At 47.5% G+C, this 45,369-nt stretch carries 49 protein-coding genes, 1 tRNA gene, 1 pseudogene and 1 riboswitch; of the genes and pseudogenes, 4 read left to right on the forward strand and 47 right to left on the reverse strand.

Annotated features, from left to right (window positions below; translation table 11 throughout):
- The 40 genes and pseudogenes from FNY66_RS12580 to argS all read right to left on the reverse strand — a co-directional run.
- Positions 1 to 730 (reverse strand): Fic family protein (locus tag FNY66_RS12580; protein WP_229409519.1); only part of this gene is annotated, 730 nt, incomplete at its 3' end.
- Positions 711 to 1,241: a dihydrofolate reductase family protein gene (locus tag FNY66_RS12585; protein ID WP_150311379.1), complete on the reverse strand. Its 531-nt coding sequence runs from the start codon at positions 1,239 to 1,241 to the stop codon at positions 711 to 713. The genes FNY66_RS12580 and FNY66_RS12585, both read right to left, overlap by 20 nt.
- Before the next feature lie 4 nt (positions 1,242 to 1,245).
- Positions 1,246 to 1,707, reverse strand: coding sequence for a GNAT family N-acetyltransferase (locus FNY66_RS12590; RefSeq protein ID WP_150311380.1), 462 nt, complete (start codon positions 1,705 to 1,707; stop codon positions 1,246 to 1,248).
- 125 nt (positions 1,708 to 1,832) lie between these two features.
- The gene (locus FNY66_RS12595; RefSeq protein WP_229409521.1) at positions 1,833 to 2,132 is read right to left on the reverse strand and encodes a hypothetical protein; all 300 of its coding nucleotides are present in this window, start codon (positions 2,130 to 2,132) and stop codon (positions 1,833 to 1,835) included.
- 41 nt (positions 2,133 to 2,173) lie between these two features.
- Positions 2,174 to 2,425 carry a hypothetical protein gene (locus FNY66_RS12600; RefSeq protein WP_202879165.1) on the reverse strand — a complete coding sequence of 84 codons (252 nt, stop codon included), beginning with the start codon at positions 2,423 to 2,425 and terminating at the stop codon, positions 2,174 to 2,176.
- Between the two features lie 5 nt (positions 2,426 to 2,430).
- Positions 2,431 to 2,670 (reverse strand): putative signal transducing protein, encoded by a 240-nt coding sequence (locus FNY66_RS12605; RefSeq protein ID WP_087151254.1) that lies wholly within the window; start codon positions 2,668 to 2,670, stop codon positions 2,431 to 2,433.
- Positions 2,671 to 3,074: 404 nt separating this feature from the next.
- The gene (locus FNY66_RS12610; protein ID WP_087152598.1) at positions 3,075 to 3,467 is read right to left on the reverse strand and encodes a hypothetical protein; all 393 of its coding nucleotides are present in this window, start codon (positions 3,465 to 3,467) and stop codon (positions 3,075 to 3,077) included.
- Positions 3,468 to 3,498: 31 nt separating this feature from the next.
- Entirely contained in the window at positions 3,499 to 4,266 is a 768-nt protein-coding gene (locus tag FNY66_RS12615; protein ID WP_087152600.1) for a nucleoside phosphorylase, read from the reverse strand.
- A 205-nt stretch (positions 4,267 to 4,471) separates the two neighbouring features.
- Positions 4,472 to 4,966, reverse strand: a complete 495-nt coding sequence (locus tag FNY66_RS12620) for a GNAT family N-acetyltransferase (RefSeq protein ID WP_150311382.1) — start codon at positions 4,964 to 4,966, stop codon at positions 4,472 to 4,474.
- Positions 4,967 to 5,076: 110 nt separating this feature from the next.
- On the reverse strand, positions 5,077 to 5,310 hold the full coding sequence (locus FNY66_RS15950; protein WP_330581347.1) for a DUF3781 domain-containing protein: 234 nt from the start codon (positions 5,308 to 5,310) through the stop codon (positions 5,077 to 5,079).
- A gap of 81 nt (positions 5,311 to 5,391) precedes the next feature.
- Positions 5,392 to 5,748, reverse strand: a pseudogene (locus FNY66_RS12630) (VOC family protein); the annotation flags it as partial.
- Positions 5,749 to 5,828: 80 nt separating this feature from the next.
- On the reverse strand, positions 5,829 to 6,164 hold the full coding sequence (locus tag FNY66_RS12635; protein WP_087152596.1) for a hypothetical protein: 336 nt from the start codon (positions 6,162 to 6,164) through the stop codon (positions 5,829 to 5,831).
- A gap of 80 nt (positions 6,165 to 6,244) precedes the next feature.
- Positions 6,245 to 7,111, reverse strand: coding sequence for a hypothetical protein (locus tag FNY66_RS12640; RefSeq protein WP_150311383.1), 867 nt, complete (start codon positions 7,109 to 7,111; stop codon positions 6,245 to 6,247).
- A 162-nt stretch (positions 7,112 to 7,273) separates the two neighbouring features.
- On the reverse strand, positions 7,274 to 7,801 hold the full coding sequence (locus FNY66_RS12645; protein WP_087152594.1) for a flavodoxin domain-containing protein: 528 nt from the start codon (positions 7,799 to 7,801) through the stop codon (positions 7,274 to 7,276).
- Positions 7,802 to 7,853: 52 nt separating this feature from the next.
- Positions 7,854 to 8,231, reverse strand: a complete 378-nt coding sequence (locus FNY66_RS12650) for a hypothetical protein (protein WP_150311384.1) — start codon at positions 8,229 to 8,231, stop codon at positions 7,854 to 7,856.
- A 91-nt stretch (positions 8,232 to 8,322) separates the two neighbouring features.
- The gene (locus tag FNY66_RS12655; protein WP_087151755.1) at positions 8,323 to 8,652 is read right to left on the reverse strand and encodes a type II toxin-antitoxin system RelE family toxin; all 330 of its coding nucleotides are present in this window, start codon (positions 8,650 to 8,652) and stop codon (positions 8,323 to 8,325) included.
- Complete coding sequence (locus FNY66_RS12660) at positions 8,649 to 8,972, reverse strand: type II toxin-antitoxin system Phd/YefM family antitoxin (protein ID WP_087151754.1); 324 nt, start codon at positions 8,970 to 8,972, stop codon at positions 8,649 to 8,651. Before FNY66_RS12660 ends, FNY66_RS12655 begins: the two co-directional genes overlap by 4 nt.
- Positions 8,973 to 9,079: 107 nt before the next feature.
- The gene (locus tag FNY66_RS12665; protein ID WP_150311385.1) at positions 9,080 to 9,688 is read right to left on the reverse strand and encodes a histidine phosphatase family protein; all 609 of its coding nucleotides are present in this window, start codon (positions 9,686 to 9,688) and stop codon (positions 9,080 to 9,082) included.
- Positions 9,689 to 9,732: 44 nt separating this feature from the next.
- Positions 9,733 to 10,518: an adenosylcobinamide-GDP ribazoletransferase gene (locus FNY66_RS12670; RefSeq protein WP_150311386.1), complete on the reverse strand. Its 786-nt coding sequence runs from the start codon at positions 10,516 to 10,518 to the stop codon at positions 9,733 to 9,735.
- Positions 10,519 to 10,548: 30 nt separating this feature from the next.
- A complete protein-coding gene (cobT, locus tag FNY66_RS12675; RefSeq protein WP_150311404.1) occupies positions 10,549 to 11,625 on the reverse strand; it encodes a nicotinate-nucleotide--dimethylbenzimidazole phosphoribosyltransferase in 1,077 nt (358 codons plus the stop codon).
- A 28-nt stretch (positions 11,626 to 11,653) separates the two neighbouring features.
- Positions 11,654 to 13,153 carry a cobyrinate a,c-diamide synthase gene (locus FNY66_RS12680; protein WP_150311387.1) on the reverse strand — a complete coding sequence of 500 codons (1,500 nt, stop codon included), beginning with the start codon at positions 13,151 to 13,153 and terminating at the stop codon, positions 11,654 to 11,656.
- Positions 13,150 to 14,439: a precorrin-6Y C5,15-methyltransferase (decarboxylating) subunit CbiT gene (gene cbiT / locus FNY66_RS12685; RefSeq protein WP_150311388.1), complete on the reverse strand. Its 1,290-nt coding sequence runs from the start codon at positions 14,437 to 14,439 to the stop codon at positions 13,150 to 13,152. The genes FNY66_RS12680 and cbiT overlap by 4 nt, the downstream gene beginning before the upstream one ends.
- The gene (cobJ, locus tag FNY66_RS12690) at positions 14,432 to 15,163 is read right to left on the reverse strand and encodes a precorrin-3B C(17)-methyltransferase (RefSeq protein ID WP_150311389.1); all 732 of its coding nucleotides are present in this window, start codon (positions 15,161 to 15,163) and stop codon (positions 14,432 to 14,434) included. The genes cbiT and cobJ overlap by 8 nt, the downstream gene beginning before the upstream one ends.
- Before the next feature lie 37 nt (positions 15,164 to 15,200).
- Positions 15,201 to 15,974, reverse strand: a complete 774-nt coding sequence (cobM, locus tag FNY66_RS12695; protein WP_150311390.1) for a precorrin-4 C(11)-methyltransferase — start codon at positions 15,972 to 15,974, stop codon at positions 15,201 to 15,203.
- On the reverse strand, positions 15,971 to 16,738 hold the full coding sequence (cobI, locus tag FNY66_RS12700; RefSeq protein WP_150311391.1) for a precorrin-2 C(20)-methyltransferase: 768 nt from the start codon (positions 16,736 to 16,738) through the stop codon (positions 15,971 to 15,973). The genes cobM and cobI overlap by 4 nt, the downstream gene beginning before the upstream one ends.
- Positions 16,735 to 17,886, reverse strand: a complete 1,152-nt coding sequence (gene cbiD, locus FNY66_RS12705) for a cobalt-precorrin-5B (C(1))-methyltransferase CbiD (protein ID WP_150311392.1) — start codon at positions 17,884 to 17,886, stop codon at positions 16,735 to 16,737. Before cbiD ends, cobI begins: the two co-directional genes overlap by 4 nt.
- Before the next feature lie 60 nt (positions 17,887 to 17,946).
- On the reverse strand, positions 17,947 to 18,399 hold the full coding sequence (gene bcp, locus FNY66_RS12710) for a thioredoxin-dependent thiol peroxidase (RefSeq protein ID WP_087151744.1): 453 nt from the start codon (positions 18,397 to 18,399) through the stop codon (positions 17,947 to 17,949).
- A gap of 43 nt (positions 18,400 to 18,442) precedes the next feature.
- On the reverse strand, positions 18,443 to 19,213 hold the full coding sequence (locus FNY66_RS12715; RefSeq protein ID WP_150311393.1) for a sirohydrochlorin cobaltochelatase: 771 nt from the start codon (positions 19,211 to 19,213) through the stop codon (positions 18,443 to 18,445).
- A 103-nt stretch (positions 19,214 to 19,316) separates the two neighbouring features.
- Entirely contained in the window at positions 19,317 to 20,156 is an 840-nt protein-coding gene (locus FNY66_RS12720; protein ID WP_087151759.1) for an energy-coupling factor ABC transporter ATP-binding protein, read from the reverse strand.
- 102 nt (positions 20,157 to 20,258) lie between these two features.
- Complete coding sequence (gene cbiQ / locus FNY66_RS12725; protein ID WP_150311394.1) at positions 20,259 to 21,023, reverse strand: cobalt ECF transporter T component CbiQ; 765 nt, start codon at positions 21,021 to 21,023, stop codon at positions 20,259 to 20,261.
- Positions 21,010 to 21,339, reverse strand: coding sequence for an energy-coupling factor ABC transporter substrate-binding protein (locus tag FNY66_RS12730; RefSeq protein WP_150311395.1), 330 nt, complete (start codon positions 21,337 to 21,339; stop codon positions 21,010 to 21,012). Before FNY66_RS12730 ends, cbiQ begins: the two co-directional genes overlap by 14 nt.
- Before the next feature lie 5 nt (positions 21,340 to 21,344).
- Entirely contained in the window at positions 21,345 to 22,100 is a 756-nt protein-coding gene (locus tag FNY66_RS12735) for an energy-coupling factor ABC transporter permease (RefSeq protein ID WP_150311396.1), read from the reverse strand.
- Between the two features lie 32 nt (positions 22,101 to 22,132).
- A riboswitch (cobalamin riboswitch) is annotated at positions 22,133 to 22,333 on the reverse strand.
- A 71-nt stretch (positions 22,334 to 22,404) separates the two neighbouring features.
- On the reverse strand, positions 22,405 to 22,932 hold the full coding sequence (locus FNY66_RS12740) for a cob(I)yrinic acid a,c-diamide adenosyltransferase (RefSeq protein ID WP_087151739.1): 528 nt from the start codon (positions 22,930 to 22,932) through the stop codon (positions 22,405 to 22,407).
- A gap of 186 nt (positions 22,933 to 23,118) precedes the next feature.
- Positions 23,119 to 24,252, reverse strand: coding sequence for a coiled-coil domain-containing protein (locus FNY66_RS12745; protein ID WP_190324841.1), 1,134 nt, complete (start codon positions 24,250 to 24,252; stop codon positions 23,119 to 23,121).
- 347 nt (positions 24,253 to 24,599) lie between these two features.
- Positions 24,600 to 25,745: a coiled-coil domain-containing protein gene (locus FNY66_RS12750; RefSeq protein WP_087151738.1), complete on the reverse strand. Its 1,146-nt coding sequence runs from the start codon at positions 25,743 to 25,745 to the stop codon at positions 24,600 to 24,602.
- A 98-nt stretch (positions 25,746 to 25,843) separates the two neighbouring features.
- Positions 25,844 to 27,343, reverse strand: a complete 1,500-nt coding sequence (locus FNY66_RS12755; RefSeq protein WP_087151737.1) for a glutamate synthase subunit beta — start codon at positions 27,341 to 27,343, stop codon at positions 25,844 to 25,846.
- Between the two features lie 13 nt (positions 27,344 to 27,356).
- Complete coding sequence (gene gltB / locus FNY66_RS12760; RefSeq protein WP_229409520.1) at positions 27,357 to 31,949, reverse strand: glutamate synthase large subunit; 4,593 nt, start codon at positions 31,947 to 31,949, stop codon at positions 27,357 to 27,359.
- 280 nt (positions 31,950 to 32,229) lie between these two features.
- A complete protein-coding gene (locus FNY66_RS12765) occupies positions 32,230 to 33,168 on the reverse strand; it encodes a CPBP family intramembrane glutamic endopeptidase (RefSeq protein ID WP_150311397.1) in 939 nt (312 codons plus the stop codon).
- Positions 33,168 to 34,370 carry an alanyl-tRNA editing protein gene (locus FNY66_RS12770; RefSeq protein ID WP_150311398.1) on the reverse strand — a complete coding sequence of 401 codons (1,203 nt, stop codon included), beginning with the start codon at positions 34,368 to 34,370 and terminating at the stop codon, positions 33,168 to 33,170. The genes FNY66_RS12765 and FNY66_RS12770 overlap by 1 nt, the downstream gene beginning before the upstream one ends.
- Before the next feature lie 7 nt (positions 34,371 to 34,377).
- Entirely contained in the window at positions 34,378 to 36,144 is a 1,767-nt protein-coding gene (gene argS / locus FNY66_RS12775) for an arginine--tRNA ligase (RefSeq protein ID WP_087151734.1), read from the reverse strand.
- 162 nt (positions 36,145 to 36,306) lie between these two features.
- Between argS and FNY66_RS12780 the strand changes: the two genes are divergently transcribed.
- The 4 genes from FNY66_RS12780 (at position 36,307) to FNY66_RS12795 (ending at position 39,264) form a co-directional block, all read left to right on the forward strand.
- Complete coding sequence (locus tag FNY66_RS12780; protein ID WP_150311399.1) at positions 36,307 to 37,218, forward strand: deoxyribonuclease IV; 912 nt, start codon at positions 36,307 to 36,309, stop codon at positions 37,216 to 37,218.
- Positions 37,219 to 37,410: 192 nt separating this feature from the next.
- Complete coding sequence (locus FNY66_RS12785) at positions 37,411 to 37,794, forward strand: GntR family transcriptional regulator (protein WP_087151732.1); 384 nt, start codon at positions 37,411 to 37,413, stop codon at positions 37,792 to 37,794.
- Positions 37,778 to 38,476 (forward strand): ABC transporter ATP-binding protein, encoded by a 699-nt coding sequence (locus FNY66_RS12790; protein WP_150311400.1) that lies wholly within the window; start codon positions 37,778 to 37,780, stop codon positions 38,474 to 38,476. The genes FNY66_RS12785 and FNY66_RS12790 overlap by 17 nt, the downstream gene beginning before the upstream one ends.
- On the forward strand, positions 38,470 to 39,264 hold the full coding sequence (locus FNY66_RS12795) for a hypothetical protein (RefSeq protein ID WP_087151730.1): 795 nt from the start codon (positions 38,470 to 38,472) through the stop codon (positions 39,262 to 39,264). The genes FNY66_RS12790 and FNY66_RS12795 overlap by 7 nt, the downstream gene beginning before the upstream one ends.
- 50 nt (positions 39,265 to 39,314) lie before the next feature.
- Here the strand turns inward: FNY66_RS12795 and FNY66_RS12800 are convergent.
- The 7 genes from FNY66_RS12800 to guaB form a co-directional block, all read right to left on the reverse strand.
- Positions 39,315 to 39,386 (reverse strand) — tRNA-Arg (locus tag FNY66_RS12800).
- 95 nt (positions 39,387 to 39,481) lie between these two features.
- Entirely contained in the window at positions 39,482 to 40,432 is a 951-nt protein-coding gene (locus tag FNY66_RS12805; protein ID WP_087151729.1) for a DUF5688 family protein, read from the reverse strand.
- A 335-nt stretch (positions 40,433 to 40,767) separates the two neighbouring features.
- Entirely contained in the window at positions 40,768 to 41,325 is a 558-nt protein-coding gene (efp, locus tag FNY66_RS12810) for an elongation factor P (RefSeq protein WP_087151728.1), read from the reverse strand.
- A 56-nt stretch (positions 41,326 to 41,381) separates the two neighbouring features.
- Positions 41,382 to 41,891: a YqeG family HAD IIIA-type phosphatase gene (locus FNY66_RS12815; protein ID WP_087151727.1), complete on the reverse strand. Its 510-nt coding sequence runs from the start codon at positions 41,889 to 41,891 to the stop codon at positions 41,382 to 41,384.
- Positions 41,891 to 42,676: a shikimate kinase gene (locus tag FNY66_RS12820; protein ID WP_087151726.1), complete on the reverse strand. Its 786-nt coding sequence runs from the start codon at positions 42,674 to 42,676 to the stop codon at positions 41,891 to 41,893. Before FNY66_RS12820 ends, FNY66_RS12815 begins: the two co-directional genes overlap by 1 nt.
- Before the next feature lie 48 nt (positions 42,677 to 42,724).
- Positions 42,725 to 43,432, reverse strand: a complete 708-nt coding sequence (locus FNY66_RS12825) for a peptidoglycan recognition protein family protein (protein ID WP_150311401.1) — start codon at positions 43,430 to 43,432, stop codon at positions 42,725 to 42,727.
- A gap of 206 nt (positions 43,433 to 43,638) precedes the next feature.
- Positions 43,639 to 45,093: an IMP dehydrogenase gene (gene guaB / locus FNY66_RS12830; RefSeq protein ID WP_087151724.1), complete on the reverse strand. Its 1,455-nt coding sequence runs from the start codon at positions 45,091 to 45,093 to the stop codon at positions 43,639 to 43,641.
- Positions 45,094 to 45,369 lie beyond the last annotated feature (276 nt).

Consider the following 45,369-nt stretch of genomic DNA (forward strand, 5'->3'; position numbering starts at 1 on the left):
ATACCGGTTTCCACTTGGAAAGAATAGCGGTATGCCATAATCTTGCCATTCTGCCGTTACCATCAGAGAACGGATGGATAAAAACAAATTCATAATGGAATATACTGCTGAGAATCAGTGGATGAACACTATTATTTGCTTCTTTCATCCAGTTGAAGAGGGAGTCCATTAACTGCGGAACTAATCGTGCAGGCGGAGCCATAAAGATACACTGGTCACCGTTAAAGACACCTTCCTCCCCACAGCGGAATTCACCGGATTCTTCCACAACATATTTTGTCATAATGCTATGGAATCTCTTTAGATCTCTGATACTATATGGATCTATTTCAGAAAATTTTTCATATGCAGCATAGGCATTTTTAACTTCCCGGATTTCTTTCTGTTCGCCCAATACCGTCTTACCATTGATGACATCCCTAACCTCCCCCAAAGAGAGTGAATTAGCTTCAATCTTCAAAGACGAGTGAATTGATTTGATACGATTGTTTTTTCTAAGATGTGGTCTTGCTTCTAAATTTCCAGTAGCTGTAATGCGTCCAATCTTTTCTGAAATAGATGAAACATAAGATAAAATCTCATTTGTAATTGTAAAAGGCGGTTTATAATCTCCCACAACAGCATCTCCATATACTTGCGTATTATCTTGCGTATTATCTTCCTCTATTATACAACAAGATACATGAAACTCAAGTCCTGTATGCCATTCATCACCTTCTGGTATAAACAAGCTCTGCTATTCCGTTATACATCATCGTCTTATTCAGCCGGAGATGCAGTTCTGTTTCCCTGTCCCCAAACAATGGGATTCCGTCTCCCAGTATCGTTGGTATGATCGAAACACGGTATTCATCGATCAGATTTTCACGGACCAGGGGCTGAATGATACTGCTGCCGCCGCAGATCCAGATATCTTTTCCCGGCATTTCTTTCAGTCGAACGGTCAACTCACAGGGCTCTTCCCGGACAAATTTAATATTTCCTGTTGACTTCTCATTTCTGTGAGTAATGACATAACTTTCCATCTCCTCATAGGGCCATATCTCCGGTGAGAGTTCCGTCCTTACCTGGGCATAGGTATTCCATCCCATTACAACCGTATCGATACCTTGTACAAATTCTGAATATGTCCCCTCATCTGCTACCTCTGCATCCTGCCCTGCCAGCCAGGCCACACCGCCGTTCTTATCTGCTATATACCCGTCAAGGCTCATTGCTATATATAAGATGACTTTTCTCATATTCTTATTCCTTTCCGTTGTGGATGTACATTCTTGTCATGCCACCCTCATCTTCCTCGACCATACAGAGGTATTCCCAACCATATCTCTCATAAAACGATGTATGATCTGTGATAAGATAAAGCGTATCGATTCCTTTTTCCCGCATATCATTGCACATAAAACGGAGCAGTTCACCCGCAATCCCGCGGCAGCGGCAGTCCTCTTCCACATAGAGAGCGCACACATTCGGCGTGAGATCTTTTCTCTTATGAAAATCATTTTCGATCACTCCTGCTCCGCCTATGATCCTGCTGTCTTCCACTACAAGATACCACTGTGGCACAGAGGTCCCGCTTTGCAGCGACTCCTCCATACTTTTCCTGTATTCTTCTGCCGGAATATGCCACTTGTGATGGAACCATTCTGCTGCACGGCAGATAAGCTCCGGATGATTTTTGATCTTTATGATGTTATATTCGTTCATTTCCATACTTGTTCTGAAAGTTTCTCCTTTAAAACAATATTAATTTCCTTTTGTGTTCAAAATCGCTTTCCCTCTCCACTCATTGTAAAAACGTCATCCATCCCCTCACTTGCATTGCAGACTCTTTAAGGATGCTCTTCGACATACTTAAAAAACTCTGGTGTCTTTGACCAGTATTTCACGCCCCAGTTTTCAAAATTCCATTCTTCCATATACCTGTTGCACTCATAGTCAACGTAATACAGCACGCCGTCACACATGATAAAGTTTGTGGGAAAATAATCTATATTCATGTCTGCCGCGTAGAGCAGGCGGCACATCTCTTTTACCTGTCGCAGACATTCCTCCAGCGGTCTGTCTTTTAAGACCATCTCATAGACCGTATCTCCCTCGATGTATTCCTTTATGATCCGCTCATTTTCCATATCCACATCAAGCATCTCCGGCAGTGGTATCCCGATCTCTTTCAGCCGTTTGTAATCATTGGTTTCTTCAGACCGATACAGCCCGCCGTTTTTCCGTCGCAGTATGCCAGATAAAGGCGTCCGGCAGGCATACCATATTTGTCTTCCAGATGCTCCAGCTCAGCGTCATAATTCTGAATCTCGAGATACTCTTTAAACGCAGGATCGCCGCTTATCAGCATTTCCGTATATTCTGAAAACAGTTCTCTTATTTCCTGCGAGTGATGATATGCAGGTATGATTTTAATGTCCATCTTCTTTATTTCACTCCTGCGCTGCGAAGCACCTGCTCCGCCTTTTCTTCTTCTTTTCTTGCAACAAACAGATGATACTCATATGCCGCTGACGCATTAATAAACGGTGTACCATGATACCTTCCCGGATTTGTCATCGGATTGGATTTCGATGTATACTCAATCCCATGATCTGCGAGAGCCGCTTTCGCACGATTATATTTTTCCATATCTCTTGTAAAATAGACTTCTTTCCTGAAAATCATATTGTATCCCCCTTTCTTGCACGCACAGATCTACTCATTTTAACTATTTTTCTGTATCTTGAATCTTTTTGCTGAATATGCTATATTCTTAATAGAAAAGGAGCAGCCGCCCACAAGGGGTTGACCTAATAATAAAGAGATAACATAGAATTACCACCTCATTACTCGCCAAAGTTACCGGGGTGGTTTTTCTATACTTAACACACTACTTCAAATTCGCAAATACGAATGTCAGCAATGCCAGTATGAACATTCCAAAAGCCATAAGATCTTTAAAGTCAAACGGTTTCTTGTCCATCAGCACCACCCCCATTCTATGTAAGAATAGAGGTCAGCCACCCTGCAACACGGTTGCTCCGTAACTCATTCTATCATGATATATTCCATATATTCAATCTTCTTTTTCAGTTCCACATAACGCTGCATTTTCCCGTCGCATTGTTGAACCGGAAGACCATATAATACCTCTTTTTCTCTTCCACTTCCAATTTGGCCGCATAGTTCATGCCCATACAGGATATCAATTCCCGTCTCTTCTCATCCAGAATCTGTAATGTCACCGCTCCCTCTGATATTTCCGAGCGATATACAAACTCATAATTTCCCGCCTTGTGAAATCTAAGCACACGCTTCACCTGTCCGTTACATCCTGCAAATTGCAGGGCTGCCTCCCCGTTTTTTCTTATATAGCCCACAAATATCACCGCAATCTTAGCGCTGAGCATGAACAGACCATTAATATAAAGCAGATAAAACCCAAGGCATAATCCTGATACAAATAATAATCCCCATCCCATAGTGCTGCCCTTTCTGCCGGTATTCCTGAAATCACATCAGTGCAAGTCCGCACTCAAATGCCAGTGCCATATATTTATCCGCACTATCCAGTCCGTACTGCAGCAGATCTCTGATTTCCCATGTGTCCGTTCCAACGCTGTCCGCGCCATACAGGAACTGGATAAAAGGGATCTTCCTGTATTGCGAAGCTGCAATCATGGATGCACATTCCATCTCTACTGCAAGGCATCCCTGTTCCTTTCTCTCCTGTATCACTGGAAGAGTTTCTCTGTAAATGCCGTCTGTCGTCCATGTCCTGCCTTTTACATACGGACAGCCACATTCCGTTAATACGCGCTCCAGTATGTCCACATACCGTTCATCTGCTTTTATTTCCGGTGATGGCGCCGCGTAATGATAGCTCGTTCCCTCGTCCCGTACCGCCGAGACGGGAATGATGATCTTCCCCTGCACTTTCTTTTCATCAAGTACGCCGCAGGAACCAAACAGGACAAAACGCTCCGCACCCATCGCCACGATTTCCTCGAAGCCGACGACACAGGCAGGAGCTCCTACTCTTGACTGGAAAAAAGCGATATCAGTATCTTTATAGCGGATCTTATAAACTGGCATTGCGCCGTTTGCAGTATATAACTCCGCTATCTGATGCACGTTTTCCAGAGACGCAAATTTCCGGATAATATTGTCAGAAAATGTAGACACACAGATTTTCGGGAAATCTTTTCTCTTCTCTGTCGTATCTGCCGGATTGATCAACGCCGGTGCGGATATATCCGCTCTTTGAAATATTGTCTCCACAGACATCACCTGCTCCTTTCTCTTCTTCAGGTACAGTTCAGTACAGTTCACACCTAACCCCTGCCCACATGCGCACTCGTCGCGCTGACGCGCTTCAGTTCCGCACTACGTGCTAAGACTGCTTATGTGGGCGGGGGTTGCGAGTTCCACTCGCCCTCAGGTATAGGAGAATGCTTCTTACATGCGAGCATGACGCTGCATTCTCCTATACCTGAGTACGGTGTGAACTGCAACCTTTTTTCATCACATAATTTGTCAACAGTACTCCTTTTCTCTCCACCTGCTGTTCCCTCACAACCTTATATCCTCTCTTTTCAAAAAAGGGCCTCGCCGTGATCGACGCATGTGTTGTAATCGTTTCTGCATCCACCGCCTGTTCCAGCCTGTCGCAGAGCTCTGACGCAATCCCATGCCGCTGAAAATCTTTGTGCACATACAGCCGGTCGAGATATCCCGCACTGTCCATGTCCGCAAAACCCACAATCTGTCCGTTGCCCTCCTCTTCATTTGAAGCCATTACTGCTACCAAAGTCATATGCTCCCGAAATGATCTGTCCCACGCTTCCAGATTTATATTTCCATCGGCCCACGCATCAAGCTGTTCATCTGTATAGTCTGATGCATTTACACTGTGTACTGTATTATAAAATAGTTCGGCAATCACTTTTATATCTTCCTGTCTGTAACTTCTGATCTCCATCCCTATACTCCGATTTCTGTCCTGATACATTAAAACGACGCATACTAATTTCCTTCATACTTTTTCTTATTCTTCAATCCTGCCTTTTCATATCTCTCACATCCATATTATTATTTAACAAGATGGGCTGTAATGATCGTATAACTTGAAGCGTTGACTGTAATCTTAATATTGTCTGTATGACAATACCAGTTCTTACCCTCTTTATAAATGTTACAGTCTGAAGCCAGTATCTTATCTCTGCAATATTCCACAACATCTGCTCTTTCCAGCCGAAGATTTTTCTTGATCCGGTCTCCTCCCATCTGGGTTGTATGAAGCTTATCCAGATTTGAGAGCAGCAGCTTCCCATCTGCCTTCCAATCATCCGGTTCTTCACCCTCAGCTTCATAGCCCTCCCGGGCCAGCCATCTTCTCTCTCCATGCGGTGTTCCCACCTCGATCAGATTCCCGTCCGGATCATAAAATCGAATTACTTTCTGTCCCCAGCTGTGAGTAGTAAGTCTGTTGACATATTTGACCGAGGGATAGATTTTCTCAAGTTTTTGAGCAAACGCCTCTATATCACGCTCTTCAAAATACAGTTCGCAGGCATTACTTTCCGGAATAATATCTTTTTCCAGAAATTTCTCCCAAATTTCTCTGTCCTGAAGCACAAGACCTTCAGTTAAAATCATATTTCCATCATTATCAAGCACCATATCAAGACCGAACAGATCATGATAAAACTGCTTTGACCTCTCAATGTCCTCAACAACGATCAATACATTTTTTAATCTCATCACTGCACCTCTTTTTTCCGTATTTTTTCGCTATATCAAGAAGAGTCAATCCCTCAAACATTTCTGTTTTTCTTTTCAACCTACCAGACTGTCTGCAGAATAAAAGCGGACATCATCAACACCGCAAACGATTGGATAACTATGCTTAACCCATCAACCAAAAAGGATGGCTGTCTGGTTTTTCTTACCTCCTTGATATATGGGATGTCATATCCCAGTGTAAATACCAGATTAGCAATAATTTCAATTACAAAAATTATAATTAATGTATATTTACTTCCATAGGAAACCGATACAAAACCGATATGCGTAATAACAGATGCAGGGATATTCTTCCAGTTTACAACAAATATAAGTCCGGTTATTCCGATGATTCCCCACGAAACATAGTTTATGATTCTTTTGATTTTATCCATCTTTTTCTTCTCCTCACACCACACATAAACGCATTCTTATGCTTCAAGTTTATCCACTATCTATTCATTGCATCAGATGATCACTCGGAAGGAGTCCAGAATCCGTAATCCGCTGTTCCGTTTTCCCACTGTCCCTGTACCAGATATACACATCCCGGCTGCGCGGTAAATTCGGGATTTCCTTCCTCATTTTCCTGAATTTCTACAGGTGTTCCATCCGGGATCTGATCCGCGCTGTCCTGATACTGCCCCAGCAAAGAATCCTCCCATGAAAGAATCTGAACGCTCTCAGGTTTTACATCAAACATCAATTCCATTTTCATTGGTTCTGAAAGCTTCGTCACTTCTGTCGGATTTGTCTGCAGGATGTGCGGCGCATCTGTAGTAATAGTATTGCCTTCGCCGTTTTCCTCGTAAGTCCATGTATATCCCAATGCTTCCGGAATCATTACCGTCACGGCTGCCAGATCATCCGTATAGCATACGTTCAGTTCAGGACGCTGGGAAGGTTCCTTCTCCACAAAAAATTCGTCCAGAAAGTGGCTGTATTCTTCAATGTACTCCTGATTTTCCTGCTCCGTTCTTTCTATTTTTGAAATTCCGTTGTACTGGCCGGGATAAGATTGGGCCATAATCCCGTTTCCGTAAATATTCAGGACATCCCCGTTATTCAGATCCTGCTCTGTGATCTTTTCCCCATTTTCATCGTAAAGTTCTTCCTGTGGTATTTTTCCGGTAAAAGGCATGTCATTTTCCAGTTCAACGAAGATATTATTACCATCTTCTTTTTTTAAATAAACTGCCTGCATAGTATAGGCGCTATCCGCCTTTGGCTTATCCGCCGGTTCGTCCTGCATAAAGTGGTTTCGTATACCTGCTGCCACTAAAACGATCAGTATCAGCAAAGCCACGCCGATACCTACTATAAGTTTTGCTTTTTTACTCATAAACCCTCCATAAAATTGGCACAAATTATTAAATCTAATACTGTACCATAAGTTAATTTCTTTCGAGAAAATGACTGTATTCTTCTATATATTCCTGATAGCAGTATTACACCGATAAAAACTATCTGCTTTTTACGTTCCTTCATTTTACTTTTCTTCTCTCTACTGTTTTATATAATCGATCAACGGTTCCAGATACTTCTTATCCGTCCAGTCGCATTTCTGTCCGGCTGCGCACATGAGCGCTGTCATCCACGGCTCATATTCGGACGGATCCTTTTTCCCGACTGATTTCTGAAGCATCCTGCACATCGTGCGGTCTGTGAACGTCATCGCTTCTTCGTCCCATGCTCCGCGCCCGTAGAAAAGAGGAATATCTTTCAAGTCTTCTTTCAGGTTATGATTTTTAACTTCTTCTAATGCCTTGTCGTCATACGGAGACGCACCGACACAAAATATCGCTGTCCGCTTCCCTGATAGTGCATTTTTATTCTTTCTCAGATATGATATTCCGGCAATCCCCGAGGCATAGACAGCGCCGCACAGCACTACTGTATCATAACCGTTCATCGTATCTGCTTTCGCTTTTTTGGCTTCAATGACGTCAAACCCTGTTGCCTCTTTCAGCCACTGTACATATTTTTTCGTGCTTCCGTATTTGCTCTGATAGATGATAATTCCTTTCGCCATAGCTTTTACCCCCTATGATTCATTTTTCACTGACAGATTATGAAGCGCTTTTTCAGTCACCAAATGCCTCGACATCTCCTTTGTCTGCCGTAAATTCATATTCCAAGCCCGTACCTTCCGCGCCCACAAGCCGGATACGGTTCTCTCCTTCTCTTACTTCTATTGTTTCCGATGCAGACTGCCCGGCATCTTCCCCGGCGCTGCATTCCAAAAGTGTGGACACTGTGCCTTCCGGATCGACATAAACAAGTTTCGCTTTTCCCGATGTGACCATCAGACTATAGGAGATATTCACTTCTTCCGGCTCTTCCGCGTCGAGCTCCCATATTGTATCCATTCCTTCCAGTTTTTCTGCTGAACCGGACACTGTGTTTTCTGACTGATTCCCACTGAAATTAGTCAGATTATAGCTGCTGTAATCATCTTCCACACCTTCATCCTCTGCATCTCCTTTCGGCTGTATTTGTGTTTATTATAATATAAAAGAGAGCATAAAAGTATATTTTCTTCTATGCTCTCTGCTACAATTGATATTTTTCTCGTCGCTTTGCTGCTTCTTTATACACTTGTTCATCCGCCCGTGCAGATACGACAACAATTTTCATAATTCCATCATCGAAAATAATCTTATATACAACACGGATCCCCAGATCTCTGAATTTAATCTTTAATAGATTCGTAAGATTAGTTCCTGATTTACTGCCCAAAGGCTTTCCATATCCTCCCTCCTGTACAGGAAGAGGATTTCGACTTACTTTCTGAATTCCTTTTAAAACCTGAATACGGACAGAATGATCAAGCCTTTTTATATCTTTTGCCGCTTCTTCTAAAAATTCAATATTCCAGGTCATTCGATTTCCACATCCCCCGCTTCTTCAAGTTCCTTTTCGCTGATCCCTATATCAGCAAGTACATTCTCAAAAGATATAGTTGGTTTATCGCCGTTTGCTTCAAGCCTCTTCCCGGCTTCAAGCAATAGCATATAATCCTCTTCAATCTCCGTAAGTCTTGTATATTCCTCCGGTGACAAAATTACTGCAGAAGGCTGATTATTTTTTAATACAACCAGTTCTTTCTCCGTACGGAGCCTGTCAAAAATCTGTGAAGCTTTACCTTTATTAAATTGAGAAATCGGGACTAAACTATGCAGGATATTTAATGCCTTTGCCACTATTAACACCTCATTTAATCTTTTTCTTTATTATATACGGCTTTTAGAAATACTTCAACAGGAAGCATTAAAATATATCGATAAATTTACATTATTATTTTAAGTGGTTATATTCTTTGTGTCACTCTCAGCACTTTCCTGCTGTTTCTCCATTCCTCTCCTGACACTTCAGCCACATATCCGCCGCCATTTTCCACCTGCCAGTGGTAGAACTCGTGCTTATCCTCAGCAAGCTCGGAAAGCACCGCCATGATCGTACCTCCATGTACGACGAAAGCCGCGTTGTCCGCGCCATCCTCAAGAAGTCTGTCGATCCATCTCTTCACTCCGTCCACGCATCTCCTGCGAAAGGATGTCTGATCTTCCCCGCTCGGGAATGCAGTCATTCCTCCGGACTCTAGCCATCGGATATACTCAGGCTCATTTTTCAGGTCTTCATAAGTCTTCTGCTCATATTCTCCGAAATCGCACTCCCGGAGCATCGGTTCTGTGACAATCTCCATTCCGGGATAAATGAGTCCTGCTGTCTGGATACACCGTTTCAGAGGACTTGTGATAATATACTGTACAGACGGATACAGTCCGCCGGTACTCTTTTCCTGACGCTGACGGAACTCTTCTGCCACACGTTCGGAGAGATCTTCATCTGTCCGGCCGATGTATTGTCTCTTTTCATTTCCCGGCGTGCACAGATGCCGGATGAATACTACTCTCATAGTCTTTCCCTTTCTGTATATCGATGACAAGACTTCAAGATATCTTATATTATCTTTCCTGCAAACACGATCACTGCCAGCATCGCCAGTTCACACATCTGCAGGAAGTATCCCGCCAGATCCCCCGTCGTTCCGCCGAACTTCTTCCTGCTCATCCAGTAATAATAGGCAAACACCAGAAGAGCCGCCGCGATCACTGCCGCTGCTCCGGCCACGGCAGCGCCGCCCTGCTGCCATCCCAGATACAACATTAGCCCTGCACAGATACATGCCCATATGATAAGCACAATGCGCACTCTCTTTTTCTGTGCTCCGTCCTGAAATGTCCGAAGCAGCCCGCTGTTTTTAGCCGGATGAAAGGACACGACAGAGATCCCGCTCAGAGATCTTGAAAGAGGATACATACAGGCTGCTATCGGCAGCATGTAAGACTCCGCCTCACTCCACAGCGCAAGTACCGCCACAAAATAGACACACAGCCCTATCACGGCAAATGCGCCCGTATGCGGATCTTTGAGTATCTGCAGTTTCTTTTCTCTGTCGCCGTAAGAACTGATCGCATCGATCGTATCCGCATATCCGTCCAGATGGATGCCGCCCGTGACCAGAACGGGAATCAGAGACATCACCGCGGCAAAGAAAAACTTTCCGCAGGATGTATATTCTAAAAGCGCATATCCGATGCCAAACTGGAGTATCCCTGTTATCACGCCGACAACAGGAAAAAAACACATCGCATACTTCATATTTTTTTCATTCCAGTCCACGGTCGGAACGGGGATTTTGGAATACATAGATATAGCTATGTCCAGTGAATTTAACAGACGCATTTCATATTTCTCCCTTTCCCTGCAATGCTGCTACTCAAACTCCTCATACTGTTCTACATGGATCTCATCAAACGTACTCATCTCATGGTAAACGGCAAGCCCCATCTCAAGCAGCGGAATTGCTGCCACTGCTCCGCTTCCCTCGCCAAGCGACATGTTACATTCGATATAAGGAGAAAGCTTCAGCGCCTCAAGCACCATACCCCCTGCCGGCTCTCCTGACTTATGGGAAGGCATCATGTAGTCTGCCGCGGCAGGGCACAGCTTTGCCGCGCAGAGGGCTGCCACTGAAGAGATAAATCCGTCAATAATCACGGGGACGTGGTACAGCGCTCCTCCGAGGAACACGCCTGCCAGACCGGCAATGTCCAGACCTCCCACTTTGGAGAGCACATCAAGAACATCCTTTTTGTCCGGCTGATGCAGCTCGATCGAACGTCGGATCACGTCAATCTTACGGTTCAGTCCCTCAGAACTCAATCCTGCGCCGCGTCCTGTCACTTCCGCGGCATCCCGCTCAAGAAGTACAGCCGCTACAGCGCTGCTCGTTGTAGTATTTCCGATACCCATTTCTCCCGTAGCGAGCAGATCGTACCCTTGTCCGGCCAGTTTTTCAACCATATGTATTCCCGTGAGTACTGCCTGTGCCGCCTGCTCCCTCGTCATGGCAGGTTCGAGAAGCATATCTTTTGTCCCGCTCATCACCTTGTATTCCGGCTTGGTCACTGCAGGTACATCCACCGCCATTCCGATATCCACCGGGAAAAGTTCCACGCCCGCGATCTCCGCCATCAGACATACACTTGTTGCGCGCCGGGTAAAGTTCTCCGCCACAATGGCAGTCACTTCCTGTCCGGTCTGAGTCACACCCTCGGCAACCACACCATTGTCCGCGCACATAATAACAAGACCTTTTTTCCTGATTGTATAGTCTGCTTTTCCTCTGATACCGGCCATACGCACCACCGCCTCTTCCAGCTTCCCAAGGCTGTTCAGCGGCTTGCCCACTGTCCTCCAGTGTGCTTTTGCCGCCTTCATGCTGTCCTGGTCAGCCGGACGGATTTCTGCGATTTTCTGTTGTAATTTCTTCTCAAACTCCTCAGACATTTTCTCTTTCCTCTGCTCTTTCTGTTTATTATTTTTTACTACATTCGCCTGTACTATGGCAGTTACCGCACCGCGTCCGTTCCCACTCATAACAGCGCACGGCAAACCGGCGTGCGAATTCCGGCATGGACGGCAGATACAGATGAGGATAACCGGCAAACATATTTTCTCTCATATGAATACAGTTCCACTTTCTCTTCCCGTCCGGTTTTACTGCCATACAGTCATTCCCCGAATCGGTGCTGTCCCAGTAATGGAATTCATGCCCTCTTATAGTTTCCCCGGGAAGGAGCCAGTCAGCTTCTTTATCGGCTGTTATATTGACATATCCGAAGCGTACCAGTTTTCCCGCAGGGCAGGTCTTCCCCTTTATCACCCCGGCCAGAGGATATACATTCCCATCCCTGTCTTCCATCTGCTCATGGAGATACATGAACCCGCCGCACTCTGCGAGACAGGGCATCCCTGTGTCCAGAGATCTTCTGATCTCATCCAGCAGCCCTCTGTTTTCAGAGAGTCTTTTGCCGTAAAGCTCCGGATATCCGCCGCCCAGGATCAGACCACTGATATTTTCCGGCAGTTTCTTATCTCTGAGCGGACTAAAAGGCACCAGTTCACATCCCACTTCTTTCAGCAGTTCCAGGTTCGCCTTGTAATAAAAGCAGAACGCCTCATCCCGGGCAATCCCGATCCTGAGCTGCTTCTGCCCCTCTTTCCTGTCTTTTCCGTCTCTGACAGAGCAGCCGCCTCCCGTCAGTCTATTTTCCGCCAGTCCGTATCCGTCCGCCGGATGTACTGACCGCGTTTCTCCGGCTTCCAGTTCCGGCGCCGCCTGCGCGACAGAGAGTATCTGATCCAGATCCACGCTCTCATCCAGTATCCTGCCGGCGCGTTCTGTCTGTTCTTTCAGATTGTTCAGCTCCTGTGGCGTCACGAGTCCGAGGTGACGGCTCTCCAGACGAAAGGCTTCGTCTTCGGGTATATATCCCACCACGGGGATGTCATATCCGGATTTTTTCAGTTCCTGTTCGAGCATGTCTTTCAGTCTGGGATAAAGCATCTTCGACGCGCGGTTCAGCAGGATTCCCCGGATATTGCTGTCGGCACGGAATCCGATCATTCCGCGGACAAGCGCTGCAAGAGAGAGCGCCGCTCCCCGACAGGGAACCACGAGTATAACAGGGATCTGAAGTGTCCTTGCCACATCGTAGGAGCTTCCCTCATCCGTATCCGTCCCGCGGCCGTCATAATATCCCATAACTCCCTCTGTCACAGTGATATCCGCGCCGGATGTATGCCGGATAAATCCATCGGTCAGCTCTTCCTTGTCCGAGAAGAACAGATCCAGATTCCGTGAATCCACCCCCAGTACTTCCCTGTGGAACATCGGGTCAATGTAGTCCGGCCCGCATTTGCAGGCCCGCACTTCCATGCCTCTCTCCCTGAATGCGGACATCAGGCCGCAGGAGATGGCTGTCTTCCCGCTGCCGCTCGCCGGAGCAGCGATCAGTATTCTGGGGATCTTCATCTGTCCGCACTTCCTTCCGTCTCATCCTCGTTTTCCTGCCTCTCTCCCCCTGCGGAAATGATGTACACCGGATTCTGTCCGGTCATCATATGATATCTTCCGAGCACGCGGGCGCGCGACGCCATGATCTGTGTAATCTGCGCATCTCTCAGCAGACCTTCCTCTATGGCATCCATAACTTCGCCGACTGTCTCAAGCGATATGGCGTTGATCACGATGCGCGCTGACGGATTTTTATCAAGTACAGTGCACAGGATTTCTCTGAGATTTCCGGAGCTTCCACCGATGAACACATGGGTCGGCGGCTCCAGTTCCCGGAGTGCATCCGGCGCCACCCCCTTTATAATGTGTATTCCATCCGTCCGGAATTTCTTCTGGTTCTGCTTGAGAAGCTCAGCAGCCTCCGGTTTTTTCTCTATAGCATATACCCTGATCTTATCTCCGGAACGTGCCGCTTCCACAGACACCGATCCTGTTCCCGCACCGATATCGTACACGACCGCATTCTCTGTAAGCTCCATCTGCGCCAGACTGACAGACCGCACTTCTGCCTTTGTCATGGGCACATTTCCGCGTATGAATTCCTCATCCCGGATGTGTGGTCCTGTTCTTTTATCCGGATGCGGATTCAGGATCATGGCCGCACACAGACCGTCCGCCTCGTCTCCTGAAAAGTCACCCGGATGCCCGGATACAATCTGCTCATCCGGGTATGAGAGCCTGCTGCCGATATGTACGGTCACATCATCCATTCCGTATTCCTTAAGCCGCGTGATCATCTTCTCCCCGGCTCCCTTTCCGCCCAGAAGAAGGAATGTCTTTCCGTTTCTGTTCACTGTCTGTATGAAGTTCCCTTCCTGTCCGTGGAGACTGAGCACCGCCCCGTCTTCCCACGTCGTTTTCAGCCGGGCGGCGAGACAGATGACCGAGGAGATCCCCGGGATCATTTCCACCTCATACTGGTCAGGATGCCCAGCAAACATTTCCGAGAGCTTCTTCGCTCCGCTGTAGAATCCCGTATCTCCTGAGAGCAGTACCGCCACATGGGCATAGTCCGGATGTTCCTCTATATATGCAAGTATCCTGACTGAATTGTACTCGCACAGCTCCGGCACCCGGACAGCCGGGTCTGTTCCATACCGGAGTTCCCTCGCTGAGTCAATCATCCTCTTCGCACCGATCATGCAGTCACAGGCACCGATCGCCTCTACTGCCTCCACAGTCATCGATTCCCTGCTTCCCATACCGATCCCGATCAGTGAAATCTTCTGGCGTTTCTTACACATCCTTATACCCTCTCGGCGTTACCATCCTGCCGTTTAATTCCATTGTATTAGAGTTTCCGATAAATACCGTTGTAAACATATCCACCTGCGTGTCTCTCAGCTTTTCCAGAGACATGATCTCGTATGATTCCCCGTCTCTTCCGATATTTCTGACAATCCCGCACACTGTCTCCGGCCTGCGGAACTCCAGAATCATTTCGCAGGCTTTCTTGAGATAGTCCGCCCGCTTTTTACTTGCCGGATTATAGATGCAGATGACGAAATCTGCTTCTGCAGCGGCTCTGACACGGCGCTCGATCTTCTCCCACGGTGTGAGCAGATCGCTCAGGCTGATGACTGCGAAGTCATGCATCAGCGGAGCCCCAAGGACCGCAGCTCCGCCGGATGCGGCTGTGATACCCGGCACGATCTCGATCCCAACATCCGGATAATCCTTTCCGACTTCACAGATCAGGCCCGCCATACCGTAGACTCCCGCATCTCCGCTGCACACCATTGCCACATCCTGCCCTTTCTGCGCCTCTGCAAATGCCATGCGGCATCGATCAGTCTCTTTGCGCATCGGTGTGCTCAGAAATGTCTTATCCGGAAATTCTTCTCTGATAAGGTCAATGTATACTGTATATCCGATGATCACCGGACATTTCTCCAGCACCTTTCTCGCCCGTATCGTCATCTGGTCAGCCGCCCCCGGGCCCAGACCTGTCACATATATTTTACTCATTGTCCCTGTACTCCGTTTCTCTGTTTGATACTCACTGTTATTTCTCGCTCTGCACCGGTGCGGACGCTTCGCGGAATTCTGTCGTAAACGACGGATCATAGAGCTTTGAGCGGTCGTATTCGCTGCCCAGGATCCTTCCCACTACGATGAGCGCTGTCTTTGTCACATTTTCCTTTTCCGCAGTTTCCGCAAGTTTTTTTATCGTACAACGCATTACTTTCTCCTCAGGCCATGTCGCCTTGTAGACAATGGCTGCCGGTGTGTCCGCCGCGTAGCCTCCGCGGATCAGTTCCTCAGAAAGTTCTTTGAGCATCCCCGTACTCAGAAAGATCACCATCGTCGCCTGATGCGCGGCAAAGCTTCGGATCGATTCCCTGTCCGGAACCGGCGTACGTCCCGCCATTCTTGTGATCACTACGGACTGGGAGACGCCGGGGAGCGTGTATTCAGCTCCCAGAGCGGCTGCCGCCCCGCAGAACGAACTCACTCCCGGGCATACTTCATAGGGGATATTCTCTTTCTCCAGCTCATCCATCTGCTCCCGGATAGCTCCGTACAGACAGGGATCCCCTGTATGGAGACGGACAACTTTTTTCCCTGCCCGTTCCCCGGCAGTCATGACCTCCATCACTTCTTCCAGTGTCATCTTTGCACTGTTATAGATCTCACAGTTCTCTCTGCACATTGACAGAAGCCCCGGATTGACAAGTGATCCGGCGTAAACCACGATGTCGGCCTCTCTCAGGAGATTCTGCCCGCGCACCGTGATCAGATCTTCAGCTCCCGGTCCTGCTCCTACAAATGTGATCATCTTTCTCTTCCTCCTGTCTGCTTTTCTTTTACCACGAGCAGAGAATAATACCCCGCCTGTTCCGGGATCTCCTGTGCTCCGGAATAGATCTTCTCATTCTTCATCCCGCAGTTTTCCACCATCACCGCGTCAATTTCCTTCTCTCCCAGCAGACGCTTTACTTCGCCCATCTTTCTGCCCGCTTTCATGAGTACTTTCGTCCCCGGCAGATTCAGGCTTTCTTCAATGTCATAGGATGCCGGAAGCACATGGAGCTCCTGACGGTTCTCAACGAGCGGGATATCCATACGCGCCGCCGCCGCACAGAACGACGGAATGCCCGGTATGATCTGCGTAGTATACCCTGCGCGTTTCAGGCGCTTGTGTACATACATGCATGTAGAATATACTGTGGGATCCCCCAGAGTGAGAAAGACTACGTTTTTATCTTCATCCAGCAGTTTTGCGACCGCCGCCGCATCCTGGTCATGGATTGCTTTCAGTCTTTCCTTCTCTTTGATCATAGGCATCGGGAGATAGATCCTGTCCTTTTCTGTCGTCTCAGGCGATGCACCTGCCGCGATCTGATAAGCCACGCACCGCTCCAGATAAGCCGCATTTCTCCCGTCTTCGCTTCCTGCCTGCTCATACACCGGCGCCACCAGCGTACTGTCTGACACAGGTATGGCGATCACGCTGCACTCTTCTATCGCGCGGACCGCCTTTAATGTCATAAGCTCCGGATCTCCCGGGCCGACACCTGCTCCTGTAAATATTCCGCTCATTGCTGTCTCCTCTCTATTTTCTCTGACAATCGGGCTGCATTCTCTGTCTGCCCCAGTATCCCCTCTTCACTGGAAAATACAACCGCTCCGATCTCCAGCTCTTCTCCGGCTCTCTGTCTCAGGTAAAAGCTGATCCTTTCTGTCACCGTTTTCATCACATCCTGAAGCAGACCTTTTTTCTTCAATATCCGAACTGCTTCTGTCGTATTCAGACAGGCCATGACCGCTTTCACCGTGTCAGCGTCCGCTCCTGCCATGGCCGCGTGGGACGCGAATACTTCCATCCTGCAGTCTGCCTGTCTGGAGTGGGTATTCATGACTCCTGCGGCAAGCTTGATAAACTTCCCCACATGACCGATCAGAAGCAGCCCTTTCATCCCCAGCAGTCTGGCGTCATCGATTGTCTCTCCCACATAGTTACTGCACTTCACTGCAAGATCCGGGTCGATTCCCATACTCTCTGTCAGGAAATCAATGCCGTAATTTCCCGGAACGGCATAGCAGTATGCGCATCCGCTCTCGTGCAGCATCTTCATTTCCAGATAGATCGTATCTGTGAGGGCTTTCTCACTCATAGGTTCCACGATTCCTGATGTGCCGAGCACGGACAGTCCGCCCGTGATACCGAGTCTGGGATTAAATGTCTTCTTCGCCGTCTCTTCCCCGCCGGGAATTGAGATGAGCACCTTCACCCCTCCGCAGTATCCGTATTTTCTGCACACGCCTTCCACTTCTTCAGCTATCATCTTTCTTGGCACTTTGTTGATCGCCGCCTGACCGATCTTCTGTTCCAGGCCTGGCTTTGTCACCCGCCCGACTCCGGCGCCTCCGTCCAGTAAGATCTGATCTCCTCCGCACCGCTCCACTTTTGCGAAAACAAGCAGACCGTCCGTCACATCGGGATCATCGCCGCTGTATTTTCTCACCGCGCACTCGGTATATTCCGGCGTCTGCGTGACGCACTCCACATCCAGATACAGCTCGATCCCTTTCGGCGTCATAAGTCTTACCTGCCTTATCTCCTCTCCGGCAAAGAGCATCTGCGCCGCCGCCTTTGCTGCCGCCGCGGCGCAGCTCCCCGTTGTCCATCCGTAACGCAGACCGGATCTTGTCCTGCCGATTTCCCTGCTGACGATATCCTTATCCATGCCGAGATGTCTCCCTCTTTCTCTTTCTTGTCAGCGTCATTTACAAAAACGTGCTGCTTCCTATAATTCTCCCAGCATCTGCGCCGGATTATCTGCCGCCTTTACTTTCCCGAAAGCCTTGACGATCACGCCCTCCTCATCGATCAGATAAGTGGTCCGCACAACGCCCATTGTTTTCCTGCCGTACATATTCTTCTCTTTCCACACGTCATAATCCTGGATGCACGTAAGCTCCGTGTCTGAGAGCAGCGTGAACGGAAGTCCGTATTTTTCCTCAAATTTCTTATGCGAGGCCACGCTGTCTTTGCTCACTCCCAGTACGACCGCCCCCTTCTCCGCGAACTGCGGATACAGCTCTCCAAATCCGCACGCCTGCTTCGTACATCCCGGTGTATTGTCCTTCGGATAAAAATAGAGGATCACCTTTTTCCCTCTGTACTCCTCGAGTGTATGCATAGTTCCATTCTGATCCGGCAGTTCAAATGCCGGTGCTTTTGTTCCCGCTTCTAACATATTCGTCTCCTTTCCTGCGTCTGCGCTCTGTCAGTCCTGTTCTTTATTCCATCGTCTCTTCGATATGATCCAGAAAAATCCTGCGGATTCCGTCGAATTCACCAAGTCCTTTCATGATGATACGCACGTCATAACCTTCATCTTCAAGCTGGCTCTTCCATGAATCATCTTCTCCTGCCATGTCATTTTTTGCGTGGTCTCCCGCAACAAGCATGAACGGCATAAGAGCAACCTTTTTCTTCTCTGCGATCTCCAGTTTCGCCATCACGTTTTTCAGCTCCGGAAAACTCTCTACAGTTCCCACTAATACCTGATTGTATCCGAGTGCATGGAAAGTATATTCCAGCGTCGGGTATGCCGAGTTGGCATGATGGTCCGTGCCGTGCCCCATAAATACAAGCATCTCATCTTCGTCAAGCTCTGTCTCCGACATGACAGCGTGAATGGATTTCTTATAATCATCCACACTGCTCAGGAGAGGTTTCCCCACCCGTATCCGCTTAAACAGTGACATATTCTCCATCAGGTCTTCCATCATCCGGTCGTTCTCTATGCCGTTTATGATATGGGTCGGCTGAACGATCACATCCTCGATACCGTCGGCGGCCATGCGCTTTACCGCTTCCTTCACTGTATCAACTTCCATAACACCCGTGCGCTTCAGTTTGCGGATGATCATGCGGCTCGTAAACGCCCGGTACACACGACAGTCAACAAATTTTTCCGCGATTTCTCTTTCAATGACGTCGATCGTCTTCTCCATTGTATCGAGATGGCTCGTCCCGAAACTCACTACAAGAATTCCTTTCTTCATCTTCCATATTCCTTTCCTGTACACATTTTATATCTTTTCTATATAATTATCGGGCACATTTTCTGATGCTGTACTGTTTTTTAACAGCCGCATCGCTCAGACCTTACAGGATTTCTACAAGACCGTCCACATTTCTGGGCGGAACCGCTTCTCCTGATAACAGCCCCTTTTCCCTGAGGCGTTCATATATCCTAAGTACGGCAGGTACTTCCAGGCCTGCCTCAGTAAGCGCCGTCCGATCGGCGCACACCTCAGCAGGCGCCCCCTGTCGGATCACTTTTCCCTCTTGCATGAGGACAATCTCATCTGCCCAGGCATAAGCGTAGTCAATATCATGGGTAGCCATCAGTACGGTTATCCCCTTATCCGTCAGACCGTCAATGATCTCCTGTACTTTTTTCGTATGTTTCGGATCAAGCGCTGCCGCAGGCTCATCAAGAATCATCACTTCAGGATGCATTACAAGAATATCGGCGATAGCAACCTGTTTCTTCTGTCCGCCACTCAAAGCATGAGCGGGCCGGTCCTGAAACGGAGTGATTTCCAGTTCTTCTATCACACTTTCCACTTCTCTTCGTGCGGTGCTCTCATCCACCCCCAGATTTAATATCCCGAATGAAATTTCCTCATATACGCTGGCAGAAAAAAGCTGGTCGTCCGGTTCCTGAAACACAATTCCCACTTTACTTCTCACCGCCAGCAGGCCTTTTCTCGTATATTCGATCGGCTCACCCTCAATACATATCCTTCCATCTTCAGGTTTTCTTATCCCGTTCAGGCAGAGAAAGAAAGTAGACTTCCCCGAACCATTTCCGCCCATAAATGCAACTTTCGTTCCGCGGCGTATTCTAAGATTCAGGCCATCGAGTGCTCTCTTTGTATTCCCATCATAAGTGTAAGAGACATTCTGCGCCTCTATTACCCAATCTTCTTCTCGTTTCATCTCATTATACTCCATGTTTTTGCATTCATCCACATTAGCTCCCGCAGCCCGGAAACACCGGAACTCTCTGAGCACCATCGCCCAGGCAGCCGCACTGCAGGATCATAAACAGAACCACACTGCAATCAGAACCGCTTCGTACAGAACGATCATTACAACTTCCCCCACTCTCACCGGCTGTTCCCTGGACAGTACCTGTATGCGTCCGTCATAACATCTGGACTCCATAGCATCATAAAGCGCATTTGAGCGTTTCAACGACAGGATAAAAAGTGATGTCCCCAGTGCTCCGAACGATCGTACTCTTGTTTTGAAATCCCGGTTACCGAGACGGGACTGCTGCGAGATCATGATTGAGGACGCCGTCTCAAACAAGACAAAAATAAAACGATAGATCAGCAGCATCAATTCGATCAAAAGAGACGGCAGACGCAATTTCCTGCATGCCCCGAGTATATCTGTCATGACAGTATTGAGCGACAGAAAATACAGACAGGTCACAGCTGCAAGTGCTGTCGCACACAGCTTCCATCCCTGATATAACCCGTTCCGGCTTCCTGTGATATACCATTCTCCCACAGAAAATGCGAAGGCATCCAGAGGCATTTTTGATATATTTATCATGATCGCCGCAGTGCCCGCCGCCAGAAACGCAAGCGGGATTGTAAGCAGCTTTATATAGCGGAAAAGGGGGATCCCCCCCTTTCCTACTATCAGAATTCCATTTACAGTAAATACCAGTACAGCCACTTTTACTGATCGGCTTAAGATGCATAATACAAGAGTCAGCACGGCATACACAAGCTTCTCTGATGCATTTATATATCTTAATTTTGACTGGTAGCTCAGTTTGTCAATAAGGAGCATCTTCTTCTCCTGTCTTCTTCATCCATTTTCTTCGTTCAACAAAACGTCCCATGAAGAACGCGATCACTCCCACGCCTATACCGGTCTGTACACAGAAAAGCAGACTTTCCAGTTCTCCCGGAAGCTCTCCGCCCAGTGCTGTCTCAAGCACAGGTGTAAACCACGGTTCATATTCCCCATGTATTTCCTCGACCATCATGCTCCCTGCATCATCTGAGCCCCCAAACTCTGCTCCTCTTAAGGCCGCTACCGGTATAACAGCGATCAGGACAGCAAGGGCGAGCAGTATGATAACTGTTTTCGTGTTCTTTGACATAACGTTTACGCCTCCTTTTCCCTGCTTAAGAATCCGATACTCTTAAGCTCCGGTTTTGCATATGTCTCAAGTCCGATCATAATGACAACCGTAAGGATCCCCTCGATCACTGCCAGAGGAAGCTGCGTCGGCGCGAACACGCCGAGGAACTTCACTGCGGACGCCGCCACTCCGCCCGCTTCCGACGGGTAGGCCAGGGCAAGCTGTATACTTGTAACACAATATGTGAAAACATCTCCCATAAATGCCGCCAGAAAGACACCTGCTCTACGGTTGACTTTCATGGAACAGCATAATTTATATATTCCAAAAGAAATAAGTGGTCCTGCGATTGCCATGGAAAATGTATTTGCTCCCAGAGTGGTCAGCCCGCCATGTGCGAGCAGTACGGCCTGGAAGATAAGGACAATGATCCCCAGTACACTGACTGAGGCAGGTCCGAACAGGATCGCTCCGAGCCCCGTACCCGTCATATGGGAGCAGCTTCCTGTCACGGACGGAATCTTCAGTGATGAGATCACGAAAATAAATGCTCCTGACATGGCAATCAGCGTCATATTCCTTCTGTTTTCTTTTACTTTGTTCCTAAGTGAAATGAATCCTGCGATCAGAAACGGCAGGCAGACGACTCCCCATGCCACGCAGTAACCTGCCGGCAGGTAGCCTTCCATGATGTGCATCGCATTGGATGCAGGTGCGATCGCAAACATCGCAACAAATACGATGTAAGCACGCAGTAAGATTTTCTGTTTTTTTGGCATTTTTTCTCTCCTTTTGATCATATTCCCGTAATCCCCAGATCCATTTAAAAGCGAATATTCTGACTTAGGTATCATCGCATATGTCTCTGCCTTCCCGGAACATAAGTTCCAGTGACGTTTCTAATGAGACACCGCTCCTCCAATACAGCAACGGGTATTGTGCAGGATTCTCACCTGACTTCCTCGCAGCCTGCTCATCCGACAGCGCAGAGGCTGTCATATTTCTGTCTGAGACAGACTGTGTCTTTTAAATGTATGCCGGACCTGGTTTCACACGGCGCTGCCGGAAAATGCAGCCTCCCTGCTAGTACTCGATCCCTCGCCTTGCCCGGATTCCCCGGTCAAAGGGATGCTTTACCTTGCAGATCTCTGACACATAGTCTGCCAGCTCCACAAGCCTGTCATCCGGATTCCGCCCTGTCAGGACGACCTCCAGATCTTTTGGTTTTTCCCTCAGAAATGAAATCGCCGCTTCCGGTTCGATCAGTCCGTAATTGTACGCCGCCATGAACTCGTCCATAACAAGGACACCATAATCACCTGTGCCTGTTTTCTCCAGGATGTTGAGCCACAGACCGCCGTACAGCTGCCCGGCTTCCTCCTTCTCATATTCTGAGAGTGTACTGTAAAAACCGTATGATCTTTCCAGATGGATGACTTCGATCCCGGGAATTTCATCAAGAATCCTGAGTTCTCCGGAGTCCTCATTCTTAAGGAACCGTGTAAAAAGAACTTTGACTCCGCATCCCGCTGCCCGAACGGCAAGCCCGACGGCTGCCGATGTTTTTCCTTTTCCGTCTCCGCAGTATATGTGAATCAGTCCCTGGGTCATCTCGTTCTTCCTCTCTGTAAAGTCTTATTCATTTTAGCACAGAGGAGAATGTCTGACAAGACTTCCGCCCGAACTGTTATTGATCGGATGCCCGCCCGTGCAAGCACGGCGGTCGCCCTCCGGGCGTATCGTGCAAAAAAATCCTGCGGCAAAAGCCGCAGGACTTAATTTCCTAACTATATTCTTTTAGTAACGAACATAAATCATATTGCTTGCAACAGGTCCGATCGTCACCTGAGCTCCTGTGTGCGGGGCATGTATCATCTGTCCGTTTCCTATGTATATACCACAGTGAGTAGAGCTTGTACAAATGTCACCCGGCTGAGGATTGCTTACTCTTGTCCATCCCATAAAGGTGTATGTTGTACCAAGTCTTACATAACTTCCTGTCAGTGCGTAGCTCACAAGTCCGGAACAGTCAAATGTATTCGGTCCGACTGCACCCCACTCATACCAGCATCCGATCTTACTGCGGGCACGGTCAACAACCGCATTACCTGTTGACGGGCTGTAACTCGGCTCGCTAACTGACGAACTGTTATCGCTGCCACCACCGCTGTTATCAGAACCGCCGCCAGTGTTTGTCGTACCGCCGCTATTATTTTCGGACTGGGCAGCCTGCTGTTGCTGCTCTTCCAGCTGACGCTGTCTCTCTGCTTCAGCTTCCTGACGATCCTTTTCTTCCTGAACTTTTCTTGCAGCCTCCTGGATCATACTGTTCAGATCTGATACCTGATCCTGCTTCGTTGAGATCGTCGCATTCAGATCTTCCTGCTGCTGCTGATATTCCGCTTCGAGGTCCTGCAGATTAGTCATCTCTGTTTCAAGCTTATCCTGCAGGTCCTCAATTTCCTGTACTGTGTTGGCGTATTCCTTAAGCTGATTACGGTCATACTCGTGAACCTGCTGAGAATACTCTGCCTGTGTCAGTATGCTGGAAATATCACCGGAAGTCATGACCTTTTCCATCGTTGCAGTTCCGGTACCGGCCTCGTACATATATTTAATACGAAGCTTCATAGCCTCATACTGTTCATCCCTTTTCTCCTCTGCGGCCTTCAGATCCTCTTTTGCCTGGATGATCTCCTCACCTTTTGCGATCAGCTGATCCTCAAGATCTGCTGTCTTCTGCATGATCGTATCCAGCTGAGACTGAAGACTGTTGAGCTCATCCTCTGCCGCGTCTTTCTGATTCTGAAGGTCTTCCTGCTTATCCTGAAGACTTTTAAGCGTATCAGGTGCGGCAAATACCGGAGTGGCTGCCATTGAACAGGTAAGAACTGTAGCGATAATTGCGCTATGTACTCTTTTTAATCTCATTTCTTCACCTTTCCCTATTATATTATCTATGTCCCCACACATATGCATGATACAACAGAAAGAACAGTTTTTCAACATTATTTCTGAAAAATTACATTTATGCAGGGCATGTCATCCTCTGTATTTCAGTCTGTAATAGATTATAATAAATCCAAGCAGAAATTTCAATAGTTTTTTAACATTTTTGTAATATTTAATGTAACAGTTCAGCGATCTGATGGCAGGAGACGGATTTATGCTTGCATAAGAATCCGGCGACTGACAAACAGATGTGCAGAGGATTTCCTCCGGTACAAAAAATGATTCCGCAGCATCAGCTGCGGAATCCTCTTCTTTCCATATTCATATTAATAACGTACATATATCATGCCGCTATGGACTGAACTGACCTTGACAACATCACCTGTCTGCGGTGCATGGACCATCTGTCCGTTTCCTATGTATATACCACAGTGAGTCCAGGATGTACAGATATCTCCGGGCTGCGGGTCGCTCACCTGCGTCCACCCCATAAAATCATAAGTTGACCATGTATGTACATAGCTTCCTGTCAGCGCGTAGCTCACCAGTCCGGAACAATCGTAAGAATCCGGTCCTGCTGCTCCCCACGCATATGGCTTGCCGCGCTGGCTAAGCGCACGATCCACAATGCTGTTTCCTGTCACTTCATCATAATCCGAACCACCTGACGAACCGCCGTTATTGGAATTATCATTTCCGGTATCATTATTGTCACTGCTGTTATCGGAGCCGCCCGTGTTTCCTGTATTCCCTGTTCCACCGCCGGTTTCTTCAGTCTCATCTTCTGATTCTTCCGCTGCCGCCGCGGCCTGCTCCTGTCTTTGCTGTTCCTCGATTACCTTTCTCGCAGCCTCCTGAAGCATCCCGTCCAGATTAGAGATCTCGTCCTGCTTGGAGGTTATCGTTGTGTTCAGTTCCTCCTGCTGTGCCTGATATTCACCCTCAAGCTCTTCCAGATTCGCCATCTCCGTCTTAAGCGTACTCTGGAGATCTTCAATTTCCTGAACTGTCTGTGCATATTCCTGAAGCTGCTCACGGTCGTATTCATGTACTTTCTGGGAATACTCAGCCTGAGTCAGCATACTCGTGATATCTCCGGAGGAAAGTATCTTCTCTAAAGTAACAGCATCGCCGCCGGACTCATAAATATACTTAATCCGGAGCTTCATGGCATCATACTGATCCTGCCGCTTTTCCTCCGCCACGTCCAGATCATCCTCAGCCTGAGTGATCTCCTGTCCGGTCGTGATCAGCTTATCCTCGAGTTCTGCTGTTTTCGTCAGCAGCGTTTCCAACTGGGACTGAAGACTGCTCAGTTCGCTCTGCGCCTCCGACTTCTGTTCCTTCAATGAATCCTGCTCGTCCTGAAGACTCTCCAGAGAATCCTCCGGAGCCGCTAAGGCCGGAGTCACCGCCAGTGAACAGGTAAGCGTTGTTGCAATAAACACACCACGTACTCTTCTATAATTCATTCTGTCACCTTTCGTAAAAACTGCGTTAAGTATAATTCCTATACATAATATAGCAGAAACGTGGTTTTTTCAACAAATTTCAATAATAATTCACACAATTACTGTATATTCAGGTTCGTGTATCCCATCAGGCTTTCATCCACTTCCCTTGCAGCCTCGCGTCCTTCACGGATCGCCCACACAACGAGCGACTGTCCTCTGTGCATATCTCCCGCAGTAAAAACATGCTTTATATTTGTCGCATATTTTCCCGGTTCGGTTTTTACATTCGTGCGCTCGTTAACTTCGACGCCAAACGCTTTTGTAACATACTCCTCGCTTCCGAGAAAACCTGCCGCAATCAGAACGAGATCTGCATCTACTGTATACTCACTGCCGGGGATTTCGGCCATATACATCCTGCCGGTCTTCTCGTCTTTTTTGCTCTCCAGCTTTATAAGCACAGCCTTACAGAGTTTCCCTTTCTTATCCTTCACAAACTCTTTAACTGTAGTCTGATACACACGGGGATCATGACCGAACACCGCGATTGCCTCCTGCTGACCATAATCAGTCTTGCACACCCTCGGCCACTCCGGCCACGGATTCATCTCTGTTCTCTCATCCGGAGCTTTCGGCATCATTTCCAGCTGAAGTACAGACTTCGCTCCGTGGCGGATGGAAGTCCCCACGCAGTCATTACCCGTGTCACCTCCGCCGATAACGATAACATGTTTTCCTTTTGCGGAAATGTATGTGCCGTCTTTTAATTTCATATCATTTGCCCACAGCGCTTTTGTCGTAGACTTCAGGAAGTCAACCGCAAAATAAATACCATCGGCATCGCGCCCCGGAGCCTTGATGTCTCTCGGATGAGAAGCTCCGCAGGCAAGGACGATACGGTCAAACTCTTTTAAAAGCTGTACCGGTTTTACATCCTTTCCGGCATTGCAGTTCACTCGAAACTCAATCCCTTCTTCTTCCATGATCTTTAACTTCCTGTCAATATACTGCTTCTCCAGTTTCATGTTCGGGATACCGTAGCGCAGCAGTCCGCCCGGTTTATCCTCCCTCTCGAATACAGTAACAGAATGGCCTCTTCTGTTGAGAAGATCCGCCGCCGCCAGTCCGGACGGGCCGGAGCCGATGACAGCTACCTTTTTGCCGGTACGTACTTTCGGCGGATGGGCCTTTGCGTATCCCATCTCGTACGCGTTTTCAATGATGGCATACTCGTTGCTCTTCGATGCCACCGCCTCCTGATTAAGCCCGCATGTACACGCATTCTCGCAGAGTGCCGGACATACCCGCGATGTAAACTCCGGGAAGTTGTTCGTCTTTGCCAGGCGGTAATAGGCTTCTTCCCAGTTTCCATTGTAAATAAGGTCATTCCATTCCGGCACGAGGTTGTGCAGAGGACAGCCGCTTGCCATCCCCATCAGGTTCAGGCCCGACTGACAGAACGGCACACCGCACGCCATGCAGCGGGCTCCCTGCAGTTCCTGCTCTTCTTTCGGAAGCGGCGTGTGGAACTCATTAAAATGTCTGATTCTCTCAAGCGGCTGTTCCGCTGTCTTGTCTTTTCTTGCATAATCCATAAATCCTGTCGGTTTTCCCACTTTTCTTCGCCTCCTATCTTCCGTTTTTGATCTTGTTAAACGCTTCAATCTGTGCTTTTTCTCTGCTCAGGCCTTTCTCTTCCATCTGGAAGATTGCCGCCATCATTTTCTCATAGTCTTCCGGAATGATCTTTTTGAACTTCGGAAGATACTCTTCAAAGTGATCCAGTATCCGTTTTCCCACTTCAGAATTCGTATACGCCACATGCTCCTGGATCATGCTCTTTAATTCCTGCACATCATACTTGTCTGTCACGCGACGAATCTTCACCATCGCTTTATTAACTCTGGTATAGAGCGTACTGTCCATATCAAGGACATACGCGATTCCCCCGCTCATGCCCGCAGCGAAGTTCTTTCCGACTTTGCCCAGAACCACGACACATCCGCCGGTCATGTATTCGCAGCCGTGATCACCAACGCCCTCGACTACCGCACGTGCGCCGGAATTTCTTACGCAGAATCTCTCGCCTGCGACACCGCCTACAAAGGCCTTTCCACTTGTTGCTCCGTAGAAAGCAACGTTTCCTATTATTATATTCTCATCAGATTTGAACCTGGTCCCATTCGGCGGGCATACAACAAGTTTGCCGCCGGAGAGTCCTTTCCCGAAGTAGTCATTGCTGTCTCCTACGAGCTCTAAGGTAAGACCTTTCGGGATAAACGCGCCGAAGCTCTGGCCGCCCGCTCCCTTACACTTGATCACAAAGCTGTCGTCCTCCAGCCCATCCGGATATCTTCTCGTAATCTCGGAGCCAAAGATTGTGCCGAATGTACGGTCTGTGTTGGTTACATCTACTTCAAGCCCTCTCTTCTGTCCTTTTTCAAGAGCCGGAAGAAGCTGTTTTACGAGGACTTTCTCGTCCAGTGTCTTTTCAAGCTCAAAGTCATACACTTTCTTCGGATTGAAGATCATTCCCTTCTTCTGTTTTGCATAGGGATTGTACAGTACACCGGAGAGATCCAGCGTTGCCGCACGTTCAGAAGTCGGCTCGTCTTTTACTTTCAGAAGATCAGTGCGGCCAACAAGCTCATCCACTGTACGCACTCCTAATTTTGCCATGTATTCTCTCAGTTCTTCTGCGATGAATCGCATGAAGTTGACCACATATTCCGGTTTGCCCGTGAAGCGTTTTCTCAGCTCCGGATTCTGTGTCGCCACACCCACCGGGCAGGTATCAAGATTGCAGACACGCATCATGACACATCCCATAGTAACAAGCGGTGCAGTCGCGAATCCGAACTCTTCCGCTCCAAGCAGCGCCGCAATCGCAACGTCTCTTCCACTCATAAGCTTTCCGTCTGTCTCAATGCGGACGCGCTCACGAAGGCCGTTCTGGATCAGTGTCTGATGTGTCTCCGCAAGCCCCAGTTCCCATGGAAGTCCTGCATTCTGGATAGAGCTCCTCGGGGCCGCCCCTGTTCCTCCGTCATAGCCGGAGATCAAGATGACACCTGCGCCTGCCTTTGCCACACCTGCGGCCACTGTTCCGACGCCCGCCTCGGACACCAGTTTTACAGAGATCCTTGCATTTTTATTTGCATTTTTGCAGTCGTAAATAAGCTGTGCAAGATCCTCGATAGAATAGATATCGTGGTGCGGCGGCGGGGAGATCAGACTCACGCCCGGAGTCGAGTGGCGGGTCTTCGCGATCCACGGATAGACCTTGCCGCCCGGCAGATGACCGCCTTCACCCGGCTTCGCGCCCTGTGCCATCTTAATCTGGATTTCCTGCGCGCTCACCAGATATCTGGAAGTCACGCCGAATCGTCCGGAGGCCACCTGCTTGATCGCTGAACAGCGGTCTGTATCAAGTCTCTCTATATCTTCACCGCCTTCTCCGGAGTTAGACTTTCCATGAAGACGGTTCATAGCGATTGCCAGTGTCTCGTGGGCTTCCTTGGAAATAGAACCATAGGACATAGCGCCCGTCTTAAATCTGGTCACAATGGAATCCACGCTCTCCACTTCCTCGATCGGAACGCCTTTCTTCGGATAATTGAAGTCAAGCTGGCCTCTTAAATTGACCTTTTCTCCTTCTTCATCCACCATCTTTGTATACTGTTTGAACATGCTATAGTCGCCACGTCTGGTTGACTGCTGGAGCATGTGGATCGTCTGCGGGTTGTAGAGATGCTCCTCTCCACCGCTCTTATATTTGTGTCGTCCCACACTGTCGAGAGTCATATCACCGTCAAGCCCCAGCGGATCAAATGCCTGCGTATGGAATGCCGTGTAATCTTCAGCGATTTCTTCTATTCCGATGCCGCCCACACGGCTCACCGTATCTGTAAAGTACCGGTCGATGAACTCTTTCTTCAGACCGATTGCCTCAAAGATTTTCGCACCCTGGTAGGACTGGATTGTAGAGATACCCATCTTGGACGCAATCTTGACAATTCCGTGGATCACCGCACTGTTGTAGTCGTCTACAGCTGCATAGTAATCTTTGTGGAGCAGCCTTGATTCGATCAGCTGACGGATGGACTCATGTGCCAGATACGGATTGATCGCACATGCCCCGTAACCCAGCAATGTTGCAAAGTGGTGCACTTCTCTCGGCTCACCGCTCTCCAGAATCATTGCCACGGAAGTTCTCTTCTTCGTACGGACCAGATGCTGCTGGAGACCAGATACCGCCAGAAGCGACGGGATCGCCACATGATACTCATCCACGTCACGGTCTGTCAGGATCAGAATATTTGCCCCGCCCCTGATCACCCTGTCAACCTCGACAAAGAGATACTCAATCGCTTTCTCAAGGCTCGTATTCTTATAATAGGTGATCGGGATCTCTGCGACTTTAAATCCCTCCACATTCATATTCTTAATCTTTAAGAGGTCTGTATTTGTGAGGATCGGATTGTTTACCCGGAGCATCTTACAGTTCTCTTCTTTCTTCTCAAGCAGATTTCCGTCTTTTCCTACATAGATTGTTGTGGAAGTGACAATTTCCTCACGGATCGCATCGATCGGCGGGTTAGTAACCTGCGCAAACAGCTGTTTAAAATAGCCGAACAGAGGCTGTCTTTTCTTGGATAAAACTGAGAGAGGCGTATCGATGCCCATGGCCGCAATCCCTTCTCCCCCGCTTTTTGCCATCGTAAGGATCGAAGTCTTAACATCCTCATATGCATAACCGAATGCTTTCTGCAGGCGGGTACACTCCTCTTTTGTGTATTTCGGGATGTCCTTGTTCGGAATCGGCAGATTTTTAAGCTGGATCAGATTGCTGTCAAGCCATTCTCCGTAAGGCTCCTCGTTCGCATATTTTTCTTTCAGTTCTTCGTCATCAATAACTCTTCCTGCGACCGTATCGACAAGCAGCATCTTGCCCGGATGCAGACGCTCTTTCACAAGTATCTTAGACGGATCGATGTTGAGCACTCCTACTTCCGAAGAGAGGATCAGGTTGTCGTCATCTGTGATGTAATATCTGGAAGGACGCAGACCGTTCCGGTCGAGTACAGCTCCCATCACATCGCCGTCAGAAAACAGGATTGAAGCCGGACCGTCCCACGGCTCCATCATCGTCGCATAGTACTGATAGAAATCCTTCTTATTCTGGGACATACTTCTGTTATTTACCCACGGTTCCGGAATACAGATCATCACCGCAAGAGGAAGCTCCATTCCGCTCATCACCATGAATTCAAGCGCATTGTCGAGCATCGCGGAGTCAGAACCCGATGTATTGATGGCCGGAAGCACCTTGTGCAGCTCGCCCTTGAGCTTTCCTGCCTCCATTGTCTCCTCGCGGGCGCGCATCTTATCTGCATTTCCGCGGATCGTATTGATTTCTCCGTTGTGTACAATAAAACGGTTCGGATGAGCTCTCTGCCAGCTCGGCGCCGTATTCGTGCTGAAACGTGAGTGTACCATTGCGATGGCCGACTCATAATCCTCATCCTGCAGATCTCCAAAGAACTGGCGGAGCTGCCCCACAAGGAACATTCCTTTGTAGACGATCGTACGGCTGGAAAGAGAAACTACATATGTATCGTCGCTGCTCTGTTCAAATACACGCCTTACAACATAGAGCCTGCGGTCAAAATCTATTCCTTTCCGGATCTTCTTCGGACGTTCTATAAACGCCTGCATGATACATGGCATACAATCAACAGCCGCTTTTCCGAGCACTTCCGGATGTACAGGCACCTCTCTCCACCCGAGGAAATTCAGTCCTTCTTTTTTAACAATGACTTCAAATATATTTTTAGCCTGATTGCGTTTCAGCTCATCCTGCGGCAGGAAAAACATACCAACTCCGTAATCCCTTTCGCCTTTCAGGTCAATGCCCAGCGGCTTACAGACTTTCTGAAAGAATTTGTCTGATATCTGCAAGAGAATACCGACACCATCTCCCGTTTTCCCTTCCGCATCCTTCCCGGCTCTGTGTTCCAGATGTTCCACGATCTCAAGTGCTCCGGCAACAGTACTATGGCTCTTCACGCCCTTAATATTTACGATCGCGCCAATGCCGCAATTGTCGTGTTCAAAATTCTCCCGGTACAGTCCCTGAGGGATATCACCCTGCACAGCCCGGCTTTGCGCGGTTACATTCTGCTGTCCCTTACTCTGAAAGGGTTCTTTTGCTTTTCTCATGATCGCTGTCCTCTCCTTCTCAATTTATGAAAAAGACTATACACGATTTTTTTTCATTTGTAAATAACAAAAACCTTATAATTGTCTGACAATTTGATAATTTATGGTTTCAAATATTATTATCTGATAATTACACTCTTTTCAAATCATTAGTAATATTTCTTAATATTTCGATTTTCCCTTAAGTTTACTGATATTTGAGGCATTTATAAAATAAAAAAAGTGACAGAAATCATATTCTGTCACACACAATTTCAAATTGTTTTTTTCTAAAAACATTTCATCGAAACATATTCGGACGCTCCGAATCGTCTGACGCACGCTCAGTCCTCACGCTGCCAGGCATCTTCTGTACCAGCACGAACATCACCGAACATATGAACGCTCCCATAATAACCGTCCCCGCCATCCGCATCGGATTACCTGCCAGCCAGCGGAACACTCCCAGTTCCGTAAAGATAACAGATCCTGTATTGAGCAGGATATGGAGCAGCACCGGGGCTCTGAGTGAGCCGAATTTTTCATACAGATAAGACAGCAGCACACCCAGCAGGAATGTATAGATCATCTGCGTTGTACTGGAATGCACGAATGAAAAGAGCAGTGCGGACCAGACAGCCGAGTACCAGAAGCTCTGTCGTTCATGGAACCGTTTGTACAAGATTCCCCGAAACATCAACTCTTCCGCCACCGGAGTAATGAGCCCCAGTCCGATGATCTCCACAAGCAGGCCCGCAGAATACGTGATCTGCGCATTCTGCTGATACTGCGCATCGTAAAACGCAAGCTGAATCATCGCCATCAGGCAGGTGGCCACAATACAGCCTGCAACCCCAAACACAACTACAGTCCAGTATTTCGACAAGGGCGCCTTATCCGGAAGTTTTACCCCGGCCTGCCGTTCCAGTTTCCGGTCACGTGCAAACAGTATCCCTGTCAGGATTATCGTCCCAAGCGCTGCCAGAGAAATAATACCGACCTGATATTTTGCAATTGCCTCAAGCGCAGGTTCCAGCGCCTGCATATAAGAATCCCATATCTCCTGCATAGAAAGAGCAGTACCACTGTTATCGCGCAGGATTTCCGCATACGCCCGTACCATATAAGGCATCTCGATCAAAAACATCAGTGCAAACTGAATCACAGCCTCAATTGCCAGATAGCCTAACAGGGGGCCTGCCAGGCTCCAGAACGGGCTTTTCCTGTAGATCCGGTTCATCACGCCTCACCTGCTTTCTCAAGTATCCACGCGCGCATCTCATCTTCGCTGCCGCGTGCCGTCCCCTGCACCATCTCCGGTTTTCCGCCTCCTCGCCCGTCAAACGCAGCGTTGAACTCTTTTACAAAATCACGCATATTTATCTGCCGGCCATCCTGTTCCCTGCTGCCGATCACATACCGGTACCCGTCACTTTCGTTCCCATGGAATATTGCGCACACACCGTGCCCGGCTTCCAGCACAAGATTCATGAACAGACGCATGGAGTCCCCCTCCACATCGTCTGTGAATATGCAGACCGGCTTCCCGTCTTTGGGTATCATATCAGCTTTTGCAGCAATCAGCTTTTTTTCTTTCTCCCCAAGCTCATATTTCAGCGAGTCTGACTCTTCTTTCAGATGGCGGACAGATTCTGCAATTTCGTTTTCTTTCGCACACAGAAGAGCAGATATTTCTCCTGCCTGTTCCTGTTTCACAGCATAATCCTCAAGCGCCCTCACGCCGCACAACATAGTCACCCGTGCTCCGCCCTTATACCGCTGAACACGGGTCAGCTTGATCAGGCCGATCTCACCTGTGCGGGATACATGAGGCGCACAGCACGCACACACGTCATATCCAGGCACTACAATGATCCGCACCTGTCCTTCGATCTCAATCTTGCTCCGGTACTCCATCCCGTCAAGTTCATCCTTCGACGGGTAGAGAGTCTGTATCTCAAGGTTCTTCCAGACAGCACGGTTCGCCTCACGTTCGATCCCGGCAAGCTGCTCTTTCGACAGCTCCCCGTCAAAATCCATCGTACAGTCTTCGCTTCCGAGATGAAACCCCACGTTATTATATCCAAACCAGGAATGAACCAGACCGGACACGATATGCTCGCCGCTATGCTGCTGCATTTTCATAAACCTCTCTTCCCAGTCGATCGTTCCCGTCACATGAGAACCTGGTTCAAGCGGACCTTCCAGCAGATGCAGGACATGTTCGCCCTTTTCCTGCACATCCACAACCCTGACACCGCCCAGTATACCGGTATCTGCATACTGTCCGCCGCCCTCCGGAAAGAAAGCTGTGCGGTCCAGTTCCGCCGCCCAGAGTTTCGGCGTTTTCTTGCCGGAGGCATCAGAAAATGGTTCGCATGATATGACCTCCGCCTCAAATTCCCCAAGATGACTGTCCTGATAAAAAAGTTTCTCCGTCATTATGTGATTACATCCTTTCCGGCGCCTCGAAGCCGAGCAGATCGATGCACGCCTCAAGCACGCGTCTTGCCAGTACGAGAAGCGCAATATATCCGGACTTCTTCTCTTCATCCTCCTCTGACAGGATCTTTGTCTCATGATAAAATTTATTAAACTCATTGGCAAGTTCGTAGATATATGCGCAAAGCTTGTGAGGCGCTGTCTCATCATACACAGCTTCAAACACATCATTGAACTTGAGTACCTGCAGCATAAGCGCTTTCTCATATTCATTCACTGCAGGAAGAATCTTTAATCCCTCCAGATTGCCGCCGCTTTCCTGATATTTGTTCAGGATTGACTTGATACGCACTATTGTATAGAGGATATATGGACCTGTATTTCCCTCAAATGATGTGAATCTGTCCACATCAAACACATAATCTTTGGACGCCTGGTTAGAGAGATCTCCGTATTTGATCGCAGCAAGACCTACAATCTGGGAAGTGCGTTCTGCCTCTCCCTCTTCCACCGTACGGTTGTCCATGATCTTGCGGTACATCTCCTCGTCGATCTCACGGATCAGATTTTCAAGGCGCATCACTCCGCCCTCGCGTGTCTTAAACGGTTTTCCGTCCTTGCCGTTCATCGTACCGAAGCCGAGGAATTTAAGTTCTGTCTCCGGACGTACGATGCCTGTTTTCTTCGCGCAGCGGAATACCTGTGTAAAATGAAGTTCCTGCCGCTTATCCACAACATAAATAACCTCATCCGGCTTATAATCTTCCTCCCTCTCTACAAGCGTAGCAAGATCAGTCGTATCATACAGAGCAGCTCCGTCAGATTTCAGGATCATACACGGAGGTACTTCCTTTTTATCTGTCTCTTCCTGAACATCCACAACAAGAGCGCCTTCATCATAGCGCGCGTACCCTTCATCCTTTAACATCTGTACCATGTCCGGGATATACTTCTGAGCATCCGCCTCCCCTTTCCAGAGGTCGAACTCTACATTCAGTTTCTCATAATTCTTCTTAAGGTCAGCAACAGATACATTCATGATATGATTCCAGATTGCCCGGTATCCTCTGTATCCGTTCTGCAGCAAATAGGTAGCATGCAATGCTTCTTCTCTGTAATCTTCGTGTTCTTTTGCATATGCACTCGCAGTCGGATAAATCTCTTCAAGCTCTCCGATCGTAAAAGGCGCTCCCTCCGGATACTCCCCTTCAAAAGATTCATCAAAGTAAGGCAGTTCCGGCTGACGCTTTTTAAGCTCTGTGATGATAAGCCCCATCTGATAGCCCCAGTCTCCCAGATGGATATCCCCGATCACGTTATTTCCCTTGTAGCGAAGAATCCTTTTAACACTCTCCCCGATGATCGCAGAACGCAGATGCCCAACATGCAGCGGCTTCGCCACATTCGGCCCGCCGTAGTCGATCATAATGGTCTTCGGCGCTTTCTCATCCTCAACTCCAAGCTTTTCCTCCGCAGCCATATCATTCAGATAGGACGCTACACTTTCTTTAGACAGCTTCAGGTTGATAAAGCCAGGCTTAACCACATCTACTGTCTCAAAGTATGAGCTGTCTTTCAGATATGGAGCCACGTCCTCTGCGATCATAAACGGCGCTTTCTTATATTTCTTTGCCCCTGCCATCGCTCCGTTACACTGATATTCGCACAAGTCCGGGCGGTTGGAAAGAGTCACCTTCGCAAGCGCTTTATCATACCCTGCTTTCTCAAATGCCTCTTCCATCTCTATTGTGATCAATTCCAGTAATGTCTTCAATTTCTTCCACACTCCTCATCTTTGTCCGTATGAAAGATATTCTACCATGTATGGGGATGGACGGCAAGTTTTCGTTGAGAAAACCCCTGCGCTGTTTTATAATGGAGCAGGTCAAAACACCTTTTGACACCAACATCATTTAATCAGAAAAGGAGATTCATCATGATATTAGGTTCACACGTCGGCATGAGCGGCAAAGATATGCTTCTGGGATCAGCTAAGGAAGCTGTTTCTTACGGTGCCGATACTTTCATGTTTTATACAGGCGCTCCCCAGAACACAAGGCGGAAAGATATAAGCGAACTGAACATCGAGCCTGCCTGGGAATATATGAAGGAACACGGAATCAGCGACATCATCGTCCACGCACCGTATATCATTAATCTGGGGAATTCCGTAAAGCCGGAAACATACTCTCTCGCCGTGGAGTTTCTTGCCAAAGAGATCGAGCGGACAATAAGCTGCAGAAGCCATACACTTATCCTTCACCCCGGAGCACATGTAGGCGCCGGAGTCGAGGCCGGCACTTCCAGGATCATCGAAGGCCTGAATGAAGTACTGACCTCTGATACTGATTGTTTTATAGCACTTGAGACCATGGCGGGAAAAGGTTCTGAGATCGGTCGTTCCTTTGAAGAGCTGGCCCGGATCTACGACGGAGTAAAGTACAGCGATAAGCTGCGTGTGTGTTTTGATACGTGCCATACAAGCGACAGCGGGTATGATATCATTCACCATTTTGACGACGTCATCGAGAAATTCGATCGAATCATAGGCAAGGATCAGATTGCAGTATTCCATATCAATGACAGCAAAAATGTACCCGGAGCCGCAAAAGACCGTCATGAAAACATCGGATTCGGGGAAATCGGATTCGACGCGCTGAATTATATCGTTCATCACCCGGATTTCGAAAAAATCCCTAAAATACTGGAGACCCCCTATATCCCCTCACCCACCGCACCAAAGAAATCTTACGCCCCTTATAAATATGAGATTGAAATGCTCCGAAACGGCGTGTTTGACCCGGATATGAAAGAAACCATCATTAAAGAAAACAAGGCTGCACTGTAACAGTTCCACCCGCAGCATTTACAAAACCATACACGTAAACTCTGAGAATTTCTAAAACAGTCTTGACATTTCCCTTTAACAAACATATTATTGTATTATATCAATAATACAGTTGCAGATCAGGGGATATCCCCTGATCTGCTGGGAACTGCCTCCGGCAGCTCCCACAAAAAAAGAATACGAGGTGATCGAATGCCATGGAATCTGGATAATGACCGTCCCATCTACCTGCAATTGATGGAACGCATTCAGCACGACATCATTTCCGGTGTCTATCAGCCTGGGGACAAACTCCCCTCTGTACGTGATCTTGCTGTTGAAGCCGCTGTAAATCCGAACACGATGCAGAAAGCACTGTCTGAACTGGAACGCTGCGGACTCGTCTATTCACAGCGGACAAGCGGCCGTTTTATAACAGATGATACAGCCATGATCAAAAAAATGCGCACAGAGCTGGCTCAGGAACACATCCGGGACTTTTTTGACCAGATGCGTAAGCTGGGCTTTTCCGACAGGGACACACTTGAAATGATAAGAGACACAATAAGGGGGATTAACAATGAGACCAATACTTGAATGCCAGAGGCTCACCAAAAAATACGGCAGTTTTTTTGCACTGTCCGAACTGACACTCTCTCTTGACCGCGGACAGATCGTTGGCCTCCTGGGTCCCAACGGGAGCGGGAAAACTACACTGATCAAACTTGCAAACGGGCTTCTCAATCCCACAGACGGACATATTATGATCAACGGGCTTGCTCCCGGAACAGAGTCCAAAAAGATCGTATCTTATCTTCCGGATCGCAGTTTTTTCAGCGAGCACATGAAAGTAAAGGAGATTATCTCCTATTACACAGATTTTTATGATAACTTCAGCACAGACCGCGCCTCAAAAATGCTTGACACACTGGAGATTGATATAAACTCACGTTTCAGCGCCCTGTCAAAAGGCACAAAAGAGAAAGTCCAGCTTGTGCTTGTAATGAGCCGCGATGCAGACCTGTATATTCTTGACGAACCAATTGGCGGTGTAGATCCCGCTGCAAGAGATTATATCCTGCAGACAATACTTACAAATTATAACGAGAATGCGACTGTCCTGATCTCAACTCATCTGATCTCAGACATCGAGAATGTTCTGGACCGGGTGATCTTCCTCCAGAACGGACAGCTGGCGCTTAACGAAACCGTGGATGATATCAGATTAAAATACGGGAAATCCGTGGACGCTTTATTCAGGGAGGTATTCAAATGCTAGGAAAACTGATCAAATACGATTTAAAATCTGCAGCGAAAATATTTTTCCTTCTCCATGTAATCTATCTCCTTATCTGCCTTGTGGCACGTTTTTTCTATATGGACAGACTGCGTTTTGAAGAGCCCGTGGAGCCGCTTGTTTTCTCTCTGATTCTTTTTGTCACGCTCATGACTCTTCTTATCTCTGCCCTATCGATTTTTACATGGATGCAGGTTGCATTTCGGTTCTACCGTAATCTTTTTAGTAAAGAAGGATACCTTTCATGGACCCTGCCTGTATCTGCGCCACAGCATTTATGGTCAAAGATCATATCCGGATATATATTAATGGCGGCAGATCTTCTCATTCTGTCGGCCGGGGTCCTGTTACTTGTAACAGGAGACAATGTAACGTCAGCTTACAGCATGATTGCCGATGAACTTGAAAATGAGCTTGGCTTCTCTCTTGGTTCATTTGTCTGCCTCCTGTTTATAACCTGTCTCATCAACTGTCTATGCACCGTTATTATGCTCTATTTTTCCATCCTGGTCGGGCAATTGTTTCCCAGTCACCGTGTGCTGGGGGCCATCGCCGCATATTTTATCACGAGTTTTGTTGTGCAGATACTCACCATGCTCCTGATGCTGGTATTCGGATTTTTCCCGGGATACAGGGGTTACAGTTCCGCCTACGGGCTTGATTATACAATCAGACTTCTCTACATGAGCCTTATATTAATGCTCATTGTAACCGCCATTCAGTACATCGCAGCTCATTACATCATAAAACGGAAAATCAACCTTATATAAGCACAAAAAAGGATGTCCCGAAATATGTCAGGGCATCCTTTTTTGAGTTCAGCGTCTGAGCGGAGTCGAACCGCCGCACATGCCTCCGGAGGGCATTGCTCTATCCACTGAGCTACAGACGCATTCCAACTGTAAAAGGGGAACCGGAAGATTCCCCTTACAGCCTTAATTATCCTAGCACAAATCATCAGAAATGTAAAGTACTTAATCTCATGATTCACTTATTTCCTTCCGATGTGAATTCAGTTCCTCTTCTCAAATATCCCGCCTTTACATCATACAGATAAACATGATCACTCAAAACCTCTTCCTCAGCCACCTGAGTAGCATTGATATTTTTTACCATTTCATCCAGCTCTGCTGCACTGAGCCCCTCGCTGCAGGGCACGATTACAACCTCATGTACACTGCTTGGCAGTACATAGTAATCAGATCTTAATATTCCCCCGATCATTTCAAGTATGTGCGGATACGCAATACACGCCGCTCCATAATTTCTCAACTTATTTGACAGTACGTACATTCCGTCTCTTGATCTTCCGCTCCCGATAAGCAGGTTTTCCGGAGGTGTCTCCGTACAGTACTCCGCATTTTCTCTAACCATTTCTTTCAATGCATAATTCATGGTAAAGAACTCCGCCGGCAGAAGATTCCTGGAATTTCTTACAGCGTCTGACCACAATGTATCTGTGCGGACACGCCACTGTTCCATATGGCTTTCATTGACCATCATAGCAGCAGAGCCTTCTTGCGTCACTTCAATCAGCACATAAAATACCGCCGAAAGATCCAGAAATGGAATATGCGGAATCGATTTTAAAATCTTTCTGTTCTTGGCCGTATTAACAAGTTTAAAGACGATCCTGTCCCTCACTCCTTCATAGCTCATGACTTTTTCATAGTCCCACGATTTCTCCTGTTTAATGCTCTCGTAAAATGCCAGAATCTCATCTACGATGGTTTCAAGCGTCTCCCCCTGCTTATAAACCTGAAAGTATTCTTCCAGATAAATTGTCGGAGATATATTAACCCCCGGGGTCTCAATCAGCACCCCCGTCCGCTCTTTTCCATTATTTTTTGTTGTTGTATATAATCCCGCCTTAGCACCTCCCGCCATCTTCTGATTCATCTGTTTCTCTACCGCGCCTGCAAATGCTCTGTAATCCATTTTTCTCCTTTCGTAACGCGGTGCATTATAAATTAAATGAGAAATCCGGTACGATATGTACCACATGAAGGCGTATGCCTCATGAATCCGATGAAAAAATAATTGAACAATATTATGTGACCTTGATTATAGACGAGACAGCATATAAAATCAATGAGACATATTACACAAAAAGATCCTGTGATTTTCTCCTTATTTCACAAAAGCTTCTCTGATCGGATAGGAGAAGATGCCCGCTCGTGCAGGCACGGCAGTCGCCCTCCAGGCATATCGCGCAAAAAAGGATGCACTCTGTATAAGTGCATCCCGAACGTGCATATTCAGACTGTCTGAAACTATACTCTTGACAGGTACTCTCCTGTACGTGTATCAATCTTGAGCACATCACCCGTCTCACAGAACAGCGGTACATTCACAACTGCTCCAGTCTCAACAGTAGCCGGTTTCGTAGCTCCCTGAGCTGTATCACCTTTAAAGCCCGGCTCTGTCTCTGTGATAGCCAGCTCCACAAAAAGAGGCGGCTCTACAGAGAATACATTACCTTTATGGGAACAGATTTTAACTGTCTCATTTTCTTTGACAAATTTAAGAGCATCCCCAACTACTTCTGAATCAAGCGCGATCTGATCATATGTTTCAACATCCATAAAGTTATACAGATCTCCGTCTTTGTACAGATACTGCATATCTTTTCTGTCAATGTGGGCATTCTCAAATTTCTCAGTCGGACGGAACGTCTTCTCAACCACACCGCCGCTGATAATATTTTTCAGCTTTGTTCTTACGAACGCTGCTCCCTTTCCCGGTTTTACGTGCTGAAATTCCAAAATCTGATAAATATTTCCGTCGATCTCAACGGTAATGCCATTCTTAAAATCTCCTGCTGCGACCATTTATCTTCCTCCTTCGATTTACGCGCCGTACCGGCACTCCATTAATTAATTTTATACTAATTCTCCCTATTTTTCAATCTTTTTTTATAGAAATGAAGAACGATCTTCTCAAGGTATCGTTTGAGCACGATCTGTATTTCCTCTTTAGGATGTATCGGCTTTACAAGGATGTTGTGGATCCCTGCTCTTTTTGCTCCCCAGACATCCGTAAAAAGCTGATCTCCGACAAAGACCGTATTCGTCCTGTCAGTCCCCATGATCTCCATCGCCCTGATGTAGTTTTTCGTCGATGGCTTGTGTGCATTAAAGATATAATTCGTTCCGATATCTTTGTTGAACATCTTCACTCTAGGCTCCTGGTTATTTGAGATCAGACAGGAACAAAATCCGATATCCTCAAGCCGCCGGAACAGTTTCTTCGCACGTTCATCTGCAGGCGCCCCGTGCGGCACGAGCGTATTGTCAATATCAAAAATAACGCCCCGATAGCCGTCTTCATATAACTTTTCAAAAGGAATGACATATGTAGATGCCACATATTCATCCGGAAAAAATCTGTCAAACATCATTTCCCATCCAATTCTGTCAGCTTCGTGATCAGTTCCTCGCAGATCTGGACGATCGACTTATCATCCGTCTGTATAACAACATCGGCCGCCGCCTCATATTTCTCCCTGCGTTTCTCCATCAGATCTGCTATAAATTCTACATTGTTGTTTCCCTTCAGCAGCGGTCTGTCATTACTGTCTTTTACACGCTCGTAGATTGTCTCGGGACTTGCAGTGAGAAGGACGACACGTCCGTTCTTTTTCATTTCCACTACATTTTCCTCGCGAAGAGCTACACCGCCTCCGCAGGATATAATACAGTTGCTGCCTGTCTGCAGCTCTTTTAAAAGCTCCGTCTCAAGATTACGGAAATATTCTTCCCCGTAGGTTGCAAAGATATCCGGAATACTCATCTCCTGGCGTTCCGAGATTTCCTGATCCATCTCCACCAGCCTCATATCAAACATTGTGCTCAGATAATCTGATATAGTCGATTTTCCTGCCCCCATAAATCCGATCAGAACAATATTGTACGAAAACAGCTTTCTCGCCTGGATGCGTTTGCTGTTTCTTAAAATACGTCCAAACACATCCTGGATCTCCTCCTGATATTTATTACCTCTCAACTTTTCATCAAGCTGTTTCTGCTGTTTTGCCTCCTGTGCCGGCTGCAGGATCGGCATCCCGTAAGTCTCCTTGTAAGCCATGATTTTTTCGATAATGCTGTTGCGTTCCACCAGAGCATCTATGATCTTGTCATCGCAGAGCGCAAGCTGCTCGCGATACATTTCCAAATCATTCATATTCTTCCTCCACATCTGTAAAAATCGACGATACGACCATTTATTATATCAATTTTCAGATGCGATAGCAAGACTCACATTTTCTTTAAATGCCGTCCATGCGTCCTCATTTTCCACGAAATATTTCGGACAGTTTTTTCCTGTTACATCGTAATGGCGGATCACATCATCCGCTGTAAGATCGAATTTTACACAGAGCCATGCGGTGAGCTGCACAAGAGAACGATATGTCTCATCCGTAAACTTTCCGCTTTCATCCGGATGGCAGACCTCAATGGATACCGTATCATAATTTCTGTCATTTGAAGCATAAGCGACTTCCCACGTCGGAACGCACTGTATGATCTCACCATCGAGTCCCACGACAAAATTGCTGCTCGCCGAAGTCTCCTGCGAATACTGCAGACCGTTAAAATAGTCTCGGTTGTCCTGCGCAGTGCTTCCGGGATTAGCCGTATAGTGGATCACAATCCCTGTAATACCGTCACTCTCAACCCCCGGCCTGGAGTAAGGGTTGACATCGAGAAGCTGGACATCAATATCCGGTTCCGAGGCATCCACATCGACATACTCACCGCCATGCGAAGTAAAGCTGCGCACGGCCAGCACCAAAGTCAGGACAGCAAGGATCAACAGTCCCCACTTTATGTATGGATTGCCCTGAAAAAACCGTTTTTTCTTTCCGTTTCTTTTTCTTCTTCCAGCGGTTGTCGCTCTCCCGCCTGTTCCTCTTCTATTTCCTCTGTAAGTGTTCATCTGCAAGCTCCGCCTTCCAAATTATGATAGTATCACACATTTCTTTCACTATGATGAACAAAATCTTATAAATTTATAAAGAAGAAGGCTGCTGTTACAAAGTTACTGTGAACAGTAATAAGAAAAGCCGCAGACACAACGCTGTTGCCGGAATATCCGGTTTTCTGACGTTATGTATGCGGCTGTATTTTACCGATAACAGCTGCTTATTCGTCTACACTGTAGTTCGGAGCCTCTTTCGTGATGTGGATATCATGCGGATGGCTTTCTTTCAGGGATGCAGCGGAAATCTTAATAAATCTTCCGTTTGCTTTCAGCTCTTCAACTGTATGTGTGCCACAGTAACCCATACCGGAGCGGAGTCCTCCCATGAGCTGGAACACTGTATCCTCAACAGTTCCTTTATATGCCACACGACCCTCAACGCCTTCCGGAACGAGCTTCTTCGCATTCTCCTGGAAATAGCGGTCCTTGCTTCCGTTTTCCATAGCAGCAATAGAACCCATGCCGCGATATACTTTGTATTTTCTTCCCTGGTACAGTTCAAATGTTCCCGGGCTCTCATCACAGCCCGCAAAGATGCTGCCCATCATACATACATTTGCACCGGCTGCGATTGCTTTTGTCATGTCTCCTGAATACTTGATACCTCCGTCGGCAATGATCGGAATACCATATTCTTTTGCCGCCTCATAGCAGTTCATGACCGCTGTGATCTGCGGAACACCAATACCTGCTACAACACGCGTCGTACAGATCGATCCCGGTCCGATACCGACTTTAACCGCATCTACGCCCGCCTCAATAAGAGCTTTTGCACCTTCGCCTGTAGCGACATTTCCTGCGATCACCTGAAGGTCCGGATATTTTTCTTTCACCATTCTGACTGTACGCAGCACGTTTGCAGAATGTCCATGAGCGGAATCCATTACGACAACATCCACTTTCGCTTTTACAAGCTCTTCCACGCGGTCCAGACAGTTGGCTGTGATACCGATTGCCGCGCCGCAGAGCAGGCGTCCCTGGGAGTCTTTTGCAGACAGCGGATATTTGATCTGTTTCTCGATATCTTTGATCGTGATGAGACCCTTCAGGTTGCCCTCGTCATCCACGATCGGGAGTTTCTCCTTTCTTGCTTTTGCAAGTATCTTCTTCGCCTCTTCAAGAGTGATCCCTTCTTTCGCAGTGATCAGCCCTTCAGAAGTCATGGATTCTTTAATCTTCTTCGAGAAGTCTTCTTCGAATTTCAGATCACGGTTCGTGATGATTCCGACCAGTTTGCGCCCCTCTGTGACCGGAACTCCTGAAATGCGGAATTTTGCCATCAGATTATTAGCATCCTCAAGAGTATTCTCCGGTGAAAGGAAAAACGGGTCTGTGATAACACCGTTCTCAGATCTCTTTACCTTGTCTACCTCTTCCGCCTGAGCTTCGATAGACATGTTCTTGTGAATGATACCAATACCGCCCTGACGCGCCATAGCGATCGCCATGCGATGCTCTGTAACCGTATCCATTCCTGCACTCATCATCGGAATGTTCAGTTTGATCTTCTTTGTCAGATATGTTGACAGGTCCACCTCATTCGGAATCACTTCTGAATACGCCGGCACAAGCAGAACGTCGTCAAATGTAATTCCTTCACCAATAATCTTTCCCATAGTTTGCTGACCTCTCTTTCTTTTGAATCCATATATATAAGTAATTTGAAATATTTATCTGATATACTAACGAAATTCCTTACGGATGTCAACAGTTTTCAGATGGGCCTCTCTCGATTTTGACTTGATTTATTTTAAGATTTATTTATAAGTAGAGCTTATGTATTAATTGAATTCGTATTTATCTGACTGAGAAAGAGTCCGCCGGGAGGTATGTATTGTTATCGCACACGTTTTCACTCGGTCGCGGCGTAACGGTACATAAGAGCGCAGAAG

It is taken from the genome of Mediterraneibacter catenae (assembly GCF_008691045.1).
In the GTDB taxonomy this organism is placed as follows: Bacteria; Bacillota; Clostridia; order Lachnospirales; family Lachnospiraceae; genus Mediterraneibacter; species Mediterraneibacter ornithocaccae.

Excerpts from the sequence above, each read along its gene's own strand:
- FNY66_RS12645 (WP_087152594.1), bottom strand. The coding sequence starts at position 7,801 with ATGGCGAAAGGAATTATCATCTATCAGAGCAAATACGGAAGCACGAAA.
- FNY66_RS12605 (WP_087151254.1), bottom strand. The coding sequence starts at position 2,670 with ATGATTTTCAGGAAAGAAGTCTATTTTACAAGAGATATGGAAAAATAT.
- cobM (WP_150311390.1), bottom strand. The coding sequence starts at position 15,974 with ATGATCACATTTGTAGGAGCAGGACCGGGAGCTGAAGATCTGATCACG.
- FNY66_RS12735 (WP_150311396.1), bottom strand. The coding sequence starts at position 22,100 with ATGCCAAAAAAACAGAAAATCTTACTGCGTGCTTACATCGTATTTGTT.
- FNY66_RS12815 (WP_087151727.1), bottom strand. The coding sequence starts at position 41,891 with ATGTTTGACAGATTTTTTCCGGATGAATATGTGGCATCTACATATGTC.
- FNY66_RS12750 (WP_087151738.1), bottom strand. The coding sequence starts at position 25,745 with ATGAATTATAGAAGAGTACGTGGTGTGTTTATTGCAACAACGCTTACC.
- FNY66_RS12635 (WP_087152596.1), bottom strand. The coding sequence starts at position 6,164 with ATGGATAAAATCAAAAGAATCATAAACTATGTTTCGTGGGGAATCATC.
- cbiT (WP_150311388.1), bottom strand. The coding sequence starts at position 14,439 with ATGTGTAAGAAACGCCAGAAGATTTCACTGATCGGGATCGGTATGGGA.
- FNY66_RS12655 (WP_087151755.1), bottom strand. The coding sequence starts at position 8,652 with ATGACCTGGAATATTGAATTTTTAGAAGAAGCGGCAAAAGATATAAAA.
- FNY66_RS12745 (WP_190324841.1), bottom strand. The coding sequence starts at position 24,252 with ATGAGATTAAAAAGAGTACATAGCGCAATTATCGCTACAGTTCTTACC.
- FNY66_RS12720 (WP_087151759.1), bottom strand. The coding sequence starts at position 20,156 with ATGAAACGAGAAGAAGATTGGGTAATAGAGGCGCAGAATGTCTCTTAC.
- FNY66_RS12730 (WP_150311395.1), bottom strand. The coding sequence starts at position 21,339 with ATGTCAAAGAACACGAAAACAGTTATCATACTGCTCGCCCTTGCTGTC.
- cbiD (WP_150311392.1), bottom strand. The coding sequence starts at position 17,886 with ATGGATAAGGATATCGTCAGCAGGGAAATCGGCAGGACAAGATCCGGT.
- FNY66_RS12595 (WP_229409521.1), bottom strand. The coding sequence starts at position 2,132 with ATGGAAAATGAGCGGATCATAAAGGAATACATCGAGGGAGATACGGTC.
- FNY66_RS12740 (WP_087151739.1), bottom strand. The coding sequence starts at position 22,932 with ATGACCCAGGGACTGATTCACATATACTGCGGAGACGGAAAAGGAAAA.
- gltB (WP_229409520.1), bottom strand. The coding sequence starts at position 31,949 with ATGAGAAAAGCAAAAGAACCCTTTCAGAGTAAGGGACAGCAGAATGTA.
- FNY66_RS12620 (WP_150311382.1), bottom strand. The coding sequence starts at position 4,966 with ATGGAGATCAGAAGTTACAGACAGGAAGATATAAAAGTGATTGCCGAA.
- FNY66_RS12770 (WP_150311398.1), bottom strand. The coding sequence starts at position 34,370 with ATGACGGAGAAACTTTTTTATCAGGACAGTCATCTTGGGGAATTTGAG.
- FNY66_RS12795 (WP_087151730.1), top strand. The coding sequence starts at position 38,470 with ATGCTAGGAAAACTGATCAAATACGATTTAAAATCTGCAGCGAAAATA.
- FNY66_RS12780 (WP_150311399.1), top strand. The coding sequence starts at position 36,307 with ATGATATTAGGTTCACACGTCGGCATGAGCGGCAAAGATATGCTTCTG.
- cbiQ (WP_150311394.1), bottom strand. The coding sequence starts at position 21,023 with ATGCTCCTTATTGACAAACTGAGCTACCAGTCAAAATTAAGATATATA.
- FNY66_RS12825 (WP_150311401.1), bottom strand. The coding sequence starts at position 43,432 with ATGAACACTTACAGAGGAAATAGAAGAGGAACAGGCGGGAGAGCGACA.
- bcp (WP_087151744.1), bottom strand. The coding sequence starts at position 18,399 with ATGTTAGAAGCGGGAACAAAAGCACCGGCATTTGAACTGCCGGATCAG.
- FNY66_RS12765 (WP_150311397.1), bottom strand. The coding sequence starts at position 33,168 with ATGAACCGGATCTACAGGAAAAGCCCGTTCTGGAGCCTGGCAGGCCCC.
- FNY66_RS12610 (WP_087152598.1), bottom strand. The coding sequence starts at position 3,467 with ATGGGATGGGGATTATTATTTGTATCAGGATTATGCCTTGGGTTTTAT.
- FNY66_RS12670 (WP_150311386.1), bottom strand. The coding sequence starts at position 10,518 with ATGCGTCTGTTAAATTCACTGGACATAGCTATATCTATGTATTCCAAA.
- FNY66_RS12585 (WP_150311379.1), bottom strand. The coding sequence starts at position 1,241 with ATGAGAAAAGTCATCTTATATATAGCAATGAGCCTTGACGGGTATATA.
- FNY66_RS12680 (WP_150311387.1), bottom strand. The coding sequence starts at position 13,153 with ATGAAGATCCCCAGAATACTGATCGCTGCTCCGGCGAGCGGCAGCGGG.
- cobI (WP_150311391.1), bottom strand. The coding sequence starts at position 16,738 with ATGAGCGGAATATTTACAGGAGCAGGTGTCGGCCCGGGAGATCCGGAG.
- FNY66_RS12600 (WP_202879165.1), bottom strand. The coding sequence starts at position 2,425 with ATGGACATTAAAATCATACCTGCATATCATCACTCGCAGGAAATAAGA.
- guaB (WP_087151724.1), bottom strand. The coding sequence starts at position 45,093 with ATGGGAAAGATTATTGGTGAAGGAATTACATTTGACGACGTTCTGCTT.
- FNY66_RS12590 (WP_150311380.1), bottom strand. The coding sequence starts at position 1,707 with ATGAACGAATATAACATCATAAAGATCAAAAATCATCCGGAGCTTATC.
- FNY66_RS12790 (WP_150311400.1), top strand. The coding sequence starts at position 37,778 with ATGAGACCAATACTTGAATGCCAGAGGCTCACCAAAAAATACGGCAGT.
- FNY66_RS12715 (WP_150311393.1), bottom strand. The coding sequence starts at position 19,213 with ATGAAGAAAGGAATTCTTGTAGTGAGTTTCGGGACGAGCCATCTCGAT.
- FNY66_RS12640 (WP_150311383.1), bottom strand. The coding sequence starts at position 7,111 with ATGAGTAAAAAAGCAAAACTTATAGTAGGTATCGGCGTGGCTTTGCTG.
- cobJ (WP_150311389.1), bottom strand. The coding sequence starts at position 15,163 with ATGAGTAAAATATATGTGACAGGTCTGGGCCCGGGGGCGGCTGACCAG.
- cobT (WP_150311404.1), bottom strand. The coding sequence starts at position 11,625 with ATGTCTGAGGAGTTTGAGAAGAAATTACAACAGAAAATCGCAGAAATC.
- FNY66_RS12785 (WP_087151732.1), top strand. The coding sequence starts at position 37,411 with ATGCCATGGAATCTGGATAATGACCGTCCCATCTACCTGCAATTGATG.
- FNY66_RS12665 (WP_150311385.1), bottom strand. The coding sequence starts at position 9,688 with ATGAGAGTAGTATTCATCCGGCATCTGTGCACGCCGGGAAATGAAAAG.
- FNY66_RS12820 (WP_087151726.1), bottom strand. The coding sequence starts at position 42,676 with ATGAATGATTTGGAAATGTATCGCGAGCAGCTTGCGCTCTGCGATGAC.
- FNY66_RS12805 (WP_087151729.1), bottom strand. The coding sequence starts at position 40,432 with ATGGATTACAGAGCATTTGCAGGCGCGGTAGAGAAACAGATGAATCAG.
- efp (WP_087151728.1), bottom strand. The coding sequence starts at position 41,325 with ATGGTCGCAGCAGGAGATTTTAAGAATGGCATTACCGTTGAGATCGAC.